This is a genomic window from Umezawaea sp. NPDC059074 (assembly GCF_042738955.1).
Classification (GTDB): Bacteria; Actinomycetota; Actinomycetes; order Mycobacteriales; family Pseudonocardiaceae; genus Umezawaea.
Genome location: NZ_JBHYHC010000008.1, coordinates 56,760 through 113,926, shown reverse-complemented (window position 1 = coordinate 113,926; position 57,167 = coordinate 56,760). Strand labels below are relative to the sequence as shown.

General features: G+C 70.8%; 55 protein-coding genes (2 of these 55 cut by a window edge). 21 read left to right on the top strand and 34 right to left on the bottom strand.

Annotated features, from left to right (window positions below):
- The 8 genes from ACFWW9_RS06455 to ACFWW9_RS06420 form a co-directional block, all read right to left on the bottom strand.
- A protein-coding gene (locus ACFWW9_RS06455) for a DNA polymerase Y family protein (protein WP_390372335.1) crosses the window boundary here: on the bottom strand, positions 1–1,352 show its 5' portion. 214 nt of this gene lie to the left of the window's left edge; the window shows 1,352 of its 1,566 coding nt (coding positions 1–1,352); its start codon is at positions 1,350–1,352; its stop codon lies beyond the left edge, outside the window.
- On the bottom strand, positions 1,331–1,729 hold the full coding sequence (locus ACFWW9_RS06450) for a hypothetical protein (RefSeq protein ID WP_390372276.1): 399 nt from the start codon (positions 1,727–1,729) through the stop codon (positions 1,331–1,333). The genes ACFWW9_RS06455 and ACFWW9_RS06450 overlap by 22 nt, the downstream gene beginning before the upstream one ends.
- Positions 1,726–2,391, bottom strand: coding sequence for a hypothetical protein (locus tag ACFWW9_RS06445; RefSeq protein ID WP_390372331.1), 666 nt, complete (start codon positions 2,389–2,391; stop codon positions 1,726–1,728). Before ACFWW9_RS06445 ends, ACFWW9_RS06450 begins: the two co-directional genes overlap by 4 nt.
- A 225-nt stretch (positions 2,392–2,616) precedes the next feature.
- The gene (gene purH / locus ACFWW9_RS06440) at positions 2,617–4,200 is read right to left on the bottom strand and encodes a bifunctional phosphoribosylaminoimidazolecarboxamide formyltransferase/IMP cyclohydrolase (RefSeq protein WP_390372274.1); all 1,584 of its coding nucleotides are present in this window, start codon (positions 4,198–4,200) and stop codon (positions 2,617–2,619) included.
- Positions 4,197–4,802, bottom strand: a complete 606-nt coding sequence (purN, locus tag ACFWW9_RS06435) for a phosphoribosylglycinamide formyltransferase (RefSeq protein WP_390372272.1) — start codon at positions 4,800–4,802, stop codon at positions 4,197–4,199. Before purN ends, purH begins: the two co-directional genes overlap by 4 nt.
- Positions 4,803–4,924: 122 nt before the next feature.
- A complete protein-coding gene (locus ACFWW9_RS06430; protein WP_390372271.1) occupies positions 4,925–6,472 on the bottom strand; it encodes a DUF6350 family protein in 1,548 nt (515 codons plus the stop codon).
- Positions 6,473–6,597: 125 nt separating this feature from the next.
- The gene (locus ACFWW9_RS06425) at positions 6,598–7,227 is read right to left on the bottom strand and encodes a DUF5336 domain-containing protein (RefSeq protein WP_390372269.1); all 630 of its coding nucleotides are present in this window, start codon (positions 7,225–7,227) and stop codon (positions 6,598–6,600) included.
- Positions 7,228–7,670: 443 nt separating this feature from the next.
- Positions 7,671–8,900: an NADH:flavin oxidoreductase/NADH oxidase family protein gene (locus tag ACFWW9_RS06420; RefSeq protein ID WP_390372266.1), complete on the bottom strand. Its 1,230-nt coding sequence runs from the start codon at positions 8,898–8,900 to the stop codon at positions 7,671–7,673.
- A gap of 77 nt (positions 8,901–8,977) precedes the next feature.
- Between ACFWW9_RS06420 and ACFWW9_RS06415 the strand changes: the two genes are divergently transcribed.
- Positions 8,978–9,628, top strand: a complete 651-nt coding sequence (locus ACFWW9_RS06415; RefSeq protein WP_390372264.1) for a TetR/AcrR family transcriptional regulator — start codon at positions 8,978–8,980, stop codon at positions 9,626–9,628.
- A 63-nt stretch (positions 9,629–9,691) separates the two neighbouring features.
- On the opposite strand, the gene sucD is transcribed toward ACFWW9_RS06415, so the two are convergent.
- The 4 genes from sucD to ACFWW9_RS06395 form a co-directional block, all read right to left on the bottom strand.
- Positions 9,692–10,582 carry a succinate--CoA ligase subunit alpha gene (gene sucD / locus ACFWW9_RS06410; RefSeq protein ID WP_390372261.1) on the bottom strand — a complete coding sequence of 297 codons (891 nt, stop codon included), beginning with the start codon at positions 10,580–10,582 and terminating at the stop codon, positions 9,692–9,694.
- A gap of 3 nt (positions 10,583–10,585) precedes the next feature.
- Positions 10,586–11,755, bottom strand: a complete 1,170-nt coding sequence (sucC, locus tag ACFWW9_RS06405; protein WP_390372258.1) for an ADP-forming succinate--CoA ligase subunit beta — start codon at positions 11,753–11,755, stop codon at positions 10,586–10,588.
- Between the two features lie 254 nt (positions 11,756–12,009).
- On the bottom strand, positions 12,010–12,411 hold the full coding sequence (locus ACFWW9_RS06400; protein ID WP_390372256.1) for a cobalamin B12-binding domain-containing protein: 402 nt from the start codon (positions 12,409–12,411) through the stop codon (positions 12,010–12,012).
- 59 nt (positions 12,412–12,470) lie between these two features.
- Positions 12,471–14,150, bottom strand: coding sequence for a hypothetical protein (locus ACFWW9_RS06395; protein ID WP_390372253.1), 1,680 nt, complete (start codon positions 14,148–14,150; stop codon positions 12,471–12,473).
- A gap of 869 nt (positions 14,151–15,019) precedes the next feature.
- Between ACFWW9_RS06395 and ACFWW9_RS06390 the strand changes: the two genes are divergently transcribed.
- Positions 15,020–16,000, top strand: a complete 981-nt coding sequence (locus tag ACFWW9_RS06390) for an esterase/lipase family protein (protein ID WP_390372250.1) — start codon at positions 15,020–15,022, stop codon at positions 15,998–16,000.
- Positions 16,001–16,270: 270 nt separating this feature from the next.
- Positions 16,271–16,990, top strand: a complete 720-nt coding sequence (locus ACFWW9_RS06385) for a M23 family metallopeptidase (RefSeq protein WP_390372328.1) — start codon at positions 16,271–16,273, stop codon at positions 16,988–16,990.
- Between the two features lie 43 nt (positions 16,991–17,033).
- On the opposite strand, the gene ACFWW9_RS06380 is transcribed toward ACFWW9_RS06385, so the two are convergent.
- The 6 genes from ACFWW9_RS06380 to ACFWW9_RS06355 all read right to left on the bottom strand — a co-directional run bounded on the left by ACFWW9_RS06380 (position 17,034) and on the right by ACFWW9_RS06355 (position 23,267).
- The gene (locus tag ACFWW9_RS06380; protein ID WP_390372247.1) at positions 17,034–17,321 is read right to left on the bottom strand and encodes a hypothetical protein; all 288 of its coding nucleotides are present in this window, start codon (positions 17,319–17,321) and stop codon (positions 17,034–17,036) included.
- Between the two features lie 1,242 nt (positions 17,322–18,563).
- A complete protein-coding gene (pcrA, locus tag ACFWW9_RS06375; RefSeq protein WP_390372244.1) occupies positions 18,564–20,942 on the bottom strand; it encodes a DNA helicase PcrA in 2,379 nt (792 codons plus the stop codon).
- Positions 20,943–21,014: 72 nt separating this feature from the next.
- Positions 21,015–21,539 (bottom strand): hypothetical protein, encoded by a 525-nt coding sequence (locus ACFWW9_RS06370; protein WP_390372242.1) that lies wholly within the window; start codon positions 21,537–21,539, stop codon positions 21,015–21,017.
- A 95-nt stretch (positions 21,540–21,634) separates the two neighbouring features.
- Positions 21,635–22,141 (bottom strand): hypothetical protein, encoded by a 507-nt coding sequence (locus tag ACFWW9_RS06365; protein WP_390372239.1) that lies wholly within the window; start codon positions 22,139–22,141, stop codon positions 21,635–21,637.
- Positions 22,142–22,250: 109 nt separating this feature from the next.
- On the bottom strand, positions 22,251–22,763 hold the full coding sequence (locus ACFWW9_RS06360) for a hypothetical protein (RefSeq protein ID WP_390372236.1): 513 nt from the start codon (positions 22,761–22,763) through the stop codon (positions 22,251–22,253).
- A 99-nt stretch (positions 22,764–22,862) separates the two neighbouring features.
- Positions 22,863–23,267 (bottom strand): hypothetical protein, encoded by a 405-nt coding sequence (locus ACFWW9_RS06355; RefSeq protein ID WP_390372234.1) that lies wholly within the window; start codon positions 23,265–23,267, stop codon positions 22,863–22,865.
- Positions 23,268–23,800: 533 nt separating this feature from the next.
- Between ACFWW9_RS06355 and ACFWW9_RS06350 the strand changes: the two genes are divergently transcribed.
- Positions 23,801–24,088 (top strand): chorismate mutase, encoded by a 288-nt coding sequence (locus ACFWW9_RS06350; protein WP_390372232.1) that lies wholly within the window; start codon positions 23,801–23,803, stop codon positions 24,086–24,088.
- Here ACFWW9_RS06350 and ACFWW9_RS06345 read toward each other — a convergent pair.
- From ACFWW9_RS06345 to ACFWW9_RS06335, 3 genes are all read right to left on the bottom strand, one after another.
- The gene (locus ACFWW9_RS06345; RefSeq protein WP_390372230.1) at positions 24,057–24,239 is read right to left on the bottom strand and encodes a DUF397 domain-containing protein; all 183 of its coding nucleotides are present in this window, start codon (positions 24,237–24,239) and stop codon (positions 24,057–24,059) included. The two genes, ACFWW9_RS06350 and ACFWW9_RS06345, sit on opposite strands and share 32 nt — an antisense overlap.
- A complete protein-coding gene (locus ACFWW9_RS06340) occupies positions 24,223–25,107 on the bottom strand; it encodes a helix-turn-helix domain-containing protein (RefSeq protein ID WP_390372226.1) in 885 nt (294 codons plus the stop codon). The genes ACFWW9_RS06345 and ACFWW9_RS06340 overlap by 17 nt, the downstream gene beginning before the upstream one ends.
- Before the next feature lie 61 nt (positions 25,108–25,168).
- On the bottom strand, positions 25,169–26,269 hold the full coding sequence (locus tag ACFWW9_RS06335; RefSeq protein WP_390372224.1) for a histone deacetylase: 1,101 nt from the start codon (positions 26,267–26,269) through the stop codon (positions 25,169–25,171).
- Positions 26,270–26,332: 63 nt separating this feature from the next.
- Between ACFWW9_RS06335 and ACFWW9_RS06330 the strand changes: the two genes are divergently transcribed.
- From ACFWW9_RS06330 to ACFWW9_RS06305, 6 genes are all read left to right on the top strand, one after another.
- Entirely contained in the window at positions 26,333–26,653 is a 321-nt protein-coding gene (locus ACFWW9_RS06330; protein WP_390372221.1) for a hypothetical protein, read from the top strand.
- An 870-nt stretch (positions 26,654–27,523) separates the two neighbouring features.
- Complete coding sequence (locus ACFWW9_RS06325) at positions 27,524–28,555, top strand: hypothetical protein (protein ID WP_390372218.1); 1,032 nt, start codon at positions 27,524–27,526, stop codon at positions 28,553–28,555.
- A 172-nt stretch (positions 28,556–28,727) separates the two neighbouring features.
- Positions 28,728–29,558: a hypothetical protein gene (locus ACFWW9_RS06320; protein ID WP_390372216.1), complete on the top strand. Its 831-nt coding sequence runs from the start codon at positions 28,728–28,730 to the stop codon at positions 29,556–29,558.
- 161 nt (positions 29,559–29,719) lie between these two features.
- Positions 29,720–30,592 carry a hypothetical protein gene (locus ACFWW9_RS06315; protein ID WP_390372214.1) on the top strand — a complete coding sequence of 291 codons (873 nt, stop codon included), beginning with the start codon at positions 29,720–29,722 and terminating at the stop codon, positions 30,590–30,592.
- Positions 30,593–30,885: 293 nt separating this feature from the next.
- Positions 30,886–32,250: a serine/threonine-protein kinase gene (locus tag ACFWW9_RS06310; protein WP_390372211.1), complete on the top strand. Its 1,365-nt coding sequence runs from the start codon at positions 30,886–30,888 to the stop codon at positions 32,248–32,250.
- 141 nt (positions 32,251–32,391) lie between these two features.
- The gene (locus ACFWW9_RS06305) at positions 32,392–34,041 is read left to right on the top strand and encodes a serine/threonine-protein kinase (protein ID WP_390372209.1); all 1,650 of its coding nucleotides are present in this window, start codon (positions 32,392–32,394) and stop codon (positions 34,039–34,041) included.
- Between the two features lie 61 nt (positions 34,042–34,102).
- Here the strand turns inward: ACFWW9_RS06305 and ACFWW9_RS06300 are convergent, their stop codons facing one another.
- Positions 34,103–35,002 (bottom strand): LysR family transcriptional regulator, encoded by a 900-nt coding sequence (locus ACFWW9_RS06300; protein WP_390372206.1) that lies wholly within the window; start codon positions 35,000–35,002, stop codon positions 34,103–34,105.
- An 82-nt stretch (positions 35,003–35,084) separates the two neighbouring features.
- On the opposite strand from ACFWW9_RS06300, the gene ACFWW9_RS06295 reads away from it, so the two are divergent.
- The 4 genes from ACFWW9_RS06295 (at position 35,085) to ACFWW9_RS06280 (ending at position 39,520) form a co-directional block, all read left to right on the top strand.
- Complete coding sequence (locus ACFWW9_RS06295; RefSeq protein ID WP_390372203.1) at positions 35,085–36,011, top strand: DMT family transporter; 927 nt, start codon at positions 35,085–35,087, stop codon at positions 36,009–36,011.
- A gap of 188 nt (positions 36,012–36,199) precedes the next feature.
- Positions 36,200–36,613 (top strand): SsgA family sporulation/cell division regulator, encoded by a 414-nt coding sequence (locus ACFWW9_RS06290; protein ID WP_390372201.1) that lies wholly within the window; start codon positions 36,200–36,202, stop codon positions 36,611–36,613.
- Positions 36,614–36,634: 21 nt separating this feature from the next.
- Positions 36,635–38,170 carry a protein kinase gene (locus ACFWW9_RS06285; protein ID WP_390372199.1) on the top strand — a complete coding sequence of 512 codons (1,536 nt, stop codon included), beginning with the start codon at positions 36,635–36,637 and terminating at the stop codon, positions 38,168–38,170.
- A gap of 57 nt (positions 38,171–38,227) precedes the next feature.
- Complete coding sequence (locus tag ACFWW9_RS06280; protein WP_390372196.1) at positions 38,228–39,520, top strand: serine/threonine-protein kinase; 1,293 nt, start codon at positions 38,228–38,230, stop codon at positions 39,518–39,520.
- On the opposite strand, the gene ACFWW9_RS06275 is transcribed toward ACFWW9_RS06280, so the two are convergent.
- From ACFWW9_RS06275 to ACFWW9_RS06265, 3 genes are read right to left on the bottom strand one after another with little or no spacing between them, the layout of a single operon-like run.
- Complete coding sequence (locus tag ACFWW9_RS06275) at positions 39,501–40,130, bottom strand: hypothetical protein (RefSeq protein ID WP_390372194.1); 630 nt, start codon at positions 40,128–40,130, stop codon at positions 39,501–39,503. The two genes, ACFWW9_RS06280 and ACFWW9_RS06275, sit on opposite strands and share 20 nt — an antisense overlap.
- Position 40,131: 1 nt before the next feature.
- On the bottom strand, positions 40,132–40,794 hold the full coding sequence (locus ACFWW9_RS06270; protein ID WP_390372191.1) for a response regulator: 663 nt from the start codon (positions 40,792–40,794) through the stop codon (positions 40,132–40,134).
- Complete coding sequence (locus ACFWW9_RS06265; protein ID WP_390372187.1) at positions 40,791–42,029, bottom strand: PspC domain-containing protein; 1,239 nt, start codon at positions 42,027–42,029, stop codon at positions 40,791–40,793. Before ACFWW9_RS06265 ends, ACFWW9_RS06270 begins: the two co-directional genes overlap by 4 nt.
- Positions 42,030–42,139: 110 nt before the next feature.
- On the opposite strand from ACFWW9_RS06265, the gene ACFWW9_RS06260 reads away from it, so the two are divergent.
- Positions 42,140–43,369, top strand: coding sequence for a PspC domain-containing protein (locus tag ACFWW9_RS06260; RefSeq protein WP_390372184.1), 1,230 nt, complete (start codon positions 42,140–42,142; stop codon positions 43,367–43,369).
- A complete protein-coding gene (locus tag ACFWW9_RS06255) occupies positions 43,362–43,568 on the top strand; it encodes a hypothetical protein (protein WP_390372181.1) in 207 nt (68 codons plus the stop codon). The genes ACFWW9_RS06260 and ACFWW9_RS06255 overlap by 8 nt, the downstream gene beginning before the upstream one ends.
- A 68-nt stretch (positions 43,569–43,636) precedes the next feature.
- Here the strand turns inward: ACFWW9_RS06255 and guaA are convergent, their stop codons facing one another.
- Positions 43,637–45,196 carry a glutamine-hydrolyzing GMP synthase gene (gene guaA / locus ACFWW9_RS06250; protein WP_390372178.1) on the bottom strand — a complete coding sequence of 520 codons (1,560 nt, stop codon included), beginning with the start codon at positions 45,194–45,196 and terminating at the stop codon, positions 43,637–43,639.
- A gap of 18 nt (positions 45,197–45,214) precedes the next feature.
- On the opposite strand from guaA, the gene ACFWW9_RS06245 reads away from it, so the two are divergent.
- Complete coding sequence (locus tag ACFWW9_RS06245; RefSeq protein ID WP_390372175.1) at positions 45,215–45,931, top strand: phosphotransferase; 717 nt, start codon at positions 45,215–45,217, stop codon at positions 45,929–45,931.
- Between the two features lie 4 nt (positions 45,932–45,935).
- Positions 45,936–47,381: an aldehyde dehydrogenase family protein gene (locus tag ACFWW9_RS06240; RefSeq protein ID WP_390372173.1), complete on the top strand. Its 1,446-nt coding sequence runs from the start codon at positions 45,936–45,938 to the stop codon at positions 47,379–47,381.
- Here the strand turns inward: ACFWW9_RS06240 and ACFWW9_RS06235 are convergent.
- On the bottom strand, positions 47,353–49,086 hold the full coding sequence (locus tag ACFWW9_RS06235) for an FAD-dependent oxidoreductase (RefSeq protein WP_390372170.1): 1,734 nt from the start codon (positions 49,084–49,086) through the stop codon (positions 47,353–47,355). The two genes, ACFWW9_RS06240 and ACFWW9_RS06235, sit on opposite strands and share 29 nt — an antisense overlap.
- A gap of 49 nt (positions 49,087–49,135) precedes the next feature.
- Positions 49,136–49,384: a hypothetical protein gene (locus ACFWW9_RS06230; protein ID WP_390372168.1), complete on the bottom strand. Its 249-nt coding sequence runs from the start codon at positions 49,382–49,384 to the stop codon at positions 49,136–49,138.
- Between the two features lie 130 nt (positions 49,385–49,514).
- Between ACFWW9_RS06230 and ACFWW9_RS06225 the strand changes: the two genes are divergently transcribed.
- Together ACFWW9_RS06225 and ACFWW9_RS06220 are read left to right on the top strand one after the other, a co-directional pair.
- The gene (locus ACFWW9_RS06225) at positions 49,515–50,051 is read left to right on the top strand and encodes a GNAT family N-acetyltransferase (RefSeq protein WP_390372165.1); all 537 of its coding nucleotides are present in this window, start codon (positions 49,515–49,517) and stop codon (positions 50,049–50,051) included.
- On the top strand, positions 50,051–50,479 hold the full coding sequence (locus tag ACFWW9_RS06220; RefSeq protein WP_390372162.1) for a YciI family protein: 429 nt from the start codon (positions 50,051–50,053) through the stop codon (positions 50,477–50,479). Before ACFWW9_RS06225 ends, ACFWW9_RS06220 begins: the two co-directional genes overlap by 1 nt.
- 397 nt (positions 50,480–50,876) lie before the next feature.
- On the opposite strand, the gene ACFWW9_RS06215 is transcribed toward ACFWW9_RS06220, so the two are convergent.
- Together ACFWW9_RS06215 and guaB are read right to left on the bottom strand one after the other, a co-directional pair.
- Positions 50,877–52,010 carry a GuaB3 family IMP dehydrogenase-related protein gene (locus ACFWW9_RS06215; protein ID WP_390372159.1) on the bottom strand — a complete coding sequence of 378 codons (1,134 nt, stop codon included), beginning with the start codon at positions 52,008–52,010 and terminating at the stop codon, positions 50,877–50,879.
- An 11-nt stretch (positions 52,011–52,021) separates the two neighbouring features.
- Positions 52,022–53,533: an IMP dehydrogenase gene (gene guaB, locus ACFWW9_RS06210; RefSeq protein ID WP_390372156.1), complete on the bottom strand. Its 1,512-nt coding sequence runs from the start codon at positions 53,531–53,533 to the stop codon at positions 52,022–52,024.
- 160 nt (positions 53,534–53,693) lie between these two features.
- On the opposite strand from guaB, the gene ACFWW9_RS06205 reads away from it, so the two are divergent.
- A complete protein-coding gene (locus ACFWW9_RS06205; protein WP_390372154.1) occupies positions 53,694–54,083 on the top strand; it encodes a DUF5319 domain-containing protein in 390 nt (129 codons plus the stop codon).
- A gap of 60 nt (positions 54,084–54,143) precedes the next feature.
- On the opposite strand, the gene ACFWW9_RS06200 is transcribed toward ACFWW9_RS06205, so the two are convergent.
- The 4 genes from ACFWW9_RS06200 to ACFWW9_RS06185 all read right to left on the bottom strand — a co-directional run.
- On the bottom strand, positions 54,144–55,061 hold the full coding sequence (locus tag ACFWW9_RS06200; protein ID WP_390372152.1) for an anti-sigma-D factor RsdA: 918 nt from the start codon (positions 55,059–55,061) through the stop codon (positions 54,144–54,146).
- Positions 55,062–55,634 carry a sigma-70 family RNA polymerase sigma factor gene (locus tag ACFWW9_RS06195; protein ID WP_390372326.1) on the bottom strand — a complete coding sequence of 191 codons (573 nt, stop codon included), beginning with the start codon at positions 55,632–55,634 and terminating at the stop codon, positions 55,062–55,064. It lies immediately after the preceding gene.
- Positions 55,635–55,858: 224 nt separating this feature from the next.
- On the bottom strand, positions 55,859–56,455 hold the full coding sequence (locus tag ACFWW9_RS06190; protein ID WP_015805222.1) for a response regulator transcription factor: 597 nt from the start codon (positions 56,453–56,455) through the stop codon (positions 55,859–55,861).
- Positions 56,456–56,535: 80 nt separating this feature from the next.
- Positions 56,536–57,167, bottom strand: partial view of a hypothetical protein gene (locus ACFWW9_RS06185; RefSeq protein WP_390372149.1) — the 3' portion only. Its footprint extends 262 nt past the window's final position; 632 of the gene's 894 nt are visible here — the last part of the coding sequence; the start codon falls outside the window, past its right edge — the gene reads right to left on this strand; its stop codon occupies positions 56,536–56,538.

Here is a 57,167-nt window from a genome sequence, read left to right as displayed (position 1 = left end):
GTCAGCTCGTACCGCCCCGTCACGCCGACGTCCGCGCCCGTCTCGTCCACCAGCGCCGCGGGCACCGGCACGACCGGCACGGTCGCGGGCGACGGCGCGGGCAACCGCGCGGGCCACGGCAGGTCCGGGTCCGCCGCGGGCGTCCGCTCATCGCCCCACGGCACGAACCGCACCCGTTCCGCGGGCCCACGGCCGCCGCCCAGCACCGGCGTCACCACGGCGTTCGGCCCCAGCAGGCCCTGGACGTGCACCAGCGCCCGTGCCGCGCGGTCCGCCACGTCGCCCTGCGCCTGGTCCAGCAGCCCCAGTTGCAGTGCCGCCGCGCCGACGACCTCCTCGGGGTCCAGCCGCAGCACGGCGATCCCCGACGTGAGCCGCGTGGTGGTCAGCCAGCCGTCGAGCTGCCACCGCACGCGGTCCGAGATCCCTTGGGGCGTCAGCGGTTCCGCGCACCGCCACACCCGGCTCAGCTCCTCGTCGTTCTCGGTCGTCGCCCGGATGCCCAGCCGCGTGCACGCCACGCCCTTGCCCACCAGCTCGACGTGCAGCCGCTCGGCCAACCCCTTGGCCACGAACGCCGCCGCGTCGACCCGCTCCACGGGCGGGTCCAGCACCTGCGACACCGAAAGCTCCGGCGGCGGTCGCCTCCGGTCGTGGGCCCGCTCCTCCAGGCCGCGCGCGATCCGGTGCGCGGCAACGGCTTCCGCGCCGAACCGCGACGCCACGTCCCGCTCCGGCACCTCCGCGAACGCGCCCAGCGTCCGCAATCCCAGGCGCCGCAACAGGTCCACCAGCTCGGCCCGCCCCTTCCGGCGTTCCGCGGGCTGGTCCAGTTCGGCGATCCCCAGCGGCGCCAGGAACTCCGCGGACCGCCCCTCCGGCACGACCACCCCGCGGTGGGCCGCCAGCGTGGCCGCGAACAGCCCGTCCGCGACCCCGATCCACACCTCCACGCCGGTGGTCTCGGCGACGTGGTCGATCAGCCGCTCGGCCGCCGCCTCCGCGCCGCCGAAGTACCCCGCGGGTCCTTGCGCGGGCACCGCCACCAGACCCGGCCGCACCACCTCGATCCCCGGCGCCAGGTGTTCAACGGCCACCGCGACCGGCTCGAACCCCCGCGCGTCCCGCTCCGGGTCGTCGTCGAACAGCACCAGCTCGGGGCACCGCGCCTGCGCGCTCCGCTTCCGCTGCCCGCGCCGCACGCCCTCCGCCCTCGCCGTGGCGGAGCAGTGCACGACCTCGTTGCCCACCACCACGGCGGCGGGCACGTGCGCGGGCACACCGGCGGCCGCCACCGCGGCCACCACCGGCCAGTCCTGGCACCACACGGTCAGCGTCCGCACAGCGGCCACCGCGCCTTTCGCCCGCACCACAGCCACACGTCGGCGACGCGGAACCGGATCGGCCGCCGGGTGGCGGTTTCTCGCCTCGGCCCCGGCAACCGGTCCCCGCGCCTGCCGGGCCGCGACCGGACGACCACGCGGTTCGGCCCCGTCACGGCCGCGAACTCGTCCGCCGCCTCGCACGGGTCGCGGTGGTCCGCCAGGTCCGACAACCGGTGCCGCCCCACGGCCTTCAGCCGCGAGACACCGCCCACGACCAGCACGTCCGGCCGGTCGACGCCCTTGCCCGCGCGGCGCACAGCCTCCTCCCCCAGCTCCCAGCCCCGGCTCCTCGGCACGCGGGGAGGACGCGCGACGGCCCGCCGCGCCTCGACGTCGACGCTCATCCGGCCACCGCCGCGACCGGCCGGTCGAGGGGCCGCACCGATCCCACGCCGCCGCCCGCCCCCGGCAGCAGCAACTCGGCACGCACCGGACGTGACGCGGCTCCACGACCGCCCGCGCGCACCTCCACCCGGCGTTCGGCGAGCACGCCGTGCCCGGCGCCGAGTCCGCTCCACGCGCCTTCGCCGTAGCTCAGCTCCACGTCCGCGCCCGGCCACGCGCCGAACGGGACGAGCACCGCTTTCCGCTGGCGGGCCCGTGCCGACAGCCTGCGGGCCGTGTGCGGCGCGACGGGAACGGCCACCGACACCAGGTCGATGCCGTCGAGCAGGGCGGCGACCGTGCGTTCGACCACCGCCGCGTCCGCGCCCGGCCGCGGCACCAGTGCCAGCCGGTGCACGGCGACGCCGAGTTCCGCCGCGGCCAGCACGCCGAGGTGCGGGAGGCCCACGATGGCCGCCCAGCAGCCCTCGGCCGTGGCCGTGGCGATCAGCGCGAGCAGCAACGATGTCGATCCGCGCACCGACACCGTGCTGCCGCGCCGCAAGCCGCCCCACGGGAGCAGACCCGCCAGTTCCCCGCGAACCGGCAGGACTCGCCCCGTGATCTCGGTGGCCGGAGTGGTCAGCCCGCCGGTCGCGTCTACCCCGAGCGCGACCGACATCGCCGTTGCCGACCTGGACACCCAGCCTCCTCCCACCGTCCGTGAGCACCCCTGAACACGGACCGCCGTGGGAAGTCGGCGGCTTCATCGACTCGAACAGGTGTTCGAACGACGCGGTCGATCTTATCGGGTTCGGCCTGCCCGGTGTCAATGCCCGGAGACCGTTCGGGTGAAACGCGTCAGGGCCGCCACCCCGGAGGGTGACGGCCCTGACGCAAGGACGACCTAGTGCGCGAAGTGGCGCGTGCCCGTCAGGTACATCGTGACGCCCGCGGCCTCGGCGGCGGCGATGACCTCGGGGTCGCGGACGGACCCGCCGGGCTGCACGACAGCGCGGACACCGGCCCGCAGCAGCACCTCAAGACCATCCGGGAACGGGAAGAACGCGTCGGAGGCGGCCATCGAGCCCGCCACCCGGTCGCCCGCGCGGGTCACCGCGAGCTGCGCGGCGTCGACCCGGTTGACCTGGCCCATGCCGACGCCGACCGTGGCGCCGTCCTTGGCCAGCAGGATCGCGTTGGACTTGGTCGCGCGGCACGAGCGCCACGCGAACGCCAGGTCCGCCAACTCCTGCTCGGACAGCGGGGTGCCGCAGGCGAGCGTCCACTTGGCCGGGTCGTCGCCCTCGGCGTCGATGACGTCCTTGCCCTGCAACAACAACCCGCCGGACACCGGGCGCATCTCCACGCCCTGCCGCACGGGCGGCTCGGCGACCAGGATGCGCACGTTCTTCTTGCGGGACAGCACGTCGATCGCGCCGTCGGCGTACGACGGGGCGATCACGACCTCGGTGAAGATCTCCGCGACCTGCTCGGCCATGTCCACGGTGACCTCGCGGTTCGCCGCGATGATCCCGCCGAACGCGCTGGTCGGGTCGCACGCGTGCGCCTTGCGGTGGGCCTCGGCGATGGCCGCCGGACCCTCCACGGACGACACGGCGATGCCGCACGGGTTGGCGTGCTTGATGATCGCGACGCACGGCAGCTCGTGGTCCCACGCGGCACGCCAGGCGGCGTCGCCGTCGAGGTAGTTGTTGTACGACATCTCCTTGCCGTGCAACTGCTTCGCCGTCGCGAGCCCCGTGCGGCCGTCGCCCTGCGTGTACAGCGCGGCCTTCTGGTGCGGGTTCTCGCCGTAGCGCAGCACGTTCGAGCGGTTCCAGGTCGCGCCGACCCAGCCGGGGAAGCCGGTGCCCTCGTCGTCCGAGGTGAGCACGGAGCCCATCCACGAGGCGACGGCCACGTCGTAGGACGCGGTGTGCCGGAACGCGCCCAGCGCCAGCAGCTGCCGGTCCGCGAGCGTGAACCCGCCCGCGGCGACCTGCTCCAGCACCCACTCGTAGCGGGTCGGGTCGACCACGACGGCGACGCTGGCGTGGTTCTTCGCCGACGCGCGGACCATCGCGGGCCCGCCGATGTCGATCTGCTCCACGCACTCGTCGACCGACGCGCCGGACGCGACGGTCCGGGCGAACGGGTACAGGTTCACCACGAGCAGGTCGAACGCCTTGATGCCCAGTTCGTCGAGCTGCGCCAGGTGCTCGGGCCGCCGGGTGTCCGCGAGCAACCCCGCGTGCACGCCGGGGTGCAGCGTCTTGACGCGGCCGTCCAGGCTCTCCGGGAACCCGGTGACCTGCTCGACCGGGACGACGGGGATGCCCGCGTCCGCCAGGGTCTTCGCGGTGCCGCCGGTCGACACGATCTCGACTCCGGCCGCGTGCAGGCCGGTGGCCAGTTCCAGCAGCCCCGACTTGTCGGACACCCCGATCAGGGCCCGACGAACCGGTCGCCTCTCGGCAGGAGTGGTCACGGAATGCTCACCTTTCGTCCGGTCACGGTGCAGCCCTCGCGGGCCAGGCGGGCGACCACGTCGACGAGCAGTCGACGCTCCACCACCTTGATGCGCTCGTGCAAGCTTTCGGCGTCGTCGCCGGGGTCGACCGCCACCGCCTCCTGGGCCAGGATCGGCCCGGTGTCCACGCCCGCGTCGACCAGGTGCACGGTCGCGCCGGTGACGTGGACGCCGTAGTCCACCGCGTCGCGCACGGGGTGCGCGCCGGGGAAGGCGGGGAGCAGTGCGGGGTGGGTGTTCAGCATCCGGCCGCCGAAGCGGGCCAGGAAACCGTCACCGATGATCTTCATGAACCCGGCGGAGACCACCAGGTCCGGTTCGTGCTCGGCGACCGCCTTCGTCAGCGCGGTGTCCCACGCGGCGCGGTCGGCGTGGTCCTTCAACTTCACCGAGAACGCGGGGACGCCCGCCTTCTCGGCACGGGTCAGGCCCTCGATGCCGTCGCGGTCGGCGCCGACGGCGACCACCTCGACGGGGTAGCCGGGGTCTCGTGCGGCGTCGAGCAACGCCTGCAGGAGGGTGCCGGAGCCCGAGACGAGCACGACCACCCTCGCGGGCACGGGAAGCCTGAGGGTGTTGGGGTCAACGGCGTTCAGCGTGGTCTCCTGGCGGGCCGGTGCGGGAACGTCAGCCGGGCGAGGACCAGCCATCGCCGCAGCTCAGCCACCAGCGTAGGCGCTGCCTAGTCGGCCTTGCCGGTCAGGGGCGGTTCCGGGGACCCGTCGTCCTCGGGCTCCTCGTCGACAGTGATCTCCGCCTCGTCCTCGTCCTCGGGGTCGAGCTCGGTCACGTCGTCGTCGAGCTCGTCCTCCGCGTCGTCGAGTTCATCGTCCGCGTCTTCGAGTTCGTCGTCGGCGTCGTCGAGCTCGGCCTCGGCGTCCTCGAGTTCGGCGAGCTCGTCGTCGTCCTCCTCCGGGAGTTCGTCGTCCTCGTACTCCTCGAACTCCTCCGCCAGCTCGTCCTCGAGCGCGAGTTCCTCGTCGACGTCCTCGTAGTCGTCGTCCTCGTACTCGTCCTCGGCGTCGTAGTCCTCCTCCGCTTCCTCTTCCTCCACCGGGATCTGCTCGATGGCGGGAGCGGCGGCGGGCGCGACGCGCTTCGGGCGCGGACCGGCGAACCAGGCCACGAACGACCCCGGCAGCACGATCCAGCCCAGCACGAGCACCGCGAGCAGGCCGGCGGGCACGGTGACCGGGTTGAAGACGCCCGCGCCGAGGTTGCCGCCCGCGATCGCGGCCAGCACCAGCGACACGACCGCCACCGTCACACCCGCGACGAACACCGCGCGCAGCCGGGTCGACGGCCGGTCGGACACCTTGCGGCAGTACCAGCCCACCAGGCCGCCGAGGAGCAGCGGCAGCAGGAGCAGGCCGGGCAGGAACCCCACCTGGTGCTCGGGCAGCGCGGCCAGCAGCGGCACGGCGGGCACCGGGCCGCCGGTGAAGCGCGTCGGCGTCATCGACACCGCGCCGATGGAGAAGCCCGAGCCGACCACGTACGACAGCGCGCCGACCACGGCGTTCGGCAGGTAGCCGAGGCACAGCAGGAACAGGCCCAGCCCGACGCCGAACGTGGAGTCCGCGCCCGCGAACAGGTTGCTGGTCGTCGACCAGGAGAACGCCAGGCCGAGCGCCACCAGCAGCGAGCCCAGCCCGCCGAGCACGAACAGGGCCAGCAGGCCCGCCCGCATACCGCGTCGCGCCACCGGGTCGACGCGGTCGATCAGCACCTCGATCAGGCCGCAGCGCTGGGCGACCCCGATCGTGGCGGCGACCCCGGACACGGCGGCGCAGCCGAAGAACGCCACGGCGGGCGTCGCGCGCACCGGGCCGTTGCCCATGAGCAGCGCGATCGTGCCACCGGTGATGGCGTGCGCCCCGGCGATGCAGAACACCACGCCGCGCGCCTGGAGCGGCTCGTACAGCCCGAGCCGGTCCGCCGCGCCCGCCGCGGCGCGACCCGCCAGCAGCATCAGCAGGGCGGTCGGCAGCAGCGGCAGCACGCCCAGTTGGGCCGAGCCCTCGAAGCGCAGCGGCACGTGGTGCGCCACCAGCCAGCCGGGGGCGGCGGCCGTGAGCACACCGGTCGTGGAGAAGGCGGCGTTCGTGGCCGTCGCGGCGATCAGGGCGAGGAGGGCGGCGACGGCGGCGTAGCCGATCACGACGGACCCCGCCGCGGTCATCACCAGGACCCGCACTCGTTCCGAACGGGAGAAGACGGGGGGACGCACGTCGGTTCCGCCGTGCGTCGAGGGTTGCAGCACCGGCACCGTCCCACTCTGTCAGTCGACGTGGGCCGAACGGGTGGCGGCACGCCGAAGGGGGTGGCTTCCGCCACCCCCTTCGGGTTGGTGCGCTACTGCTGCGGCGGCCCGCCGAAGCCACCGGGCGGCGTGCCCGGCGACTGCTGCTGCTGGCCGAACTGGCCGGGCTGCGACAGGTACGTCGTGGGGCCGGGGCCCTGCGCACCGGGCTGCTGCGGCTGGACCGGCGCGCCGAAACCGCCGGTCGGGGGCTGCTGCACCTGCGGCTGCTGCTGGGGCTGCTGGCCGTAGGGCTGCTGTTGCTGCTGGGGCGGGAAACCGCCGGTCTGCGGGTTCCAGCCACCGGGCTGCTGCTGGGCGAACGGGTTCGCGGGCTTGGGCGTCAACTTGAGGATGCCCGCCTCCATCAGGATCGCGCCCACGACCGCCGCGGTCTGCAGCAGCGACACGATGAACAGCACGATCTGCATGCCCTGGATGTCACCGGCGCCCTTGATCATCCCCTGGAGGATGACGAGGGTCGACACGATCGACAACGGCGCGGCCGCGTACAGCAGCCGAGGTGCCTTCGGCAGCACCGACAGACCGGCGAGGACACCGGTCGCGTAGATGTACTCGACAGCGCTGAACAGCGGCACGTCGTCGGCGAAGGCGAGCAGGAACGAGACCAGCGCGAGCCCGGAAGCGACGAGCGGGAGGACGAAGCCCAAGTTCAGGCCCATCGCCGGCTGCGCCGGACCGGGTGCCCCCGGTTGTTGCTGAGGGGCGCCGTACGGGACGGACATGATGAGTTTCCTCCTCCAGCGAGGGACGACGAGCGGCAGCAAAACGCTATCCGATCCGGATGCTCAGACGATGACCGGATCGGATTGGTTCCGCCACTCGAGGGTGTCAGTACATCACGGAACGTGTCGGACCAGGGCCTTCGAGGCCCAATTGGGGGTGAACTGTCCCGAAGTTGTCCACAGGTCCAGCAGTTGTCCACAACCAAGATCCACATCCCGGCCCCCGACACCCACTCCCGGTAGACTGGCTTCGGGGCCGTCCCCCTAGGTGAGGGCGGGGGTTGTTCGGTGTGACGCGCGCGGGCGAGGGAAGAAATCCGCAGGCGGGTCGAAGTCAGCGATCCCTGCGAGCCCCTTCGAACAGCAAGCGACCGGCGCGGTCACCGACGGCCGAACGGGCCTTTCACCAGAACCAGGTCGCGCAGTGCCACCAAGAGCGCGAGCGCCAAGGCCACAACAGGCCTGCGAGTGGGGTGGACTGGTTTGGCGCGGCCGAGGCGGGCCAGTTGTTGTTGGTGCCAGGCGCTGTTGAGGAGGTTGTCCACGTCCCTGATGCCTACGGTTTGCGGGCGGACCGTGCTTGCCTCGGTTGTTCCGTCCAGGAGGTGTTGGGGGAAGTCGGGGTCGTGGGCGATCGGGCGGGCCAGGCCGATGAGGTCCACCGCGCCGCTTTCCAGGGCGTCGATCATGCCCTTCCTGGTGCGGAAGCCGCCGCTGAGCATCAACGGGATGGTCAACTCCTTGGCGAACTGCTCGGCGAAGTCCAGGAAGTACGCCTCGCGCTCCCTCGTCGACGCGCGGCCGGTCACCATCGCGGTGCTCTCGTAGCTGCCGCCGGACACCTCGATCAGGTGCACGCCCTCCGCTTCCAGGGCTTTCGCGACGACCAGGGCGTCGTCGGCGTCGAAGCCGCCGCGTTGGAAGTCCGCCGAGTTGAGCTTCACCGACAGGATGAACGTGTCGGGGGTGGCCGCGCGGACGGCTCGCACCACCTCCAGCAGCAGGCGCATCCGGTTCTCCAGCGGGCCGCCCCACCGGTCCGCGCGCTGGTTGACCAGCGGTGACAGGAACTGGTTCAGCAGGTAGCCGTGTGCGCCGTGCAGTTGCGCGCCCGCGAAACCCGCCGTGGCCGCGACCGCCGCGGCGCGGGCGAAGCGGTCCACGATCGCCGGGATTTCCGCTTCCGCCAGAGCCCGAGGAGGGCGGAACAGGGCCTTTCCGAGTGACAACGGCACGGCGGACGGGGCGACGACGTCCTGCCTGCGGCCGGCGACCGTGACGCCGCGCATGGTCTGGCGGCCCGCGTGCGAGAGCTGCAACAGCAGGCGCACGTCGGTGCCCGCCGTGACCGCCGCCCATCGGCGCAACGCGGGCAGGTGGCGGTCGTCCTCGATCACGACGTTGCGCCTGGCCTCCAGCGCGGAGCCGTCAACCATCACGTTCCCGCTGATCAGCAGGCCCGCGCCGGAGCGGGCCAGGCGGCGGTAGGCCTCGATCAGCTGGGACGTCGGTGCGCCGTGGCGGTCGGCCAGCTGTTCGCTCGTCGCCGCTTTGGCCAGCCGGTTCGGCAGGACGACACCGTTGCCCAGCACCAGTTCGGATCGCAGCACCAGAACCCCTCCCAGAGGAACTATACGGCGTACATGTACTACGTACAGTCCTAGCTGTACGTAGTACAGTTGTCAACGTGACGACCAGGGAACGGCTGGACCGCGACACCGTGGTGACCCACGCGACAGCCTTGGCGGACCGGGAGGGCTTGGACGCCGTCACCATCCGCGGGCTCGCCGCCGACCTCGGCGTCACCGCGATGGCGCTCTACTGGCACTTCAAGAACAAGGACGAGCTGCTCGACGGCGTCACCGAACACCTGTTGAGCACGGTCGACACGCCCGCGGACCACGCCGACTGGCCGGACGGGCTGCACGCCGTCGTCACGGCGATCGTCACGGCGCTGCGGCCCCACGCGGCCCTCGCGCCGCTGGTGCAACGCCGGATCCTCGCCAGCGAGCCGGGGCTGAGGATCGTGGAGCGCTCACTCGGCCTGCTCGCGCGCGGCGGGTTCACGGCGGAGGAGGCGGCCGAGCTGAGCGGCTACCTGCTCAACGCCGCCGTCACGCTCATCACCGCCGAGCCCGGCTCGGACGGCGGCACGGACCCCGAGCAGCGCGACGCGGCGGCCCGCGCCAAGCGCGCGACCCTGCTCACCCTGGCGCCCGGCCGGTACCCGCACGTCATCGCCGCGGCGGACCCGCTCACGTTCTGCGCCAACGGCGACGCCTACTACGCCAGGGGCGTGGACCTGCTCATCGCGGGCGTGCGGGGCCTGCGCCCCTGAAACGCGGCACAGGCCGGACCCCCGTACCGGGGCCCGGCCTGTGCGACAGCGTCACCGGCTGGATCAGCCGATCGACTGCATGATCTCCCGCATGAGGGCGGCGGTCTCGGACGGCGTCTTGCCGACCTTGACGCCCGCGGCCTCGAGGGCTTCCTTCTTCGCCTGGGCGGTGCCCGCGGAGCCGGAGACGATGGCGCCGGCGTGGCCCATGGTCTTGCCCTCGGGGGCGGTGAAGCCCGCCACGTAGCCCACGACGGGCTTGGTGACGTTGTCCTTGATGAACGCCGCGGCGCGCTCTTCGGCGTCGCCGCCGATCTCGCCGATCATGACGATGGCGACGGTCTCCGGGTCGGCCTCGAAGGCCTCCAGGGCGTCGATGTGCGTGGTGCCGATGATCGGGTCGCCGCCGATGCCGATGGCGGTGGAGAAGCCGAAGTCGCGCAGCTCGTACATCATCTGGTAGGTCAGGGTGCCCGACTTGGACACCAGGCCGACCTTGCCCGCACCCGAGATGTTCGCGGGGATGATGCCCGCGTTCGACAGGCCGGGGCTGATGAGGCCGGGGCAGTTCGGGCCGATGATCCGGGTCTTGTTGCCGGTCGCGACGGCGTGCGCCCAGAACTTCGCGGTGTCGTGCACCGGGATGCCCTCGGTGATCACGACGGCGAGGCCGATGCCCGAGTCGATCGCCTCGATGACGGCGTCCTTGGCGAACTTCGGCGGGACGAAGATCACCGTGACGTTCGCGCCGGTCGCCTCGATGGCCTCGGCCACGGTCGCGAAGACCGGGAGCACGGTGCCGTCGAAGTCGACCTTCTCGCCCGCCTTGCGCGGGTTCACGCCGCCGACGATGTTCGTGCCGGACGCCAGCATCCGCTTGGTGTGCTTGGTGCCCTCGGCGCCGGTCATCCCCTGGACGATGACCTTGCTGTCCTTGTTGATGAAGATGGCCATCGGTCAGACCCCCGCTGCTGCGAGCTCGGCGGCCATGTCGGCCGCGTTGTCCATGGTGTCGACGACGGTCACGAGCGGGTGGTTGGCCTCGGCGAGGATCCGCCTGCCTTCCTCCACGTTGTTGCCGTCGAGGCGGACGACGAGCGGCTTGGTCGCCGCGTCGCCGATGATCTCCAGCGCCTGCACGATGCCGTTCGCGACCGCGTCGCAGGCGGTGATGCCGCCGAAGACGTTCACGAAGACGCTGCGCACGTCCGGGTCGTTCAGGATGATGTCGAGGCCGTTCGACATGACCTCGGCGGACGCGCCGCCGCCGATGTCGAGGAAGTTCGCGGGCTTGACGCCCTTGTGCTTCTCACCGGCGTACGCGACGACGTCCAGAGTGGACATGACGAGACCGGCGCCGTTGCCGATGATGCCGACCTGGCCGTCGAGCTTGACGTAGTTGAGGCCCTTGGCCTTCGCCTTCGCCTCGAGCGGGTCCTCGGTCTTCTCGTCGACCAGCGCGGCGTGCTCCGGGTGCCGGAACGCGGCGTTCTCGTCGATGGTGACCTTGCCGTCGAGGGCGACGATCTTGCCTTCGGGGTCGCGCACGAGCGGGTTGACCTCGACCAGCGTGGCGTCCTCGGAGACGAAGGTCTCCCAGAGCTTCACGATGACGTCGGCGACCTGGTCGGCGACCTCGGCCGGGAACTTCGCGGCCGCGACGATCTCCTGGGCCTTCGCCAGGTCGACGCCCTTGATGGCGTCGATGGCGATCTTGGCCAGCGCGTCGGGGTTGGTGGCCGCGACCTCTTCGATCTCCATGCCGCCCTCGACCGACGCCATGGCGAGGAAGGTGCGGTTGGAGCGGTCGAGCAGGAAGGAGAAGTAGTACTCCTCCGCGATGTCGGACGCGGTCGTCACCAGCACGCGGTGGACGATGTGGCCCTTGATGTCCAGACCGAGGATCGCCTCGGCCTTGGCCTCGGCCTCGTCGGGCGTCTCGGCGAGCTTGACGCCACCGGCCTTGCCACGGCCACCCGTCTTGACCTGGGCCTTCACGACCACGGTGGTGCCGTACTGCTCGGCGAGCGCCTTGGCCTCGGCGGGGGTGCTGGCCACATCGCCCGGAAGTACCGGAACGTTGTGGGCGGCGAAGAGATCCTTCGCCTGGTACTCGTACAGGTCCACTCGGGTCTCCTGCGACGTCGGTGTCGGACACCGCGCCCTGGGGGGTGGTCCTCAGAGGTCCGGCGCTCCAGGTGGAACCCAGGGCACGGTTCAGGCGCTCACACGCACCAGGTACCGCCTGGAACGCCGGCTGAACGGAATGAGGACCGGCTGGACGCGGCTGCGCAAGAGATTATCGACCTGCGTGGACCGTCCGCACGCCGTACCCGGTGAGGTCCGTCATAACGGCGGTGAGGTCGATCACGACAACGTGGTCAAACCGACTGGCCGACGTGCTCCGTCACCCAGTCGACGATCTCCGTCGTGGTCGCGCCGGGCGTGAAGATCTTGGCGACGCCCATCTCGGTGAGCTTCGGCATGTCCTCCTCGGGCACGATCCCGCCGCCGAAGACGACCACGTCCTCCGCGCCCTTCTCCTTGAGGAGTTCGATGACCCGCGCGAACAGGGTCATGTGCGCGCCGGAGAGGACGGACAGGCCGACCGCGTCGGCGTCCTCCTGGAGAGCGGTCTCCACCACCTGTTCGGGTGTTTGGTGGAGTCCGGTGTAGACGACCTCCATGCCCGCGTCGCGCAGCGCGCGCGCCACGACCTTGGCACCGCGGTCGTGGCCGTCCAGTCCTGGTTTGGCCACCACCACGCGGATCCGACCACTCATGGCTGTCTCCTCGTTCGTCGTCGCGGGGATCGCCCGCGTCCGCAGAGTAGGCCGGCGGTTCAGCGGCGGGAAGCCGACAGGGCCGCGCCCGCGAGCAGCGCCACCACGGCGGCGGCCGCGAGCCACAGTCCGGGTCCGGGGGCGGCGGCCGTGACGCGGGCCGACGTGAGGGGGTATTCGAGGGCGCGAACGGCCGTCACGAGCGCCGCGCCGAGCAGCAGGGCGGCGGCGCGCTGCGGGCGTGAGCGGAGGGAGAGGCCCGCGGCGGCCAGCACGGCCAGGACGGCGGCCAGCAGGCCGTAGGAGCCGACGCGGAAGTCGAGCAGGCCGACGGAGTGGAAGTCCGGGCCGCGCAGGACCGGGAGGGCGAACGCGCCGAGGGCCAGCAGGGCGCCGATGAGCGTGACAGCCGCCTGCGGGAGCGGGACCTGGGTCTTGGTCGGCTCGACCTCTTCGCGTTCCTCGCGCTCCAGCGAACCGGCGAGCGCGGCAGTGACCGCGGCGGCGATCGCGAAGAGGACGGCCAGGACGGTGAACCACACGCCGCCGCCGGGTTTGACCGAGCCGATCTGGGTGGCGGCGAAGACGGCGTCGAGCGTGCCGCCCGCGGCCAGCGGGAGGGCGGCCAGCGCGACGGTGAACGCCGGGCGGGCCGCGGTCGTGTTGGCGACGAGGGCGGCGGAGAGGAGCGCCACGACGACCAGGGCGGGCCAGAGGAGGCGCTCGGCGTAGCCGACGGGGAGCGGGAGGCCGTCCGGGACGACCAGTTGAGCGCCGAGCACGCCGCCCAGCGCCGAAGCGGCGGCGAGCAGGCCGAGGACGCCCGCGACCCGGTGCAGGCGGCGTTGGCCGGGGAGTTCGACGGCCTTCTGCTCGGCCAGGTCGGTTTCCCGGCCGAGGACGACGGCCAGGACGGCGTGGGCGGCCGCGGCCAGCAGGAGCAGGACGGAGCCGATGGACACGCCCAAGCCGTCGGCGAAGACGCCTGCTGTGAACGGCGGCAGGGCCAAGGCGGCCAGTGCCGCAGCCACCGCGAGGAGACCGCCGCGCCGGTTCTCGGGAGCCGGGTTGCTGGCGGCCAGGACACCGGCGGCGGGGGCGGCCGCGGCGAGCAGCAGGCCGCCGATCATGGCCAGCGCGGGAGCGTCGAAGGGGCCGCCGGTGGGGACCAGCGGGTCGGTCGAGGTGATCGGGGCCGTGAACAGGCCGACCGCGGCCACCGCGCCCGCCGCGACGACCAGACCCAGGAACCGGCGGGGGCTCGACTGGTCGGAGTCGGTGGGTTCCGCCGCCGTGGCCGCCAGGACACCCGCGGCCAGGACGAGCACGTGACCCGCCACGAGGAGCCACAGGCCGGTGCTCGGGGTGAGCGGCGTGAGGCTCGTGGGGCGGAACAGCTCGGGGCGGGTGGTGTAGGTGGTGTCGACGGTGATCTGGAGGTCGACGAGCAGGCGACCGGGGGCGAAGAGACCCGTCACGGCCAGGACACCGGCGGCCACCAACGGGTGGTTCCGCAGGAAGACAGCCGCCAGGACCACCGGGAGGAACGCCAACAGCACGAGGAGGGGCCACGCGGTGAACGCCGGCGCGGTGCCCTCGCTGACCACGCCGGTCAGAGGGCCCGCGGCACCGAGAAGCGCACCGACAAAGGCCAGGCCGAAGGCCACGCGGAGCCGGACCGAAGCCGGAGACGCCGGCTCAACGCCTGCCACGACGAGGTCACGGGTGGTTCGGGTCATCGGCTCGACGCTAGCAAGTCGGGGCGGGAGACGTGAGGGCACGTGGGATGCGTAGGGGGTGGATGGGCTGAATGGGGTAGTGGGGGGAGGTGGCGCGGGGGCGGTGTTTTGCGGGGGCGGCTGGAGGGGTTGCTGGGCGGGTCGGAGGTCCCGCCGGTGGTGGGGCGGGCGGGGGGTCGAGGGGTGTGAGACCCGTGGCGGGGTTCCCGGCCAGCGGATCGAGGTTCGCCCCGCAGTTCAAGGCGGTGATGCCAAGGAGACCGCTGGGGTCCGACTAGTTGCGCGGACCGCAGTAGGCGAGGCGAAGGTTTCACCGGGTCCGAAGCGGCTGGCGGGCGGGATTCGCGCCGCAGCCCATATGGCGGGGCCTGACAAGCGAGCCGAGCGAGAGATGAGGGTTCCTTCTGGCAGCGCGTCATATTCGCCCTGCGGCCCGTAGGGGCCGAAGCGAGGGAATCGGCTGCACGGTCCGGCGCGGGTGGATCAAGGGTTCGCTCCGCAGCTCGCAGCAGGTGGATCGAGGGGTCCCCGCCCGGTAGGGGGTGGAGGTTCGCTCCGCAGGCCGAGGGTTCCCGCTGGCAGCGCGGCAGGCGGCTGGCCGGGGAATGCGGCTCGGTCTGCTGCGGGTGAGGGTTTGCCGATCTGCTCTGCGGAAGGTGGGTTGGGATCGCTTCGCTGTTCACAGCGAGCGGGTCGGCGTTCCCATAGGTGGTCGTTGGGAGGTGGCCTGGGTGGGGGCTGCCGGTGTTCTTCGTTGGTGCGTTCGGGTTCTTGACGTGCGGTGTTGCTCGTTGGGCGGGGCTGGGTGTCGTGGAATACCCGAACTGGTCTCTCGTTTGTGGTCGGGTTGATGACCTACCTTCACCCTTATGGGGAAATTCGGGTTGCGGCGGCTGACGGATGGGCTGTTGCGGCGGGCGGATTCGTCAGTGCACGCGGTGAAGGACATTTCCGGGCAGGCGGTCGGGGCGTTGCGGGCCGTGGCGACCGTGGGCGGGATGCGCGGGGTCGCCGTCGAAGCGGCCTGGTTGGCGGCGCACGCGGTGCTGTACCCGTGGGGCGCCGTCGCGCAGCAGTTGAGGCCCGAGGACCAGTTCCGCCACTACCGGACCGACCTCCTGCCGCCCCGGCAGCGCGGGCTGGTGGTTTCGGCGATGGACGCGGCGGGTACCCCCATCGTGCTCGTCCACGGGATCGGGGACAACAGGTCCGCCTTCGCAGTGCTGTCGGGGGCACTGCGAAGGCGTGGCTTCGGGGTCGTGCACGCGGTCAACTACAGCGTTCTCACCGCTCTGACCGGGGACGTCAGGCGGTCGGCCGCCCTGCTGGGCGAGCACATCGAGCGGATCTGCGAGCAGACCGGGGCGGAACGGGTGCACGTCGTCGGGCACTCGCTCGGCGGGTTGATCGCGCGGTACTACGTGCAGCGGCTGCACGGGGACGCGCGGGTGCGCACGTTGGTCACCTTGGGCACGCCTCATGGCGGGACGTTGGCCGCCTACCTGCTGCCGACTCCCCTCACCCGGCAGCTCCGGCCGGGGTCGGACCTCCTCGTGGAACTGGCCGAGACCGGTCGGCCTTGCCGGACCCGGTTCGTCGTCGTGTGGAGCGAGATGGACCAGGTGATCGTCCCGCAGCGCAACGCACGGCTCTCGCACCCAGGGTTGCTCGTTGAAGAGCACCAGATACGTGATTCAGGTCACCTGTCACTGCCCGTTGACACGCGCACTCTGCACACGGTGGTCGCAGCCATCATCCGATCGGATGACAGTGCGCCTCAGCGCATCACGCCTGGACGTGAGGGGTTTTCCTCTTCCGCCGTGACGGAGCGTCACGGCTCATGCTCGTAACCTTTTCGCTAACCGCTATTCGGTAGACATCGGCGGTGGGGATTGCCCCCTGACGTCCGACCCCGTTATGTTCCCCCGGTCCGTTGTCACGGTCTGGTCACATGCAAGGACACGGAGTCGGAACCCCGACCGACTCTCCGGGATCCCCCGCCCGGGTCCGACTGGACTCCCCGGAACACGGAAGGCCCGGCTTTGTCTCAACACCGCTCCCCCGGCGGCCAAGCAGGTACCGATGTGCTCGACGAGGCGGTCTCCCGTGCCTCGACCCGAGTGGTGAGCACTCACCGCCTGCCGCCGCCTCCGTCCGCGCTGCGCGGACGGATCGTCGTCGCCGCTGTCGCGGTCGGCGCGTTCGCCGCCGCTGGTGCAGGTCAGACGCTTCAGGCAGTCGGTTCCGACACCTCCGCGTCGGACGAGGTGACGCCGCTGGCCAACGCCAGCGAGGGCGCAGCCGCGTTCGGCATCGGCGGCACCGCCCCCGCCGCGGCCCCCAAGGTCCTCCCCGTCGCGAAGCTGGTCGACCCGTCGGCCGAGGTCAGCAAGCTCGCCAAGAGCCAGCAGATCACCGAGAAGCGCGAAGCCGACGAGATCGAGGCCAAGCGGCCCAAGGTCGTCCGCCCCGCCCCCGGCATCTTCACCTCGGGATACGGCGGCCGCTGGGGCGAGATGCACTACGGCATCGACATCGCGGGCCCGATCGGCGACCCGATCTACGCCGCCGCCGATGGTGTCGTGATCGAGGCCGGTCCGGCAAGCGGTTTTGGCCTGTGGGTCCGGATCGAGCACGCCGACGGCACCGTCACGGTCTACGGCCACATGAACACGTTCTCCGTGCAGAAGGGCCAGAAGGTCACCGCGGGCGAGAAGATCGCCGAAGTCGGCAACCGCGGCTTCTCCACGGGCCCGCACCTGCACTTCGAGGTGTGGAACGCGAGCGGCATGAAGATCAACCCGCTGCCCTGGCTGAACGAGCGCGGCGTCACCCTCTAGTCCCGCTGCCGCTCCGCCGTGCCACGCGCGCGGCGGAGCCGTGTCACCTCTGCCTGAAGCGACGGCGCTCCCACGGGAGCCGGTGCACGAAGTAGGCGCACGCCACCCGCCAGACCGAGCACATGCGGCGCCCCCTGCCGCACGCCCGGCAGTCGCCGTCGAGGTTGTGGAGCCCCAGGAGGGCTCGCCAGGCGGCGGCCAGCCTGCGGGCCTCGAAGGCGGTAGTCCGCGACTCCTCCAGCGCCGCCAGGCGGTCGACAGCCTCGAGATAGCCGACCACGCGCTCGCGCAACAACCGCGCCAAGACCTCGTCCACACCGAGCACCCCCACTTCCGGGCTCCCCGGCCCGTGTTCGTCGTGGGGTCATACAAGCGCACAGCACCGACAATTTTCGGTGACACCCGCTCTGAGCTGCGGGAAAAGGCCGGGTCGCGTGACGCGACCCGGCCGGACCCCCGGTTGAACCTTCTCCCCTGCGCCGCCCCCGAGCGGCATCCCCCGGTCCTCCACGGCTCCCCCTGGCTCCCCGCCCCGAGCGAAGAGACCAGACCGCTTCCGACAACCACTAAGACGCGCAGGCGGCGTACAGGTTGCACGGAATTTTCGACGAGTCCCGACGCCCCAGCGCGGGGGTGCCGCTGGGGCGTCGGGCGAGTGGCTTCGGCCGCGACCGGGGACGGGCTCGGCGTCCGCCACTCCGCCGGATGACTCCGGTTGTCGAAGGTGGAGACAATGGACAACACGAGTGGGGAGTGGGTTTGGTTCATGATTCTTTTGGGGTTTTGGGGAAAGGGATGGTCAGGGTGGGGAAATAGGGGGTGGCCATGTGAGATGAATTGGTGGATGCGGAGAGTGACGGTGGGTGGGGTGGGCACGGGGTCGGAAGTCGTTGGCGGGCAACGAGGTGACGGGGCGGGAAAGGGAACTGGTGCGCATCGGAAATCGGGGGTCGCCCGGTTGTGAGAACCCCCCGACGCAGACGTTACGGGTGGGGTACGACAGTTTTTGGGTGAACGGGTGGGGGCGGGGTGAACGGTCCGTTCGTATGGGGGTTGGGGTGAGTCGGAGAGAGAATTGGGGGATTTGGGTGAGTTAGGGCGGGAGGTTTGGGGGGTTCTGTTCGAGGTGTCCAGATGGGGGCGGTGGGTGAGGCGAGGAGGAGCGGTGGGAGGCGCGCGGCTGAGAGACGCGGGGCTCGCCGCTGGGAGGGCAGCGGATGAAGGCCCGCGGCCGGGGACGCCCACAGCGGGAGGAAGTGCTCGTGGTGAAGGACTCGTGGCAGAGAGGGTTCGCTGCGGGGAGGGTGGCTGCGGCTGAAGGTTCGTGGCAGGGAACGCCCGCGGCGGGAGGAAGTACTCGCGGCAGAGGGGTCGCGGCAGGTGGTGGCGAGTGAGAGAACTCGAAGCCCGCGAAAGCTCGTAGCAGGGCGAAGGCTCGCTGGCGGGATGAGTGGCGCTGGCCGGGACCCGTTGGGGCGGGGTCACCGACGGGCCAGGAGACCGCCTGGAAGGGGTGGAAAAGAGAACGCCGCCGCGGTGCTCGGAAGCAGGGCGGCGGCGTTCTGGGAGTGGGTTAGAGCTTGGTGATGGGGACTCCGCCGATGAGCATCAGGCGGACTGTGCCCGCGCCGCCGAAGTCGATCGTGGCTGTTGCCCTGGGGCCTGAGCCGTCCACCGCGATGACCCGGCCCAGGCCGTACTTGTCGTGGGTGACTCGGTCGCCCACGTCGAGGGTGATGGCGGGGGCCTCGTTCCAGCCCTTGAACTGGGAGGTGCGCATGCCCCTCGCCGCCAAGCCCGCCTGTGCCGAGTCGCCGCCGCCTCGACGCCACGTGGTGGCCGCCGTGGGGGCTGAGCGTTCCGGTTCCACGCGGCGCCAGTCGAGGAGATCGGCTGGGATCTCGTCGAGGAAGCGGGAGGCCGGGTTGGCGGACGGCTGGCCCCACGCGGAGCGGACCAGGGCGCGGGAGAGGTAGAGGCGTTGCTGGGCCCTGGTGATGCCGACGTACGCCAAGCGGCGTTCCTCGGCCAACTCCTGGGGGTCTCCCAAGGCGCGCATGTGGGGGAAGATGCCGTCTTCCCACCCCGTGCTGAAGACGACCGGGTACTCCAGGCCCTTCGCGGTGTGGAGGGTCATCAACGTGACCATGCCGTCGGAGTCCGCGTCGGGGATGGAGTCGGCGTCCGCCACCAAGGAGACGCGTTCGAGGAACGCCGCCAGGGAGCTTTCGGTGGGGAGGCCCTCGTCCTCGGCGGGGATGTCGACCGCTTCCACCGCTTCCGCCTCGGCGGAGACGGGGGTGGGGATGGCGGACAGGTCGCCGAACTCGCGGGCCACGGTGACCAGCTCGTTCAGGTTCTCCACGCGGGTGTGGTCCTGCGGGTCCTCGCTGGCCTCCAGCTCCGCGCGGTACGCCGTCTTCTCCAGCACCGCCTCGAGGATGTCGGCCACGTCGTCGCCGCGTTCCACGAGCTTGCCCAGCTCGTCCATCAGGTCCATGAACCCGGCGATGGACCGCTGGGACCGGGGGTTGAGGAACGCGACCTTGCCCGCCACCGCGTCGCGGAGGGCGGCGTGGAAGCTCATGCGGTACTTCTCGGCGTGGTTGGAGACGCACACCTCGGCGCGGTCGCCGATGCCCCGCTTGGGGACGTTCATGATGCGGCGCACGGACACCGTGTCGTCCGGGTTCGCCAACGCGCGCAGGTAGGCGAGGGCGTCGCGGACCTCGCGGCGCTCGTAGAAGCGGACGCCGCCGACGACCCGGTACGGCAGGCCGAGGCGGATGAAGATCTCCTCGAACACGCGCGACTGGTTGTTCGTGCGGTAGAAGACCGCGATCTCGCCGTTGGTGGCGTCGCCGCCGTCGACGAGCTTGTCGATCTCGCTCGCGACGAACGCGGCCTCGTCGTGCTCGTTGTCGGCGACGTAGCCGACGATCTTCTCGCCCTCGCCGAGGTCGCTCCACAGGCGCTTGTCGCGGCGGTCCGGGTTGCGGGAGATCACGGCGTTCGCGGCGGTCAGGATGTTCTGCGTGGAGCGGTAGTTCTGCTCCAGCAGGATCGTCGTGGCCTGCGGGTAGTCGCGCTCGAACTCCACGATGTTGCGGATCGTCGCGCCGCGGAAGGCGTAGATCGACTGGTCCGCGTCGCCGACGACGCACAGCTCGCCGGGCGGGACGTCGTCCGCGCCGGTGCCGACGAACTCGCGCACCAACGTGTACTGGGCGTGGTTCGTGTCCTGGTACTCGTCGACGAGGACGTGCCGGAAGCGCCGCCGGTAGTGCTCGGCGACGGCCGGGAAGTTCTGGAGCAGCTCGACCGTGCGCATGATCAGGTCGTCGAAGTCCATGGAGTTCGACTCGCCGAGCCTGCGCTGGTAGGAGGTGTAGACCTCGGCGACCCGGCGTTCCAGGTCGTTCGCGGCCTGCGCGGTCGCGGTCTCCGCGTCGACCAGCTCGTTCTTGAGGTTCGAGATGTGGATCGCGAGCGTCCGCGCGGGGTAGCGCTTCGGGTCGAGGTCCAGGTCCCTGGCCACGAGCGTGATCAGGCGGCGCGAGTCGTCCGAGTCGTAGATCGAGAAGTTGGACGACATGCCCAGCGTCTTGGCTTCGCGGCGCAGCACGCGCACGCACATCGAGTGGAACGTCGACACCCACATGGATCGTGCGCGGGGGCCGACCAGGTCGGCTACGCGTTCCTTCATCTCGGCCGCGGCCTTGTTGGTGAAGGTGATCGCCATGATCTCGCCGGGGTGCACCCGGCGTTCGGCGAGCAGGTACGCGATGCGGCGGGCGAGGACCCGCGTTTTACCGGAGCCCGCACCCGCTACGACCAACAAGGGCGAGCCGGTGTGCTCCACCGCCCGCCGCTGGGCGGGGTTCAGGTCGTCGAGCAACCTGGACGGCCGAGGGGACGGGGGACTCGCGGGCAAGTCGAACAAGGCGCTCATCGTGGGGCCACGTTACCCGCCCCGCCACACGAGCGGTTCCGCTCACCGCCGTGGCGGCGAGCGGAACCGGTTTCAGTTCGTGTCGAACGTGAAGGGCACACCCACGTGGGACTCGACGCTGCCCACTCCTCGCAGGTAGGCGTCGATCGTGTCCTGCATCATCGTGTTGGCCCGCGCCGTCAGGGTGAGGTCGGGCCAGAACCCGCCCGGCTCGACCGCGGTCGAGTTGGTGCACTCGACCCCGCCCGCGACCGTGGCGCAGACCCAGCTCTCACCGGCCGAGGACACGAGGTCCATCGACTCGGGCCACGACACGAAGACCGTGGCCGCGTCCGACTTGCCGTCGTTCGCGGCCCCGGCCTTCACCGAGAACTCGAACGCCGTCCCGTGCATGTACCACCCGTCTTCACCGAAGTCCTTCACCCCGCGGCCCGCCGCCAGCTCCACGGAACCCTGGCTGGCCTTGGCGGGGGCGGAAGCCTGTCGCTGCACCTGCTCGCCCGAGGACGAACCGATCGCGACTGTCGCCGAGCCGACGGCGAGGGCCAGCACAGCGCCCACACCGACCAACCCGGCGACGATCCTGTTCTTCCGCATGGGAATCACCTTCGCCCGTTTCGTGCCGATCTCCCACGATCGCACATTCCACGTCACACGGTCGGGTGAAGAACCTGCTCAGAAGGGTGTTTCGGTCAGAGGCTCGTGTCGATGCTGACCGTGACGCCCCGCCGCTGGTAGTTCACCGACTTCTCGCGAACCGACGCGTTCAACGGGTAGTCGCCGTACGCGTTCGACCGCCCCTCGATGACCAGGCTCGGCAGCTTCAGGCCCGGACGCTCCAGCTCCGGGTGCGTCGCCTCGACGTCGGTGTCGTCGACCTCGTCGACCTTCCACTTCTCGCCGTTGACCGAGAGGATCTTGAAGCCCTTGGGCACCGCGAGCCGCACGGTCCGCTTGCGGCCCTGCGACCTGGCCCCCAGCGTCATCGCGAACTCGAACGTGCCCCCGTGGACGTACCAGAAGTTCTCGCTCAGCTTCTTGGCGCCCTTGCCGGGCTCCAGCGTCACTCCAGGGAGATCCGTCGGCTGCTGCGCGGTCTGCGCGTTCGCGTCACCGGCGGTCCTGACCGCCGTCCCCACCAAGGCCGCTGCCGCGGCCACCCCGAACACAGTGCGCCTGCTCACCATCGAATCAGCCATGTCGCCACCCTCTGTGTTGTTACACCCCTTGGAAGCCTGATCGATCAGCAGGCCGAGGACGTTTCACCCACGCCGGACAAGATGACGGATCGTGACCAAAACCGCCTGTTCAACGGGAGTGGACCGCCTGTTGACCGCCGGAATCCCGACGGCCAACAGGCGGATCGGATCTACTCCGGCCGCACGCGCCGATGCGGAACGGGACGCCCGCGTGCGCGTCGCCGTTGGTGGACTCCGCGTAGACGTCCACGGAGTCCCGCATGTAACCGATGGTGGTGCTGCCGTCGATCGTCAACGTCGGCCAGGTCTCGCCGGGCACCACGAGGTCGTCGATCTCGCACTGGAGACCGCCTTCGACGGCCCAGCAGTCCCAGCGCTCACCGCTCCCGCGGACGGTGAACGGCACGGAGACGAACACCGACAGGCCGTCGTCGTTCTGGTCGCCGATGTCGGTCACGTCCACGGTGAACCGCATGGACCGCCTGGCGAAGCCCCGCCAGCCGTCCGCGCTGGAACTGATGGAGCTCTTGGGCGTCAGCACGATGTCGATGCCGTTGGACTCGTCCGCGCTGGCGGCGGGCACCACCAGGAAAGCGGCCCCCACCGCGAGTGCCGTGGCCATGGAAATTCGGCGCAGCATGAACAACCCCCCTATTCGACGCGGGTCCCCCTCGAACCCGCCTCTCCTAGACGTTAGGGGTTCGCCGGAGGTTGCGCCGGATCACTGACCGGGCGACGCGTACCAGAGCGGCACGCCGGTGTGGGCGTCGCCGGTCGACGAGCTGCCGTAGGCGTCGAGGGTGTCGTCGGGGACCCAGCCGTAGTTCTGCTCGGTCTCGACGTGCAGGGTCGGCCACGCCTCGTTGTGGACCACGGTGTCCTGGTTGAGGCACTGGATGCCGCCCTCGACGTCCCAGCAGTCCCAGTCGTCGCCCTCGTAGCCGACGACGTGCAGCCTCGTGGAGATGAACAGGTTCAGGTCGTCGTCCAGCGCGTAGCCGGTGTTGGTGACGACCACGTCGAAGTTGGACGTGGTGAAGAAGGCCGCGTGCCACACGCCCTCCAGGTCGTAGTTGGGCTCGTCGTACACCGTCATCCCCTGGCCGGGGATGAGGTCGATGGACATCAGGTGGTCCGATTCATCGGCGCTGGCGACACCGGTCGTCAGAACGCCTGTGCACACCGCGAGAACGCATGCCAAAGCACTACGTCGAAACATGTGAATACCCCAGTCCTTCGGTTCCGAAGAAACGTCGAAGACAGCCTCACCTGCGAGAATGAGGCTTTGCGAATTGGTTCCCCTCGAACCAACACCACCCAAGACGCCCGCAGCGCGAATGGGTTGCGCGGATCGGGAAAAGAATTTCGACGCGGAATTCCAGGGGTGAAAAGGGCGGACTCCCCCGAACCTCTACGCCCGAGGAGGGCTGTCGGTTGCCTCCGTCACGACCGGGATCCGGACTGGCAGGAGCGGGCCGCGGTGTGGCACAGTGGTGGCGTGCTGACGACTCACTTCGAGTTTTACTACGGGATCCGGACTCCGGCTCCCGTGGTCGCCTAGCGCGCAGAGCAACCACTGAAGCCCCGGAGTCCTCGGACGCCGGGGCTTTCGTCGCTCCGGGGCCCAGGACTCACGCAGAGTTCGAGAGGTCACACCCCATGAGCACCACCGAAACGCCCGCCGTCGCCGCTCCGGCCGCCCCCGCCGCCGACATCGACGAGTTGCGCCAGGAGATCGACCTCCTGGACAAGGAGCTGCTGCGGCTCGTGAAGAGGCGCGCGGAAGTCTCGAAGATCATCGGCGCGGCGCGCATGGCCGCAGGCGGGACGCGGATCGTGCACAACCGCGAGATCGACGTGCTGAACCGCTACAAGGAACTCGGGCCCGACGGCAAGGACCTGGCGATGATCCTGCTCAAGCTGGGTCGCGGCGCGATGGGGCGCTGAGGAACAGACGCCAGGCGGCTTCGGAGACGGTGAGGATCGGGCCTGCGGGGTTCTTGGAGTCCCGCACGGCCACGGTCCGACCGAAAGACACCTCGACGCAATTGCCCTCGCCGTTCTCGCTGCTGTAGCTGCTCTTACGCCAGGTCCCCATGGTGGCCGTCTCCCGGTCGGTCGTACTCGCTCGCGAGCTTCACGAGCCACGACCGGGATTGTCCTCCATCCAAAGCTGCGCGATCCAACTCCTTCAGCACGACTCGGTGGGCCTCCACGACGGCGGTCTCGTCCAGGAAGAGGCTGGCACCGGGCATTTCTGTGTACACAACCGGGAGTTGCAAGGCGTCGATGCTGTCCAGCAGGGCGAAGGCACCGGTGCCGATGCCGGTGAAGGGCCCCCGCGAGGTGGGGATGACTCGGATCGACACACCATGCGAGTTGGCCATGAAGGCCAGGTGCATGAGCTGGTCGTTCATCACCCGGTCGCCACCGACGGGGAGCCTCAGGGCGAACTCGTGGATGTAGAAGGTGCAGTAGGGCTGCCTCGGCCGGTTGAACAGGCATTGGCGGCTCAGCCGGGCCTGGACCAAACCCGGAAGTCGGTCAGCGGGCACTCGACCGGACTCCATGAGGGCACTCGCGTAGCCCCTGGTCTGCAACAGCCCCGGCACGACGGTGAGTTCGAGGTTGTGGATGGTGCGGGCGGTGGTTTCGTGACGGACCAGGGTGTGCAACTGGTCGGACAGCCGGATGCCGTGGGGTTGGACCACGAAGCCGTCTTCGCACTGGCGGAGCATGGTGAGGAGCTGGTCCAGGACTTGCTTGGGGTGGCCGAGCGTCGTGACGTACTGGGTGATGTCGACTTCGCTCGTGCGGTACTTGCCGTTCTCGATGCGGTTGAGCCTGCTGTTCTCCCAGCCGAGCTTGCGGGCGAACTCCATGCCGCTGTACCCGGCCGCCTTGCGGAGGCCGATCAGCTCGTCACCCACGGAGCGGGTGCGCATCGAGGACGGGATGTTGACCATCTCGTGAAAGTAGCGCGGAATCCCGCCCCCGTGAACTCCCTCCACCCCAAAGAAGCACTGGTCAGGAGGGGTTTGGACGGCTTCCAACGAAAGCCTTCCAATAGGGCGAATGGGTGAGTTTGACCTTGTCCAGGTCGGTTGTCGTGCATTGGGAATCGTCGGGGATGTAGGCGAGGGGATCGTCGAGGAGGGGTTCCGGGAGTTGGAGGAGTCCCTCGATCAGGGTGTGGAGGCAGAGGGCCGAGTAACCCCTGAGGTATCCACCCTCTTGGGTGATGACCGTGGGGAGGTTGAGGGCCGCCACGCGTTTGCCGATCTGGCGGTAGCCGTCGGCGGTGAGGTTGTGGCGGCCGTTGGGGTCGAAGGCGGAGCCGTCGAAGCCCGAGGCGCAGACGAGCAGGTCGGGGGCGAACTCGTGGAGCGCCGGGAAGGCGATCTCGTCGAGGGCGCGCAGGTAGGCCGTGTCGCCTGCGCCTAGGGACAGTTCGATGTTGATGTTGCGGCCGTCCTTGCCGACCTCGTCGGGGGCACCGGTCTGGGGGTGGTTCGTGCCCCAGGGGCCGTGGCGCATGTGCATGGACACCGTGAGGACGTCCGGTTGGTCGGTGAAGACCTCCTGGGTGCCGTTGCCGTGGTGGACGTCCCAGTCGAGGACCGCGACCCTGAGGCCGTCGCGGCGGGCGGTCTCGGCGACCAGGGCGGCGTTGTTGACGAGGCAGTAGCCGTCGGCCATCGTCGGCTGGGCGTGGTGGCCTGGGGGTCTGACCAGGGCGTACGCGATGGGGGTCCCGGCGCGGACCGAGGCCAGGGCCTCCAGGGCGGTGCCGGCCGCGGCGCAGACGGCGTCCCACGAGCCTGGGCCCACGACGGTGTTGACCTCCAGGGTCACCCGGTCGGGGCCTTCGCAAGCCTGCTGGAGGAAGTCCAGGTAGGCGGGGGTGTGGACGCGTTCCAACTCCTCGCGGGTGGCGAACCTGCCGGTGCGCCACGTGAGGTGCTCGGCCACGGGCCCGTGCTGGAGGGCGTGCCGGAAGGTGCGCAGGCGGGCGGCGTTCTCGGGGTGCGGCTCGGGGACGTCGAGCCACGGCCAGTCGCCGGGCAGCTCCCACAGGCCCTCGCCCGCGTCGTGCGCCAGGCACGCGTCGTGCCAGAAGATCTCCACCCGCACCGGGATATCAGGGGGATCACCGATGGTCCAGCGGATATCGCGAGGCACACTGGACACATGGGAACAGTCATCGGCCTCATCGCAGGCATCATCGCCATCGTCGGGGTGCTGGCCGCCCTGGCCCACGACGGCTACCTCGCCATGCTCGGGTCGGCCGCCAAGAACAAAGCCGCGTCGGGAGCGCCGATCGCGCAGTACGTCCGCAGCCGGTACACGGTGGCGGGCGTGACGACCGTGGCCGCGCTGATCGGGTTGCTGATCACGACGGGCGACAGCACGGCGTCGGACATCATCGGCGCGCTGATCGCGGGCGGCAGCGGCTTGGCCGCGACGAGCGCGTTGCAGAGCAGCCGCAAGCGCCTGAACAGCGGCGGATGACCTAAGCCGGCCGACAAGTCCAGCAAGTTCACACTTACGGGTGTCACCCGCCGTCACATGGTGGCCCCGTACAGCTACCACCCGAACCTGCACCTACCCTCAGGTAGGTGCGGGTGCTCGTCGGCACCTGAGTTCGGCCACGACCCCGCACCGCGCTAGGGCGGGAGGGGTCTGGACAGCATGGACGACGGGGACGGCACACCGGGTTCGGGCAAGCACCGGCTGCACGAGCGGGCGACCGGGTGGCCACCCGTCGCGGGCGAACTGGACCCCGGTCCGCCCGCACACGCCCGCGCCACGGTCGCCCCACCCGGAACCCTGGTGCCCGGCCGCGTGCCCACCCAACGCGACCTCCGCGCCCCCGATCCCGCAGATCAGGGATCCGCCGACCCGCAAGGGCCTCCGCCCACGCAGAGGTCCGCGGCAGGCACCACCGCAGACATCACCGCAGGCACCTCCAGCACCACTGCGGGCACCGCTCCGCGCGCGACCGGCCAGGACTCCCGCACTTCGGGACCTCCCGGCTCGCACACCCCCGCTACAGGTGCCGCACGCGCTAGTGGCACCTCCGCGGGCAGCGCCACCGCCGCGGGCACCTCCAGCACCTACCCACGCGCGACCGACCCGCACTCCCGCGCTCCGGGCACGCCCGGCACCGACCCCCGCGCCCCGAGGACTTCCGGCCCGGAGCGCCGCGCCCCAGGTGCCCCAGACTCCGACCCCCACGCGCCCACGGCCAACCCGGCAGGCACCGCCACCGCCGCCAAAATCGCAGGCGGGGCGGGTACTGCCACACAAGCAGGCACCGCAAGGACTGCCGCCCGCACCGCCGCAGTCAACTCCGCAGGCACCGCCATCTCCGCAGGCACCGTGGGCACCGGCGCTGGCACCGCAGGCACCGCGGGCACCGCGGGCAGCACCGCCGCAGATAACACCGCTGGCACCGCCATCTCCGCGGGCACCGCAGGCACCGGCGCTGGCACCGCCATTTCCTCTGACACTCCCGGCACCACCAGCACCGCCAGCGCCGCCCTCGACGACCCGCTGCCCCTTGGCCTGAGCACGGATCCGAACACCGGTCCGAGCACCCCTCCCCCACTCGACCCGCTCCTCGACACGGACGCGGCGGGGTTGCGGAAGTTCAACATCGGGTTGGTGCCCGCGTCCGTGACGCCGCCGCGTACGTGGAAGCGGGCTGCCTGGTTCGCGGTCGTGTCGTCGGCCGGGGTGTTGATCGGGTTGGCCGTCGCTGCCGCGAAGCTCGTCGGCAGCAGTGGGCCGGTCGAGCGGATCGGGATGCCCGAGTACCCCGCCAACGTGCCCATCGTGACCGATTTCGGCACCCGCACGTCCACGCCCTCCGCGAGCGCCCCGGCCCCGCAGACGAAGCCCCAGGACCCCGGACGGGTACCGGGGACGCCGCCGACGGCGGGCAGCGGCAGCAGCAGCAGCGCGAAGGAGGGCAGCGGCACGTCCGGCGGGGCCGGGCCGACCACCGCGACGACGCCCGTCACCGGGTCGAGCGGTACACCTGGTCCGGGTGCGACGTCGCCCACCGTGACGACGCTGCCCGCCGAGGAGCGGCCCCTGGTGGACGCGTCGGCCATCGCCAGCCGGACGGAGAAGTTCTACGAGGAGGTGGCGGCCAACACCTCCACCGCCATGGCGCTGACGACCGAGACGTTCCGGTCGACCACCTCCGCCGTACTTGAGCAGCGGTTTTCGGACGTGTCGCTGGTGGAGGTGAAGGAGATCAGCGTGGACCCGACGAAGGGGATCACCATCAGCACGCTCCAGATCACCAAGAAGGACGGCACCGCGAGCACCGAGCAGCGGGAGCTGACCTTCACCTTGAGTGGCGAGCCCTTGATCAACGCCGAACGGCTCAAAGAGATCGGCTAACGGTCATTCGCGAACGCACAGGGGGACGCCGGACTGTGACCACTGGTCCATTCGAGCGACACCTGTCTACCGCTGAACGCCACGAAAAGGTGAATGCGCGAGTCGAACTGGCTTTGAGCAGCTCATCCACGGTACGAGTTCTGGCGACCCAGAAGGTACGGAGGAGTTGCCAGTGCAGCGCCCTACGACGAGCGGCAGACGGCGGCACAACCGCGCCGGCTCGATCACCGTGGCAGAGCTGATCCGGAAACAGCCGAGCCCGGTGCGCATCCTGTCCAGGGAGGAGGCCGACACCGACGGCCTCGTCGAGGACGTGCTGGGTTTCGAGGAGTCGACGGACAAGGCCCGGACCAACCGGGTCGCCAAGGTGGCGGGTCTGATGACCGGCGCGATCGTGCTGGTCGCGTCCATCGCCGCCGCGTCGATCCTCGCGGGCAACCGCCCCGCCGACACCGAGGAGCCGCTCGCGGCGGCCCCGATCGAGCTCAGCGGCTCGACCGCGCTGCGCCCCGACCTGCTGAGCGCCCGGCTGGGCCACGAGGCGGCCACCCCGCCCGCCGCCGAGACGAACACCGCCGACACCGCGCCCGCCCCCGTTCCCGCGCCGCACGCGCCGCTGGCCGCCGACCCGAAGCCCGACCCGAGCGCGCCGCCCACGGCCGCCGTCGCGGCCCCGCAGACCACGGCCGCGGCCTCGCAGCCCAAGATCGAGGTCGTGCGCCGGTTCTACGAGCTGCTGCCGGAGGACCCGGCCGAGGCGTCCCGGATGCTGACCGCCGACCTGGTCGGCGGCGACCCGCTCGACTTCGTCCGGTCGTGGAGCACGATCAAGGCCATCACGGTCGACGCCACGACGCTGAAACCGGACGGGAGCGTCCTCGCCGAGCTGTCGATGCAGGAGCTCGACGGACGGTGGCTGAGGGTCGAGCAGCGCTTCTGGTTCGCCGACACGTCCACGCCGAAGATCGTCGGCACCGAACTGCTCTCCGCCCAGCGAAGTTGACGCCGAGTAGTTGATCAACCCCTATTTTCTCACTCAGAGTTGTCTTAAATAAGGTTTAACCCGAGAAAATCCCCCAAAGGGGTTACAAGTGGGGTCACGATTCGGTATCCATGTTCCCGGCAAGTGAACGCAACGCAGTTGCTGGGAAGGTGTGACCCGCAGTGTCGAACGAGGACAAACGTCGTCGGCGAGATGGCTCGACCGCTCAGCTCTCGGTAGCGGAGCTGCTCGCCCGGCGGGAAGCCGAGACACAGCCGATCCCGGTGTACCGGGACGACGAAGAGGACACGATCCGCTTCCAGGCCGTGACCCCGCCCCCCGCCGCGACCGCGCCCGCCGCGCTGTCGACCGTGCGGATCGACCGCCAGTCGCTGTCCGGCCGGGAACTGCACGTCGCCGAGCTGCTGCGCCGCGAGGGCCGACCGGCCGACGACGAGCGCGGCGGGATGAAGATCAGCAAGCTGGTCGCCATCGCCAGCGGCGGCGTCGTCCTCTGCGGCACGGTCGCCTTCGGCGCCTCGCAGTGGCTCAGCTCCCCGGACGAGCGGCCCCTCGCGGACGTGCGGTTCGACGACCGCCCCGCGGCCCGCAACTCCAACAACACCGGCGGCATCGGCGCGCTCGCGCTGCCCGGCCAGCAGGCCAGCCCGACCACGCAGGACACCACCACCCAGCAGCAGCAGACGCAGACCCAGCAGCAGGCCCCGCAGACGCAGGACCAGCGCACGGTCGCGACGCAGCAGGCCCCCGCGACGCAGCAGCAGACCGCGGACACGACCACGACGACCACCGAGACGACGACGCAGCAGCCGACGCCGGACAAGGGCACCACCACCCAGAACCCGACGACGACCACGACGCCGAGCAGCAGCACCACGCAGCCGACGACGTCCACGTCCACGCCGTCCTCGTCGACGTCCGGCTCGTCGTCCTCGACGAGCACCCCGTCCTCCTCGCAGACGAAGCCGTCGAGCGGCCTCGGGGTCGGCGTGGGCGTCGGACTCGGCGGATTCGACTTCTTCGCGGAGCTGTAGAGGCTTCCGACTAGGCCGTTCGGCCCCAAAAAGCCGCGACTTCACCGTGAACCGGTGACGTCGCGGACGGCTTTCGGGTATCCCTTCGCGATCCGTGCTCGACGGTGCGTGACCTGCACAACGGTCCGAAAGCCGCCGTCACGGCCGGGGTAGGCTCTGCGGGCGATGACAGCCCGACACGGCGATGAGCGGTGGCCTACCCTGATCCGCCAACCGGAGCGCACGACGAGGAGCCCCAGCGTGAGACCTGCTGCACCTGCCGCGGTCCCGCAGCACCCACGCGAGGTGGCCTGGTGAGCGGCGAGGGTCAACTGATCGCCGACCGCTACCGGTTCCTCGACCGCATCGGCAGCGGCGCCATGGGCATCGTGTGGCGAGCGCAGGACGAGCGGCTCAACCGGATCGTCGCGATCAAGCAGCTGCTGCTGCAAGCGGGGATGGACACGCGCGAGCACGACGAGGCGATCCAGCGCGCCATGCGCGAGGGCCGCATCGCGGCGAAGCTGCACCACCCGAACGCCATCGCGGTCTACGACGTCGTCGAGGAGAACGGCGCGCCGTGCCTCGTGATGGAGTACCTGCCGTCCTACAGCCTCGCGGACACGCTGTCCGAGTACGGGGCTCTGGACCCCCTCCAGGTCGCCAGGATCGGCGCACAGGCCGCCTCAGCCCTCGCGGCGGCGCACGCGGCGGGCATCGTCCACCGCGACGTGAAGCCCGGCAACGTGCTGATCGCCGACAGCGGCCTGGTGAAGATCACCGACTTCGGCATCTCGCGCGCCACCGACGACATCACGGTCACCAAGACCGGCCTGATCGCGGGCACCCCGGCGTACCTGGCCCCGGAGATCGCCAGGGGCTCGGACCCGACGCCCGCCTCGGACGTGTTCTCGCTCGGCTCGACGCTGTACGCGGCGGCCGAGGGCGAACCCCCGTTCGGGCTCAGCGAGAACACCCTCGGCGTGCTGCACGCGGTCGCCGCGGGGCGGATCAACCCGCCGTCGCAGGACGGGCCGCTCACGGACGTGCTGCTGCGGCTGCTCAACGTCGACCCGGCGGACCGGCCGACGATGGGCCAGGCCCGCGAGCTGCTGGCCGCCGTCGCCTCCGGCCGCAACCCCAGCCTGACCGGTCTGCGCGCCGCGAGCACCCCCGGCGTGCTGCCGGTGGCCGGTCCCACGGCCGTCCTGGACCCCAACCGCACCCGCGTGGTGTCGGCGGGCACGGGCACCGGGTACCGCCAGGCGCAGCAGCCCCGGACCGTGGGCCCGTCGCGGCCGGTCGCGCCGCCGCCCAGCTCGGGCAACCGGACCCTGGCCATCGCCGCCGCCGTGCTGGTGCTGCTGCTGGCCGTGGGCGGGCTGATGGTCGCGCTGGGCGTGTTCAACAAGAAGGACGAGACGCCCCTGGTCCCCGGTTTGAGCAGCTCGTTGTCGGTGCCGCCCACGACGACGACCGTGGTGAAGACCACCACCAAGCAGCCCGAAACGACGACCGAGGAAGAGACCACCACCGAAGAGACGACCACGACGACGACCACGACCACCACGACGTCGAAGCCGCCTCCGGTGACCACGACCACCCCGAAGACCACGACGACCACCACAACGACGACCACCACAACGGTGGCGTCCTCGAGTGTGGTGCCCACTGGTTGAGGGACCTCGTAAGGTGGACACGCACACGGATGGGTTAAATTCGAACCCATCCCAGTGTCGCTACGTTTGTGCCCTAGTGGTGTAACCCGAAGTCGGGCCGCCGCTGACGAAGACACACCGCAATCACTCATGGGAGCAGCCGTGACCGACGATGGTCGCCTGGTCGCAGGCCGCTACCGATTGGGAACCCGAATCGGTAGCGGGGCGATGGGCGTCGTTTGGCAGGCGCACGACCAGCGCCTGCACCGCATCGTCGCGGTCAAGCAACTCCTGCTCCAGCCCGGCCTGGCCGCGGCGGACACGGACGAGGCGAAGCGCAGGGCCATGCGCGAGGGGCGGATCGCCGCCCGCTTGCAGCACCCCCACGCGATCGCCGTGTACGACGTGGCCGAGGACGACGGCCAGCCGTGGCTGGTGATGGAGTACCTGCCGTCCAAGAGCCTCTCCACCGTGCTGTCCGAGCGCGGCACGCTGTCGCCCCGCGACGTGGCCTCGATCGGCGAGCAGGTGGCGTCGGCGCTGACCGCGGCCCACAACGCCGGGATCGTGCACCGCGACATCAAGCCGGGCAACATCCTGCTCGGCGACGAGGGCGTCGTGAAGATCACCGACTTCGGCATCTCGCGCGCCACCGGCGACGTCACGGTCACCGCGACCGGGATGCTCGCGGGCACCCCCGCCTACCTCGCGCCCGAGGTGGCGAAGGGCTACGACCCCGGTTCGCCGTCGGACGTGTTCTCGCTCGGCTCCACGCTGTACGCCGCGATCGAGGGCGCGCCGCCGTTCGGGCTGAACGAGAACACCATCGCGCTGCTGCACCAGGTCGCGTCCGGCAAGGTCAACCCGCCGAAGCAGGCCGGGCCGCTGACCGCGCTGCTGATGCGCCTGCTGCGCCCCGAGCCCGAGGACCGGCCGACGATGGCCGAGGCGCGCGAGGCGCTGGCCGCCGTCGCCGCGGGCCGGGCCGCGCCCGAGTTCCCCATGGCCGTGCAGCAGGTGAGCCCGCCGTCGTGGCGCGGCCAGCCCGTGTCGTCGGACCTCCAGACGCGCGCGATGTCGCAGCAGGCCGCGGTCAACACGCCGCCGCCCGGCACCCGCATCGACGTCCGCCCCGGCCCGGCCTACCAGCAGCAGCAACCGCAGCAGGCGTTCCACCAGCAGGCCCCGCCGCGTCCGGCGGCCGCTCCCCAGCGGTCGAACAACCGGCCGGGCGCGGGTCCGCGCCCCACGTCGGGGTCGGGCAAGCAGCGGTCCACGATCATCACCGCGCTGGCCATCGTGGCGGCGGCGGTCGTCGGGATCATGGTCGCCAGCTTCCTGTCCAGCGGCAACGACGACAACCAGCAGCGGGCCGACCCCGGCTCGTCGGCCACCCAGTCGACGCCGAACGAGGCGCCCAGCTCGGCGGACAAGCCCGCGGAGTCCGGCGGCGGGTCGAAACTCCCGCCGAAGGTCACCGACCCGGCAGGCCCGAACCAGACCGCCCAAAAGCAGATGGTCAAGGACTACTACGCCTTGGCGCCCTCGGACCCCGGCTCGTCGTTCCAGTGGCTGCTGCCGCAGATGCAGGCGTCGAGCAACGGCCTGAACGGGTACAAGGGCTTCTGGAACACGATCTCGAAGGTCGACGTCGAGAGCATCGAGCTCAGCGGCAGCGACCTGGCCTACGTCGTGGACCTCAAGTACACGAAGAAGGACAAGACCACCGCCAAGGAGAAGCGCCTCATCGTGCTGAACTGGTCCGGCGAAGTGGTGCTGCTCCAGAGCGATCAACTGCTCGGCGGCTACTAGTTCCTCGAAAGCCCTCCACCGCGCGTCCCCCAGCACGATCCGGGGGGCGCGCGGTGGCGTTTCAGCTCGCCGCCGCCGCGTCCTTCAGGGCGTCCAGCAGACTCGCGGCGGCGGGGTTGACGGCTCCCGCCTCGCGGAAGGCGGCGTAGATGCCGCGGAACGGCTCGGGGTGGCGCAGGCGGCGCACGACCACGCCGGGGTGGACCGTGCCGAGGCCCAGCTTGGGGATCACCGTGACGCCGAGGCCCGCCCCCACGAAGCCCTGTGCGGTCGGGTAGTCGTCCGACTCGACCACGAAGTTCGGCGAGAAGCCCGCGCCCGCGCAGGCGTCGATGACGATGTCGCGGCACGCGCCCGGCGGGAGGGCCGAGTCGACCCACGGGTCGTCGGCGAGGTCGTTGAGGTCGAGGACGCGCTTGCGGCACAGCTCGTGGCCGCGCGGGAGGACAGCGAGGTACGGGTCGTCCAGCAGGTGCACGAGCTGGATGCCGGGGGCGGGCTCGGTGTTGCGGAAGTGCACGACGATGGCGACGTCCGCCCGGCCCGCGACGATCTCGATCATCGGGTCCAGCGGCTCGGTGAGCTTGAGGTCGAGCTTGACCGTGGGGTGCTCGGTGCGGAACCGGGCCACCGCGGGGGGCACGAGCGCCGCGCCCGCCGTGGCGAAGTAGCGGACGCGCAGACGGCCGGTGCGGCCCGCGCGGAGGTCCGCCAGCGCGGCCTCGGCCTCGACCAGGCGGTCGGTGATGCCCGCCGCGTGCTCGGTGAGGAGCTTGCCCGCCTCGGTGGCGCGGACGCCCCTCCCGGCGCGCTCCAGGAGGGCGATGCCCGCTTGCTTTTCCAGCGCCGCCACCTGTTGGCTGATGGCGGACGGCGTGTAGCCGAGGTTCGTGGCGGCGGCGGTGATGGAACCGCTGGTCACGACGGCTCTGAGCACCTGCATCCTGCGTACGTCCAGCATGACCCGACCTTACAGTTCTGCTACAACGTCGTGCAGTTCTTTTCACTTGTGCTGACGCTTCGGCGGACGCATCGTTAGCGCTGTGAACAAGCCCGGCACGTTGATCAGGTTCGGTGTCCTCGCCCTCGTCTGGGGGTCCAGCTTCCTGTGGATCAAGATCGCCCTCACCGGGCTGTCACCGGTCCAGATCGCGGTCGTGCGCACCGGCCTCGGCGCGGCGGTGATCGTCGCGCTGGTCTACGCGCGCGGCCACCGGCTGCCGCGGTCCCGCGCCGCGTGGGGGCACCTCACGGTCGCCGCGCTGTTCGGCAACGTCATCCCGTTCATCCTGTTCGCGGTCGGCGAGAAGACCGTCGACTCCGGGGTCGCGGGCGTCATCAACTCGACCACGCCGCTGTGGACGCTGGCGATCGGCCTGCTGCTGGGCTTCGAGAAGCAGCGCGGCGGGGCGCGGCTGCTGGGGCTCGTCCTCGGCTTCGCCGGGACGCTGCTGATCTTCGCGCCGTGGCACGCGGCCGGACTGGCCAGCTGGGGCGCGCTGGCGTGCCTCGCGGCCGCCGCGAGCTACGCCGTGGCGTACGTCTACATCGGCCGCACGCTGTCCGGCCAGGGCCTGACGTCGATGCAGCTCTCGTCCACGCAGCTGGTCATCGGCACGGGCATGACGGCGCTGGTCGTGCCGGTCGCGGGCCTCCAGCCGGTGCACCTCAACGCCGCCGCGCTGATCGCCGTGGCGATCCTGGGCGTGTTCGGCACCGGGATCGCGTTCATCATCAACTACCGGCTGATCGAGGACGAGGGCCCCACCAACGCCACCACGGTCGGCTACCTGCTGCCCGTCGTGTCGGTGCTGCTGGGCGCGGCCTTCCTGGGCGAGGCGCTGACGGTCCGGGTCGTCGCGGGCATGGTCGTGGTGCTGTTCGGCATCGCGCTGACCCGCCGCCGTCCCGCGCCCGTGGTGGCACCGGTCGACACCACCCTTCCAGTGCCGTCGGTTACCCTGAAGTGATCAACGGTCACACGCCGTGTCATCGGCGCTGCGCCAGTTGAGACAGGCGACCAGGCCAAACAGCCGCAAGTGAGACCCACGTCTCCCCCGATAGCGTGGTTCCTGGGCGAATAGCGTCTCGGAGCGCTGTCTCGGACGTCTCCTCCCATGAGAGCGTGAACAACGCAGGTAGGGAAGGGATGAGTCAGATGGCCGAGAACACGATCATCACCGCCAGCACCACGTTCCAGCTGCTGGTCCCCGGCATCGCGCCGGCGCCGGTCGAAGCGGAGCTCCAGTACAACCCGGAGGACCCGTACGCGGTCGCCGTGCTGTTCCACACCGGGCAGGGCAAGGTCGAGTGGATGTTCGCCCGCGACCTGCTGGCCGACGGTCTGCTGACCCCGTCCGGCGAGGGCGACATCATGGTGCGGCCCGCGGCAGACGACCCGGAGCGCGTCCTGCTGGAGCTGAACGCCCCCACGGGTTTCGCGATCCTGTCGGCGGAGGCCGAGCACATCGCCGAGTTCCTCGACCTCACCTACGACGTCGTGCAGCCCGGCGAAGAGGACCTGTGGATCAACTTCGAGAAGGAGTTGGCGAAGCTCGTCGCCTCCAGCTGATCGGACCGTTAACCTGCTCGAGTGAACGCTGTCGGCGGCAGATACCTGCTCAAGGAGCAGCTCGGCAGCGGCGGGATGGGTGTGGTGTGGCTGGCTCACGACGAGCTGCTGCACCGCGAGGTGGCGGTCAAGCAGCTCAAGCTGCCCGACCTGGCACCGGCGGCGTCCGAGGTGGCCCGCACCCGCGCCATGCGTGAAGCCCGCATCGCGGCCCGCTTGCAGCACCCGAACGCGATCGCGGTCTACGACGTGGTCGTCGAGGACGACCTGCCGTGGATCGTCATGGAGTACCTGCCCTCCCGCAGCCTCGCGGCGCTGCTGGAGGAACGCGGACCGCTCACCCCGGCCGAAGCGGCCCGGATCGGCGAGAAGACCGCGAAAGCCCTGGCCGCGGCGCACGCGGCGGGCATCGTCCACCGCGACGTGAAACCCGGCAACGTGCTGATCGGCCACGACGGCGCCGTGAAGCTCACCGACTTCGGCATCTCCCGCGCCACCGGCGACATCACCGTCACCGAGGCGGGCGCGATCGCGGGCACCCCCGCGTACCTCGCGCCCGAGGTGGCCCGCGGCGAGGCGCCCGACGCGCGGTCGGACGTGTTCTCGCTCGGCGCGACCCTCTTCGCGGCCGTCGAGTCCCGCTCCCCCTACGGCGACAGCGACAACCACCTCGGCCTGCTCTACCGCGCCGCCACGGGCGCGCTGGAACGGCCCACGCGCGCGGGCTCGCTGCTGCGCCCCCTGACCCTGCTGCTGGCCGTCGACCCCGCGGTCCGGCCGACCGCCGCCCAGGCCGCGGCGCTGCTGGAGGTCCTGCCGACCGAGGTGATCCCCACCCCGCTGGGCCTCCCGGTGCAGGCCCCGCGACCGACTCCCACCGCACGCGGCCCGGTTCCCCCGCTGCCCACTGCGCAGAGCCCGGTCCCCACCACGCGCGGCCCGGTTTCCCAGCCACCCGTCACGCACGGCCCGGTTCCCCCGCTGCCCACCGCGCAGAGCCCGGTTCCCACGCCGCGCGGCCCGGTTTCCCAGCCGCCCACCGCGCAGGGCCCGGCCCCCACGCCGCCGCCCGCCCCCGCCCCGGCGGCGAGGACGCGGCCCCGGTGGCTCGCGCCCGTCGTCGCCGCCTGCGTGCTGGCGGCGCTGGTCGTGGCCGCGATCCACTTCCTCCCGCTGCGCGGCCCCCGCCACGGGGGCCAGCTCGCAGGCGGGCCCACGACGACCGAAAGCGCGGCCGCGAAACCCGTCACGCTCAACGCGACCGTGGCGTCGAACTTCGTGCTCGGGTACTTCCGCTCGGCCAAGAACGAGACGCGGACGTCGTGGGAGAAGATGGGCGAGGACAAGCGGCCGACGTTCGCCGAGTACGAGCAGTCCGTGGCGGCGTTCGACGAGGTCACCCCGGACGCGAACCCCGAGGTGGCGAAGAAGGGCGACGACTACCTCGTCATCGGCAAGGTCAGGCTCGTCAAGAACGGCAAGACCACTGCCCGGTCGTACCGGATCACGGTGAGGCTCGTCGACGGCCAGCCGAAGATCTACGAGGACCCGCAGTAGCCAACTGAGACGGCCGTGGTCCTCACGGGCGGGCGGCCCTGCGGCTAACCTGCTCGGGTGGTGAACGCGGTCGGCGAGCGGTACTCCCTGCTGGAGCGGATCGGCGCCGGGGCGATGGGCGTCGTGTGGCGGGCCCACGACGACCTGCTGCACCGCGAGGTCGCCGTGAAGCAGCTCAAGCTGCCCGACTCGGACCCGGCGGCGGCCGAGATGGCCCGCACCCGCGCGATGCGCGAGGCCCGCATCGCGGCCCGGCTCCAGCACCCCAACGCCATCGGCGTGTTCGACGTCGTCGTGCAGAACGGCCTGCCGTGGCTGGTCATGGAGTACCTGCCGTCGCGGAGCCTCGCGGCGCTGCTGGACGAGCACGGGCCGCTGCCCCCGGCCGAGGTGGGGCGGATCGGCGGCCGGATCGCGGCGGCGCTGGCCGCGGCCCACGCGGCGGGGATCGTGCACCGGGACGTGAAGCCCGCGAACGTGCTGATCGGCCACGACGGCACGGTGAAGCTCACCGACTTCGGCATCTCCCGCGCGGTCGGCGACGGCACGCTCACCGAGGCCGGGATGATCTCCGGCACCCCCGCCTACCTGGCCCCCGAGGTCGCCCGCGGCGACGCGCCGGACGCGCGGTCGGACGTGTTCTCGCTCGGCGCGACCCTCTACGCGATGACCGACGGCGGCTCGCCCTACGGGCCCACCGACAACAACCTCGGCGTCATCTACCGCGCGGCGACCGGCAAGATCGACCTGCCGAAGCGGGCCGGGCCGTTGACCGGCGTGATGAAGCGGCTGCTGTCCAACGAGCCCGCCAAGCGCCCCACCGCGGCCGACGCCGCCGTCCTGCTCACGGGCGCGCCACCGGTCGCGCTCGACGCGCCGAGGCCCAGCCGCAAGTGGGTCGGACCCGCCGTGGCCGCCGCGGTGCTGGTGGCCGGGATCGTGGGCGTGCTGGTGTTCCTGCCGCCGTCGCAGGACAACCGGCAGAACAGCTTCCCCGACGAGTACGGCGTCCCCACCACGACAGGCGAGACCAGCGCGCCCGCCGGTGAACTCGACGAGGTGGCGGGCTTCGTCCGCCTGCACTACGGGACGGCCGTCAAGGACCCGCGCACGGCGTGGGAGAACCTGGAGCCGAGCTACCGGCCGACGATCGAGGAGTACGAGAGCTTCTGGAAGAAGTACGACCGGGTGAAGGCGGACATCCTCAACGTCGAGGCCACGGGCACCGGCTACACGGTGGACGTGCAGCTCACGCTCACCACCGGCAGCGAGTCCACCATCGAGGCCTACCGGGTCGGCGTCCAGACCATCGCGGGCGCGAAGAAGATCGTCAGCTCGGCGAAGATCTGAACGCCAGCTCCAGCAGCGCGTACCCGCCACCGCCGACGACCACGCCCATCAGCGAGCCGACGAGCACCTGCGCCGTCGTGTGGTCGCCCAGCTCGACCCGCGACCACGCCACGAGCGCGGCGGGCAGGACGAGCAGCAGCAGCCACGGCCCGTAGACGACCGCGCCGACGACCACGGCGGCGAACGCCACGGCCGCGTGCAGTGAGACCTTCCACTTCAGCCCGAACGTGATGGCCATGCTGACGATCAGCGACGCGAACATGCTGCCCGCGAGCGCCAGCATCTCGTGCGGCGCTCCCCCGAGGACGAGCACGGCGGTGCCGACGGCCAGCGAGCCGCCCGCCGCGACCAGCGGGACGAGCCTGCCCTCGCGGTTGGTGACGTGGTGGCCGTCCCACTTCCCGCTGCGGGCGCCCTTGACGATGACGACCATCGGGATCACCGACGCCGTGATCGCCACGACCAGGCCCCACAGCACAGTCGGCCAGAGGGAGCGGGTCGCGGCGGCGGCCACCGCGAACGGCAGCGTCAGCACCCACACCCAGGGCGCGAGGACCTCGGTGGCGAAGCGGGCGAGCAGGTGGACCGGTTGTGCCGTGCGCTGGGTCAACTCAGACCAGCCTGCGGTCGGAGGCCCAGCGGGACAGCTCGTAGCGGTTGGACAGCTGCGTCTTGCGCAGCACGCTCGACACGTGCGTCTCGACCGTCTTCACCGAGATGAACAGCTCGGAGGCGATCTCCTTGTACGCGTAGCCGCGCGCCAGCAGCCGCAGCACGTCCCGCTCGCGCGGGGTCAGCAGGTCCAGCTCGGGGTCCCGGATCGGGGCCGCGCCGGGCCGGTCGGCGAACGCGTCCAGCACGAAGCCCGCGAGCCGCGGCGAGAACACCGCGTCGCCGTCGGACACCCGCACGACCGCGCGGACCAGCTCCTGGCTGGAGATCGTCTTGGTCACGTACCCGCGGGCGCCGGCGCGGATGACCGCGATGACGTCCTCGGCCGCGTCCGACACCGAGAGCGCCAGGAACACGACGTCCGGCAGCGCGGTCCGCACCTGGGCGAGCACCGCGGCGCCACCGCCGTCGGGCATGTGGACGTCGAGCAGCACCACGTCCGGCTTGTGGTGGCCGATCCCGGCGACCGCCTCGCCCACCGAGCCCGCCTCGCCGACGACCTCGATCTCGTCGCTGATCGAATCGAGCTCGGCCCGAACCCCCGCGCGGAACAGCGCGTGGTCGTCGACCAGGAACACCCTGACCCGTTTGCCGTCGGTCACGACCTGGCCTCCTGCTTCCTCGGCATCTCCAAGTGCACCTCGGTCCCCTCTCCGGGACCCGTGCGCAGCTTGGCCTCCCCACCGTGCCGGACCATTCTCCCCCGGATCGAGTCGGCGAGGCCATGCCGGTCCTCCGGAACGGCCTCCGGGTCGAAGCCCTTGCCCCGGTCCTTCACGAAGACGTTGACGCTGTCCGCCTCCACCTCCCCGTAGACGCTGATCTCCGCGACCCCGGCGTGCTTGGCGGCGTTGACCATCGCCTCGCGCGCGGCCTGCACCATCGCCATCAGGTTGTGGTCCAGCGGGCAGTCCCCGACGACGACCTGCTGCACCGAGATGGCGAACGTGTCCTCGACCTCCCCCGAGGCCAAGGCGATGGCGGCGGACATCGTGGTGGGGCGGGCGGTCTCGCCGAAGTCCCTGCCGTACAGCCAGTCCCGCAGCTGGCGCTCCTGGCCGCGGGCGAGCCTGCGGACCTCGCGCGGGGCCTCCGCCTGCTTCTGGATCAGCGCCAGCGTCTGGAGCACGGAGTCGTGCAGGTGCGCGGCGATCTCGGCCCGCTCCTCGGTCCGGATGCGCGCCCGGCGCTCCTCGCCCAGGTCGTTCACCAGCTTGATCCACAGCGGCACGGTGAGCAGCGCGACGCCCGCCAGCGTGGCGAGCACGGCCACAAGCGCGAACTGGATCTGATCGAGCTTGTAGGTGTTGAACAGCAGCACGCCGATGCCCAGCGCGACCAGCGCCACCCCGGAGACGATCCGGATCAGCGTCGACCGGCCCCCCTGGCCGAACACCCCGCTGCGGGCCCCGTCCCGCCACCGCCGCCGCTGCGCCTCGTCCGCCTCGCGGTACACGACGCCCGCGCCGACCAGCGCCACCGCGAGCGGGCCGACGACCCACCCACTGACCGCGCCGGTCAGCAGCGTGACGAGCACCGCCGCGCCCAGCCCCAGCGCGAGCAGTCCGATGGCCTGCTGGCGTTCCTTCGGCTTCGGCGGAGCCTCGTCCCCGACACCGACCGCGTGCTGCGGCACGAAGACCCACAGCAGCCCGTACGCGATCACGCCGACGCCGTTCAGGGCCATCAGCGCGGCGAACACCCCGCGCACCCAGAACACCTCGACGCCGAGGTGGTCGGCGATCCCGCCCGCCACCCCCGCGACCACGCGCCCGTCGCGGCGCCTGCGGACCGCGACGTCCGTCCCCGCTGTCGTCTCCACCACCTGCGAACTCACCACTCGATCGTCACACGCCCCCGGATGCGGGTCATCAGGGTTCCACCCGAGTCAGTGTTCAGGGTGCTCCCCCGATGTGCGAGGCGGTGCTACACCCCAAACTCGGTGATGTGAGTGGGAACCTGACAGCAGCCAACGTCGAAGAGACGTTGAAGGACTTCTGGGCCAGCAGGCCCAGACGGCCGCACCGCGGGCGCAAGATCGCCGGTGTGGCCGAGGGCATCGCGGAGCGGTACCGGATCGACCCCGTGATCGTGCGGGTCGCTTTCGTCGCGATGGCGTTGTGCAACGGTGCCGGCGTGTTCATCTACCTGCTGGGCTGGCTGGGGCTGGCGCAGGAGGACGACGAGGTGTCGCCCGTCGAGGCGCTGATCGGCAGGGGGCGCAGCTCCACGCCGATCCCGCTGACGGTGCTGCTGTGCCTCGCGGTGTTCCCGGCGACCGGGTTCTTCTTCGACGGCGGTTTCACGATGGTGGCCGGGGTGCTGCTGTCCGTCGGAGCGATCTTCCTGCTGCACCGCGAACGCGGCGCGCTCAACCGACCCGCCCCGACGACCACGACCGCTTTCGCCACGGATCAGGTGACCGACATGGGCCAAGGCCAGGAGAAGACCGCCGACACCCCGCCCGCGTGGGACCCGCTGGGCGCCGCGCCGTTCGCGTGGGACCTGCCGGAACCCGGCCAGCCCGTGGTCAAGTCGCCCGAGCCCCCGCCCGTGCGGCGGCGCAGGCGCAAGTCGCCGGTCACCGGCATCACGCTCGGCGCGGTGCTGCTGGTCGTGGCCGGATCGGTGATCGCGGGCCCCTACGACAACTGGCTCACGCCGTTGCACACGCTCGGCCTCGTGGTCGGCGTGATGGGCCTCGGCCTGCTGGTCGGCGCGTTCACCCGCGGCGGTCGCGGACTGATCGGCCTGGTCATCCCGCTGGGCGCCGTCGCGGTGTTCGCCACGATGGTGAACTTCGGCGGGTTCGGCGACAGCGACCGGCTCGGCGACTTCAGCGACAAGCCCGCGACCATCGCGGACGTGCAGCGGAAGTACGACACCAGGGCGGGAACCCTCGACCTGGACCTGACCGCGCTGCCGAACTCCGGCACCGTGGAGACCGAGGTCTACGCGGGCGTCGGCACCGTGCAGGTGACCGTGCCGAAGAACGCCGACGTGGACGTGCGCTGCGAGGCCGAGGTCGGGTCCGTGCAGTGCCTCGGCAAGCAGAGCGACGGCCGGGCGCCCGCGTTCGACTTCACCTCCGAGGGCGAGGACAAGCTCCCCGGAGGCCTCAAGATCGTGCTCAACGCGCACACCGGACTGGGAGAGGTCGTGGTCAACCGTGGCTGACCGGGAGACGGAGCCGCGGAGCGGTTTCGACATCGTGGCGTTCGTGTTCGGCATCGGGGCCCTGATGGCGTCGGCGTTCGCGCTGACCGGCGGCCAGTACTGGCCCGACTTCCTGGACCTGCGGTGGGTGGTCGCCGGTGGCGCGATCGTCATCGGCCTGGGCCTGCTGGCCGGATCGGTGCTCCGCGGCAGGCGCTAGTCGCCACCCACTCACGACGAAGGCCGTGACCCCTCGGGGTCACGGCCTTCGTGTCGTTCAGGGGAGTCCTACTCCCACTCGATGGTGCCCGGCGGCTTGCTCGTCACGTCGAGCACGACGCGGTTCACGTCGGCCACCTCGTTGGTGATGCGGGTGGAGATGCGCTCCAGCACGTCGTACGGCAGGCGCGTCCAGTCCGCGGTCATGGCGTCCTCGCTGGACACCGGCCGCAGGACGATCGGGTGGCCGTAGGTGCGGCCGTCGCCCTGGACGCCGACGCTGCGCACGTCCGCGAGCAGCACGACCGGGCACTGCCAGATCGTCCGGTCGAGACCGGCGGACGTCAGCTCCTCGCGGGCGATGGCGTCGGCCTGGCGCAGGATCTCCAGCCGCGGGCCGGTCACCTCGCCGATGATCCGGATGCCGAGGCCGGGGCCGGGGAACGGCTGGCGCTGCACGATGACCTCGGGCAGGCCCAGCTCCGTGCCGACCCGGCGGACCTCGTCCTTGAACAGCGCGCGCAGCGGCTCGACCAGCTTGAACTGGAGGTCGTCCGGCAGGCCGCCGACGTTGTGGTGGCTCTTGATGTTCGCCGCGCCGGTGCCGCCGCCGGACTCGACGACGTCCGGGTAGAGCGTGCCCTGCACCAGGAAGTCGTAGTCGCCGTCGGCCTGGAGGTCGCGCGCCGCCTGCTCGAACGCGCGGATGAACTCGCGGCCGATGATCTTGCGCTTCTGCTCCGGGTCCGTGACGCCCTTCAGCGCCTCCAGGAACCGCTCGCGCTCGTCCACGGTCACCAGCTTCACGCCGGTCGCCGCCACGAAGTCGCGCTCGACCTGCGTCCGCTCGCCCGCGCGCAGCAGACCGTGGTCGACGAACACGCAGGTCAGCCGGTCGCCGATGGCGCGCTGCACCATGGCCGCCGCGACCGCGGAGTCGACGCCGCCGGACAGGCCGCAGATGGCCTTGCCGTCGCCGATCTGCTCGCGGATCCGCTCGACCTGCTCGTCCACGATCGACGAGGTCGTCCACTGCGGCTTCACGCCCGCGATCTCGTGCAGGAACCGGCGCAGCACCTCCTGGCCGTGCGGCGAGTGGCCGACCTCCGGGTGGTACTGGACGCCCGCGAACCTCCGCGCGGTGTCCTCGAACGCGGCGACGGGGGCGCCGTCGCTGGTGGCGGTGACGGTGAAGCCCTCGGGGGCCTTCGTCACGCAGTCGCCGTGGCTCATCCACACGGGGTGGTGGCCGGGCAGGTCGTCGTGCAGCTTGCCGCCGCCCTCGGTCACGCCCAGCTCGGTGCGGCCGTACTCGCGGGTGCCGGTGTGCTCGGCGGTGCCGCCCAGCGCCACGGCCATCGCCTGGAAGCCGTAGCAGATGCCGAACACGGGCACGCCCGCGTCGAACAGCTTCGGGTCGACCTGCGGAGCGCCCTCCTCGTAGATGCTGGAGGGGCCGCCGGACAGGACGATCGCGAGCGGGTCGCGCTCGAGCAGTTCCGCGACGCTCGCGGTGTGCGGCACGACCTCGGAATAGACCTGGGCCTCGCGGACTCGACGGGCGATCAACTGCGCGTACTGCGCCCCGAAGTCGACGACGAGTACCGGCCGGTTGCTGGTTTCGGACACGGGGCAAGGATGTCAGACGTGAACGAAGAACTCCTGACCGGAGGCGGTCTCAACGAGGTGGTGCGGGTCGGTTCGACGGTCCGCCGACCGGCCGGGCCGTGGGCTCCGCGGGTGCACGAGTTGTTGCGGCGCTTGGCACCACTGGGCTTCACGCCGGAGGTGCACGGGATCGACCCCGAGGGCCGGGAGGTGCTGGGGTACCTGCCGGGTGAGGTTGGCCACCCGCCGCTCGGCGAGGCCCTGCGGTCCGAGGAGGCGCTGGTCGCGTACGCCCGGATGATGCGCGCGCTGCACGACGCGTCCGTCCCGCTGGTGGACGCTTCGGGCTGGCAGCTCCCGACGTTGGAGCCCGCGGAGGTCGTCTGCCACGGCGACCTGGCCCCGTACAACGTGGTGTTCGCGGCCGGGCTGCCGGTGGGCGTGATCGACTGGGACACCGCCCACCCCGCGCCGCGCTGGTGGGACGTGGCCTACGCGGTCTACTGCCTGGCACCGTTCTCACCCGAGTGGGGCACGCCGGAATCGCGGTGGGAGCGGGCCGAGCTGTTCTGCTCGGCGTACGGCTGTCCGAGTGAAGGCATCACCGACCACGTGCTGACCCGGTTGGCGGACATGGTGCGCACCATCAGGGAGAACCCGGCGTTCCACGTCCAGCGCGCGGAGAAGCACGACGAGTACTACCTGTCGCACGTCGAGCACATCCGAGCCGGTCGAGCCGCGCTGGCATACCGTTGACGCCATGGACGCGATCACTCCTCAACCCCGGCCCTGCTGGATCGCAGGCCGCCCGGAACAGGGCGCGCGGGAGATCACCGTGCACCACCCGTACGACGGGACGGAGGTGGCCACGGTCGCCGTGCCCGGCCCAGAGCAGGTCGAGCGCGCGATAGCCGCGGCCGCGGCCGTGGCCAAGGAGTTCCGCCAGACCCCCGCGCACGTGCGGGCGGCGGCGCTGGAGCACGTGTCCAGGGCGTTGGCCGAGCGCGAGGAGGAGATCGCCGAGACGATCACCGCCGAGAACGGCAAGCCCCTCAAGTGGGCCGAGATCGAGGTCCGGCGGGCCGTCAGCGTGTTCAAGTTCGCCGCCGAGGAGGCCCGCCGGTTCGACGGCGACCTCCAACGGCTGGACACCGACGCCAACGGCGCGGGCCGGATGGCCCTGGTCCGCCGCGTCCCCCGCGGGCCGGTGCTGGCCGTGGCCCCGTTCAACTTCCCGCTGAACCTGGTGGCGCACAAGGTCGCCCCGGCGCTGGCCGTCGGCGCGCCGGTGATCGTGAAGCCCGCCTCGGCGACCCCGCTGTCGGCGCTGCTGCTGGGTGAGCTGCTCGCCGAGACGGACCTGCCGGACGGCGCGTTCTCGGTGCTGCCGGTGCGCGGCGGGGACATGGCGACGCTGGTCGAGGACCCTCGGCTGCCGGTGATCTCGTTCACCGGGTCGACCGGGGTCGGCTGGTCGCTGATGGACTCCGCGCCGCGCAAGCACGTGGTGATGGAACTGGGCAGCAACAGCGCGGCGATCGTGTGCGCGGACTGGACCGACCTGGACTACGCGGCCTCGCGGATCGCGACCTTCGGCAACTACCAGGCGGGCCAGTCGTGCATCGCCGTGCAGCGGGTGATCGTGCACCGCGACGTGGCCGACGCGTTCGTGCCCAAGCTCGTGGCGGCCGTGGGGGCGTTGCGGACCGGCGACCCGCACGACCCCGAGGTCGAGGTGGGACCGCTGATCGACCTCGACAACGCGGTCCGGGTGAAGGAGTGGATCGACGAGGCGGTCTCGTCGGGAGCGAAGCTCCACGTCGGCGGCGGCCAGTCGGGCACGACCGTCGAGCCGACCGTGCTGGAGGGCGTCCCGGCGGACTCGTCGGTGTGGAAGCAGGAGGTCTTCGGGCCGGTGCTCGCGGTGTCCGTGGTGGACAGCGTCGAGGAGGCCTTCGTCCAGGCCAACGACACCGAGTACGGGTTGCAGGCCGGGGTGTTCACCCGTGACGTGCAGGTGGCGTTCGCCGCGGCGGCGGAACTGGAGGTCGGCGGCGTGATCGTCGGCGACGTGCCGTCCTACCGGGCGGACCAGATGCCGTACGGCGGTGTGAAGGGCTCCGGCACCGGCCGCGAAGGCGTGCGGTCGGCGATGGAGGACTTCACCGAGGAGCGCGTCATGGTGCTGACGGGGATCCGGCTCTGATCTCCACGATCGGCAGCCTCAGCGCGCCGGGCGCGGACGCGGGGACGGCGGGCTTGAGCGGCGCGACGGGCGCGACCCGCCGGTAGCCCGCGCCCTGCTCCGGCCGCCCGTCGGCCTCGCCCTTGTTGGGCCACAGCGAGAACGCGCGCTCGGCCTGCGCGGTGATGGTCAGCGACGGGTTGACGCCGAGGTTCGCCGAGATCGCCGCCCCGTCGACGATCGACAGGCCGGGGTAGTTGTGCACGCGGTGGTAGGGGTCGATGACGCCGTGCTCGGCGTCCTCGCCGATCGGGCAGCCGCCGATGAAGTGCGCGGTCAGCGGGATGCCCGCCAGCTCGCCCCAGGTGCCGCCGGGGATGCCGCCGATGTGCTCGGCGGTCAGCACGTTCGCCCGGTGGCCCGCCGGGATGAACGTCGGGTTCGGCTCGCCGTGGCCCTGGCGGGAGCTGAGCTTGTGCCGCCCGAACAGGCCGCGCTTGGCGAACGTGGTGATCGAGTTGTCCAGGCTCTGCATGACCAGCAGGATCAGCGTCCGCTCGCTCCACTGCTTGACCGACAGCAGCCGCAGCAGCCGGCGCGGGTGGCGGACGGCCTGGCCGAGGAACTGGAGGAAGCGCGGGGTGCTGGACTCGCCGTCGGTGGCCAGGGTCTGGAGCATCCCCATGACGTTGCTGCCCTTGCCGTACCGGCAGGGCTCGATGTGGGTGATCGCGTCCGGGTGGAACGACGACGTGATCGCCACGCCGCTGGTGAAGTCGCGGTCCGGGTCGACGGTCTGCCGGGCCGCGCCGACGATCGACTCCGAGTTCGTGCGGGTCAGCTCGCCCAGCTTCGGCGACAGCGCGGGCAGGGTGCCGTCGGCGCGCATCCGGTGCAGGAGCTGCTGGGTGCCCCAGGTGCCCGCGGCCAGGACGACCCTGGTCGCGGTGAGCGTGCGGCGGTTCTTGCGGAGGGTGGACCCGGTGCGCTCGGTGCGGATCTCCCAGCCGTTCCCGGTCTCGCGGAGGCTGGTCACGGTGGTCAGCGGCAGCACCTTCGCGCCACCGCGTTCCGCCAGGTGCAGGTAGTTCTTGACCAGGGTGTTCTTCGCCCCGACCCGGCAGCCGGACATGCAGCTGCCGCACTCCGTGCAGCCGGTCCGGTCCGGGCCCGCGCCGCCGAAGTACGGGTCGGAGGCTTTTGTCCCCGGCTCGCCGAAGAAGACGCCGACGGGGGTCGGGTGGTAGCTGTCGGCCACGCCCATGTCGGCCGCGACCTGCTTCATCACCACGTCGGCCGGGGTCGTGGTCGGGTTGGTGACCACGCCCAGCATCCGGCTCGCCTGGTCGTAGAACGGCGAGAGCTCGGCCTCCCAGTCGGTGATGTGCGCCCACTGGCGGTCCGCGAAGAACGGCTTCAACGGCCGGTACAGCGTGTTCGCGTAGACCAGCGACCCGCCGCCGACACCCGCGCCAGCGAGCACCATGACGTTGCGCAGCAGGTGGATGCGCTGGATGCCGAAGCAGCCCAGCTTCGGCGCCCAGAGGTACTTGCGCAGGTCCCACGACGTCTCGGCGAACTCGTCGTCGGCGAACCTCCGGCCCGCCTCGACGACGGCGACCCGGTAACCCTTCTCGGTCAGCCGCAGCGCCGCGACGCTGCCGCCGAACCCCGAGCCGACCACGACGACGTCGAAGTCCACGTTGTTACCGGTGAGTTCACCCATGGAGCCGAGAGTAGGGGTTACTTCCGGTAACGCCTAGATCCGAACCGGTTCAGACCCCGTGCGCGTCCAACCAGGCCAGGATCGGCGGGGCCAGCCAGAAGAGGACCAGCCACGCCAGGAGCGCCACACCGGCCACGGCGGCTACGACCAGCGCGACCACCGATCCGGCGAAGCCCGCGCGGCTGTCTATCGCCGACGGGGTGGCGGTCGGCTCGACCTCCGCGTCGGTGTCCGCGTCGGTGGTGTCGGTGTCGTCGGTGTCGGTATCGGCCAGTCCCAGCTCGACCAGGTCGTCCACGTAGCCCTTCCTCGGTTCGCTTCTCGGAGGTTTCACTCTACCGAGGGAGGGGTTGTCCAAGATCATCTAGCGGGGGCGTGGGGTTTCGGGGGGACCTGCTAGGCGGTCATGAGGTAGACATGTGGCCACCATGTTCTCCCTCCCCCTGCGTGATGACGCCCTGCTCCGACCGTTGGAGCCGTGGAACGCGCCCGAGTTCGCCGAGCACCTGGAACGGGCTCGGGAGCACATCCGGCCGTGGGTCGGGTCGGCGTTCGCGTCCGATCCCGCCGAGGTGATCCTGGAGCGGTATGCCCAGCGGGTGGCCGCGGACAGCGGACGGCTGTTGGGGATCTGGCTCGACGGGGTGCTGGTCGGTGGGGTGATGTTCGTGGCCTTCGACGTTGGGTCGGGGGTGTGCGAGGTGGGGTGCTGGGTGGAGCCCGCGGCTGAGGGGCGTGGGCTGGTGACGCCTGCGTGCCGAGTGCTCGTCGAGTGGGCGGTTCGGGTGCGTGGGATGCACCGGGTGGAGTGGCGGTGCCGGGCCGACAACGCGCGGAGCGCGGCGGTGGCGGCGCGGTTGGGGATGGTGCTGGAAGGGGTGCTCCGGGGGGCGTGGCTCTTCGAGGGTGCTCGGTACGACGAGCAGTTGTGGGCGGTTCTTGCTACCGACTTGGAGGATCACTGATGCGGTTCATGGCGTTGATCAAGGCGACTCCCGAGACTGAAGCCGGGGTGCTGCCCAGCGAGCAGTTGTTGGCGGAGATGGGGGCATTCAACGCGAAGCTCGTGGACGCCGGGGTGTTGGTGGCCGGGGAAGGGCTGCGGGACAGTTCCAAGGGGGCGAAGGTTCGGTTCTCGGCTTCCGGGACGACTGTCGTCGATGGGCCGTTCACCGAGACGAAGGAACTCATCGCGGGGTTTTGGATTCTTCAGGTGGGGTCTCGGGAAGAGGCCGTGGAGTGGATTCGGCAGGTGCCCAATCCGGATGGGGCCGAGTCGGAGATCGAGATTCGGCAGGTGTTCGAGGCGGATGACTTCGGGGACAACCTGACGCCGGAGTTGAGGGCTGCTGAGGGGGAACTGCGGAAGAGGGCGGCTGAGCAGCGGAAGTAGGGCCTGTGGGGTTGGTGGGGTCGCTGGCCTGTGACCAGCGGCCCCTTGCCCTTGCCTCTTGGTCCAGCGGGGCCACCCCTCGACCCTTGATCCAGCAGGGTCACCCCTGGCTCTCGGTCCCAGCCTGGTCGGTCAGCGGCTTCGATTTCCAGCCCGCTGTGGCCGATTTGATTTGGAGCCCCTAGATTTGCCCCTTGATCGGGCCAAAAGGCAGTGCCCCAAAGCCCTGCCCGATCTCCAATTTTAAGGGGCAAATCCCCCAAATAAAATCGGCCACGTTCCAACCAGTCCCTGCCTGCGCCGACGTGGTCGACAAAGCAATGGGCACCTCCCGAGATGCTTGGAAGGTGCCCATTGCTTTTATCTTTTCAAAAATTCTTCTTTTAAATTCTTGTCGTTAGCCTCGGATGGTGAGGCCGACCTTTTGGAATTCCTTCAGGTCCGAGTAGCCGGACTTGGCCATTGCCCTGCGCAGGGAGCCGAACAGGTTGGTGACGCCGCGCGGGTCCACGGACGGGCCGAAGAGGAGCGTGCGGAGGTCTACTTCCTGGTCCACGCCGGGTGAGACGAAGCTGCGTGGGACTGACGGGTGGGCCGAGGCTGCCGTCCAGTAGAGGCCCTGGCCGGGGGCTTCCGTGGCGGAGGCCAGTGGTTCGCCGAGCATGACCGCGTCCGCGCCGCAGGCGATGGACTTCGCGATGTCGCCGCTGGTCAGGGCACCGCCGTCGGCGATGACGTGGACGTAGCGGCCGCCGGTCTCGTCGAGGTAGTCGCGCCTTGCCGCTGCCGCGTCGGCGATTGCCGTCGCCATGGGGACGCCGATGCCGAGCACCGAGTCCGTCGTGGTGACGCCGGGGGTGTAGCCGTAGCCGACGATGACGCCTGCCGCGCCGGTGCGCATCAGGTGCATCGCCGTGCGGTAGTCGCCCACGCCGCCCGCGATCACCGGGACCTCGAGGTCGGCGATGAACGACTTGAGGTTGAGCGGTTCGCCGTCGCGGAGGACGTGTTCCGCGGAGATGATCGTGCCCTGCACGACCAGGATCTCCACGCCCGCGGCGAGGAGGTCCGGGGTCAGTTCAGCGGCTCGCTGGGGGCTGACGCGGACCGCCACCGTGACGCCCGAGTCGCGGACCTCCTTGATGGCGGCCGCCACCAGGTCGATGCGGACCGGGGCGGAGTGGAGTTCCTGGAGGACCTTGACCGGGGCTCCGGGGTCGTCCGTGTCCTCCGTGGCCTCGACCAGGCGGAAGAGGGCCTCCTCCACGTTGGCGTGCCTGGCCCAGAGGCCCTCCGCGTTGAGCACGCCCAAGCCGCCCAGTTCGCCAACCGCCACGGCCGTGCCCGGCGACACGATGGCGTCGGTCGGGTGGGTGATGAGCGGGATGTCGAAGCGGTAGGCGTCGATCTGCCAACTCGTCGAGACGTCCTTCGACGAACGCGTCCGCCGGGAGGGGATGATCTCGATGTCGTCCAGCTCGTAGGCCCGCCTCGCGGTCCGGCCCATGCCGATCTCGACCAGATCGCGCACTTTTGATCCTCTCAGCGGGTGGTGTAGTTGGGGGCTTCGACGGTCATCGTGATGTCGTGCGGGTGGCTTTCCTTCAGGCCCGCCGCGGTGATCCGGACGAGCTGCGCGTTCTGCAGCTCCGGGATCGTGCGGGAACCCGTGTAGCCCATCGCCATGCGGAGGCCGCCGACGAGCTGGTACGCCACCTGCGCGAGCGGGCCGCGGAACGGGGTGCGGCCCTCGATGCCCTCCGGCACGAGCTTGTCCTCGGACAGCACGTCGTCCTGGAAGTAGCGGTCCTTCGAGTACGACTTGGTGTCGCCCCGACCGGACATCGCGGCGAGCGAACCCATGCCGCGGTAGGTCTTGAACTGCTTGCCGTTGACCAGGATCAGGTCACCGGGGGCCTCGGCGGTGCCCGCGACCAGGCTGCCGACCATGACGGCGCTCGCACCGGCCGCGATGGCCTTCGCGATGTCGCCGGAGTACTGGATGCCGCCGTCGCCGATCACCGGCACGCCCGCCGGGCGGCACGCGAGGTACGCCTCGTGGATCGCGGTGATCTGCGGGACGCCGACACCGGCGACCACGCGGGTCGTGCAGATGGAGCCGGGGCCGACGCCGACCTTCACGCCGTCCGCGCCCGCGTCGACCAGCGCCTGCGCGCCGAGGCGGGTGGCGATGTTGCCGCCGACCACGTCCACGGTGTCGCCCAGTTCCTTCTTGAGCTTCGAGACCATCTCCAGCACGCCGCGCGAGTGGCCGTGCGCGGTGTCGACCATGAGCACGTCGATGCCCGCGTCGGCCAGCGTCATCGAGCGCGCGAACGCGTCGTCGCCGACACCCACGGCGGCGGCGCACAGCAGCCTGCCGTCGGGGTCCTTCGAGGCCAGCGGGTACTGCTCGGTCTTGACGAAGTCCTTGACCGTGATCAGGCCGCGGAGCTTGCCGTCGCCGTCCACGATCGGCAGCTTCTCGATCTTGTGGCGACGCAGCAGGCCCAGCGCGGCCTCGGCCGACACGCCGACCTGCGCGGTGACCAGCGGGCCCTTGGTCATGACCTCGCTGACCTTGCGCTTGTGGTCCACCTCGAAGCGCATGTCGCGGTTGGTGATGATGCCGACGAGCTTCCCGGACGGGTCCGTCACGGGGACGCCGGAGATCCGGTACCGGGCGCACAGGTCGTCCACGTGCGCGATCGTGTCCTCGGGCGTGCAGGTCACCGGGTCGGTCACCATGCCCGCCTCGGAGCGCTTCACGGTCTCGGCCTGGCTGGCCTGGTCCTCGATCGAGAGGTTGCGGTGCAGCACGCCGATACCGCCCTGGCGGGCCATCGAGATGGCCATCCGCGCCTCGGTCACGGTGTCCATCGCGGCGGAGGCCAGCGGGATCCGCAGCGTGATGTTGCGGGAGATCCGGGTGCTGGTGTCGACGTTGCTGGGCACGACGTCGGATTCCGCAGGCTGCAACAGGACGTCATCGAAGGTCAGTCCCAGCATCGCGAACTTGCTCGGGACTCCGTCAACGTTGAGCTCGCTGGTCATAGCGGGTGACAAGCCTTCCGTCGTGCTGCGGTCCCACCGCGAGCGGATCGGGCTTCCGCTTGGGGGCAGCATCTGATTCTCGACCCTGCTGGCAGGTCTGGGGCGTTCACGTCATGGTATCTGGGCGGTCGGGTCGTCCCGCCCGGTACCGTGCGGGGTCGTGCCGCACGACGCCTTGCCACCAGACCCCTTCGCCGAGGATCCGGAAGATCCCGCGAAGGCCATGGTCGAGCCAGAAGAAGACCACGAGCACTCCGAGATGGGCGACGAGGAACGCGCCGAACTCGTGGGTGACCTGAGCGACCTCGCCGTGTACCAAGCGCTGCTGGAACCCAGTGGTGTGCGGGGAATCGTGGTGGACTGCGGCGAATGCGAGGAGCCGCACTTCCACGACTGGGCGCTCCTGCGCGCCAGCCTGGAGCAGCTGCTCAACGACGGCCACATGCGGCCGCACGAGCCCGCGTACGACCCGGACCCGACCTCGTACGTCACGTGGGAGTACTGCCGCGGGTACGCCGACGGGGTCACCGCGAGCGAGAGCGCCCGCTGACGGTGTGACGAAGCCCGCCCCGGAAACCGGGGCGGGCTTCGTCACATCTCGGGTCTCGGGCTACGAGGTCGGGGTGATGTTCTCCGACCGCACCGTGGCTCCGCCCGTCGACGCGCCGGTGTCCTCCGGCGGCGGGGGCGGCGGAGTGCTGCTGGACGTCGTCGGCGGGGGCGGCGAGGGCGTGGTGGTCGTCGTCGAGGTCGACGTCGACGTGTCGACCGTCGTGGTGTCCTGCGCGCTCGTGGTCGTCGGGTCCGTGGACCTCGTCGGCTTCGGCTTCTTCGTCGTGGTCTGCGGGGTGCCCGGCGTGGTCGGCGTCGTGCTGATCAGCTCGTCCAGCAGCGCCGTGTGCTTCTCGGACAGGACCACGTGGCCGTCGTCGGCGGACACCTTCGGCAGGGCGACGCCCGCCTTGTCCAGCGCGTCCTTGGCCTCGTTGACCTTGCCCTCGCGCAGCGCGGCGCGGGCGGCGTCCAGGTCGCTGTTCACGGCGACGGCGGCCTCGACCGACTGGGCGTGGTCGGAGTACAGCACGCGGGTGAGGCCCCACAGCGGGTCGCCGGGCTGGGCGTCGCGGGCCACCAGGCTGACGCCGGTGAACGCGATCGCCAGGATCGCGGCGGCGCTGGCGAGCGGGATGAGGAACCGGTGCCGGGACCGGGGCGTCGGACGGGCGGCCTCGATCGTGGCGAGCGCGGTGTCCGTGTCCACCAGGTCCGAGATGGCCTGGCTGTCCACGTCGTGCCGCCACGCCAGCAGCATCGCGTTGAGGTCGTCCTGGACGAGGTCGCCGACGCGCTCCGGGTCCTTGCCGCCGAGCGCGTCGAGCAGCGCGTCGTCGGCCTGGATGCCGGACAGGTCACCGGCGGCGAACGCGTCGCCGCCCGAGTCCGCCGACTGATCGTCCGAAGGGAGGGGATCTCTCCCGTGCTGTCCGCGCACGACTTCTCCGTTGTCCTTCTCGTGCTGGTCGGCCACTCAGACCACCTCCTCGGCTGCCAACGTCTTGCGAAGCCTGGACAGCGCGCGGTGCTGCGCCACCCTGACCGCTCCGGGAGTCGACCCGACCGCGTCCGCGGTCTCCTCGGCCGACAACCCGACCACCACCCGGAGCAGGAGGATCTCCCGCTGCTTCTCGGGTAGGACTCGCAAGAGCTGGGCCATCTGCCCGGTGAGTTCGCCTTGCATGGCGCGCTGTTCAGGACCCGCTTCGGTCTCGGGCGCGTCCGGCACTTCCGGAACCGGTTCGGAACGGTTGCGCGCGGCGGACCGATGCGAGTCGGCCACCTTGTGCGCGGCGATCCCGTACACGAACGCGAGGAAGGGCCGACCTTGGTCGCGGTAGCTGGGCAGGGCCGTCAACACCGCGAGACACACCTCCTGGGCCACGTCGTCCGCCGAAGCGAAAGACCTTTCCTGTCTTCCGACTCGGGCGCGGCAGTACCGCACCACCAAGGGACGGATCGAAGCCAACAGGCGCTCAGTGGCAGGCCTGTCGCCTCCGACGGCCGCGCCTACTTCGGCGTCCAGTCCGTCCCCCAAGTTGGTCATCGCAGACAGCAGCCCCGGTGTTACGCCTAGGCGTATCGACAACAAACAGCACGCGACGATCGACGTCACCCGTACTGGTGACCCACACCGTACCGGCAGGGTGGGCAAATGGCGGAAGGAGGGGCCTAACCAGCCCCTCTGACCAGCGCGACGCGCACAACCGTATCCAGCCCGGCGACAAGTCACCGGGCTGGATGAGGATACCCGCGATCGTGGGTCGTGATCTAGGACACGAGACCGCGGCGGAAGCCGTGGGCGACCGCCTGGGCGCGGTCGCGGACACCCAGCTTGCGGAACAACCTCCGCGCGTGGGTCTTCACGGTGTCCTCGGACAGGTAGAGCTCGCGCCCGATCTGACCGTTGCTCTTGCCCTGGCTCATGCCGCGCAGCACCTGGAGCTCGCGCTCCGTGAGCTGGACACCGGGATCCGAGGGCTGACGAGGGGCAGGCACCGACGTGCTCGCGAGGGTGTGGGCCAGCGCGGCCACCAGCTCGGGACGGGAAGCGTCCCAGCGGAGGTAACCGCGGGCGCCACCCGCGATCGCGGCGGCGATGCTGCCCGCGTCGTCCGGGGCACCGAACACGATGACGTTGGCCTGCGGGTTGGCCGAGACGAGCCGCCGGGTTGCTTCGACACCGGTCGGGACGGCGCGCTGGGTACCTACCAGCACGACGTCGACAGGCTGACGTGAAAAGCGAGCCAACAACTCGTCACCGTGCGCTACGCAATCAATGCGACTAACCCCGGGGACGGCCGACATGACACGGGTGAGGCCCTCCCGCACGCTGCGCCGGTCGTCGCAAATAAGGACCGTAGTCACGGGGACTCCTTCCTGCAGCCGAGTGACGTTTCATCTCCCCTATCGGACGCTGGAGGCCCAACCTTGACACGATCCGGTGCTTAATCCGTCAAGAACTTCGACCAGGGGTCTGCGTTCGGGGGTTCCCCGGAACGGAGCAGCGCCGTCGGCACCCAGGGCGAGTCGAGGGCCAACCGCCGCCCGATCGGATCAGCTCGGCGTAACACGCAGCTCAGAGCCTCGGTAGCCCGTACGGGAGGATTACCCGCCGCAGATGGGTCATGCTCGACGAGCACGAATGCCGTCGGCCAGATCAACGACCACAGGTCTCGTTTGGTAATGTGAGTTAGGTCACACTCGAGTAGCTCAACCCCGCGAGCCACCCCGTCGGCGGTCCCCCACACGACCAACGACGTCCCCAGAACGAGGTCGGACTTCAGCGCGTGGCGCACGGCCCCCGCCTCGCGGGCGGTCCTCGCGGCGGCCTCGGCGGGCGCGACGGCCCGGTCCGCGTGACCCTCCGCTAGTTCGATCTCCGCCGCCACCCACCCGTGGCGCACCTCGGTCCGCCAGCACGTGGGCTCCACCCTGGCGTGCAGCAGCCGCGCCTCACGCGTCCTACCAGCGCCGATGGCGTCCGCCGCGAGCCCGAGCAGGGCGTCCGCGCGGGCGCCCGCGACATCCACCCCGTCGGGGTCGGCCGGGCCGGACGTCGGCGCGGTCGCCAGCGCAC

Coding starts and splice junctions, on each gene's coding strand:
- ACFWW9_RS06355 (WP_390372234.1), bottom strand. CDS start 23,267: ATGTCCATCGACCTCATCCCCGGCCAGGGGATGACGGTGTACGACGAG.
- ACFWW9_RS06400 (WP_390372256.1), bottom strand. CDS start 12,411: ATGAGTGGTCGGATCCGCGTGGTGGTGGCCAAACCAGGACTGGACGGC.
- sucD (WP_390372261.1), bottom strand. CDS start 10,582: ATGGCCATCTTCATCAACAAGGACAGCAAGGTCATCGTCCAGGGGATG.
- ACFWW9_RS06340 (WP_390372226.1), bottom strand. CDS start 25,107: ATGGTCAACATCCCGTCCTCGATGCGCACCCGCTCCGTGGGTGACGAG.
- ACFWW9_RS06240 (WP_390372173.1), top strand. CDS start 45,936: ATGGACGCGATCACTCCTCAACCCCGGCCCTGCTGGATCGCAGGCCGC.
- ACFWW9_RS06360 (WP_390372236.1), bottom strand. CDS start 22,763: ATGGCCACGGCACTCGCGGTGGGGGCCGCTTTCCTGGTGGTGCCCGCC.
- ACFWW9_RS06445 (WP_390372331.1), bottom strand. CDS start 2,391: ATGTCGGTCGCGCTCGGGGTAGACGCGACCGGCGGGCTGACCACTCCG.
- ACFWW9_RS06235 (WP_390372170.1), bottom strand. CDS start 49,086: ATGGGTGAACTCACCGGTAACAACGTGGACTTCGACGTCGTCGTGGTC.
- ACFWW9_RS06370 (WP_390372242.1), bottom strand. CDS start 21,539: ATGCGGAAGAACAGGATCGTCGCCGGGTTGGTCGGTGTGGGCGCTGTG.
- ACFWW9_RS06290 (WP_390372201.1), top strand. CDS start 36,200: ATGGCCGAGAACACGATCATCACCGCCAGCACCACGTTCCAGCTGCTG.
- ACFWW9_RS06300 (WP_390372206.1), bottom strand. CDS start 35,002: ATGCTGGACGTACGCAGGATGCAGGTGCTCAGAGCCGTCGTGACCAGC.
- ACFWW9_RS06450 (WP_390372276.1), bottom strand. CDS start 1,729: ATGAGCGTCGACGTCGAGGCGCGGCGGGCCGTCGCGCGTCCTCCCCGC.
- guaB (WP_390372156.1), bottom strand. CDS start 53,533: ATGACCAGCGAGCTCAACGTTGACGGAGTCCCGAGCAAGTTCGCGATG.
- ACFWW9_RS06365 (WP_390372239.1), bottom strand. CDS start 22,141: ATGGCTGATTCGATGGTGAGCAGGCGCACTGTGTTCGGGGTGGCCGCG.
- ACFWW9_RS06225 (WP_390372165.1), top strand. CDS start 49,515: ATGTTCTCCCTCCCCCTGCGTGATGACGCCCTGCTCCGACCGTTGGAG.
- ACFWW9_RS06330 (WP_390372221.1), top strand. CDS start 26,333: ATGGGAACAGTCATCGGCCTCATCGCAGGCATCATCGCCATCGTCGGG.
- ACFWW9_RS06425 (WP_390372269.1), bottom strand. CDS start 7,227: ATGGGCCTGAACTTGGGCTTCGTCCTCCCGCTCGTCGCTTCCGGGCTC.
- ACFWW9_RS06195 (WP_390372326.1), bottom strand. CDS start 55,634: ATGACCAACTTGGGGGACGGACTGGACGCCGAAGTAGGCGCGGCCGTC.
- ACFWW9_RS06390 (WP_390372250.1), top strand. CDS start 15,020: ATGGGGAAATTCGGGTTGCGGCGGCTGACGGATGGGCTGTTGCGGCGG.
- pcrA (WP_390372244.1), bottom strand. CDS start 20,942: ATGAGCGCCTTGTTCGACTTGCCCGCGAGTCCCCCGTCCCCTCGGCCG.
- ACFWW9_RS06395 (WP_390372253.1), bottom strand. CDS start 14,150: ATGACCCGAACCACCCGTGACCTCGTCGTGGCAGGCGTTGAGCCGGCG.
- ACFWW9_RS06345 (WP_390372230.1), bottom strand. CDS start 24,239: ATGGGGACCTGGCGTAAGAGCAGCTACAGCAGCGAGAACGGCGAGGGC.
- ACFWW9_RS06350 (WP_390372232.1), top strand. CDS start 23,801: ATGAGCACCACCGAAACGCCCGCCGTCGCCGCTCCGGCCGCCCCCGCC.
- ACFWW9_RS06220 (WP_390372162.1), top strand. CDS start 50,051: ATGCGGTTCATGGCGTTGATCAAGGCGACTCCCGAGACTGAAGCCGGG.